Consider the following 57,671-nt stretch of genomic DNA (forward strand, 5'->3'; position numbering starts at 1 on the left):
CCGCGTCGTGGGCCATCGCGTCGACCGGCGCGCCGAACACGTCCCTGACCTGGCGCAGATAAGCGAGGCCCGTGACCGTGTCTGGCAGCAGGTAGCTGCCCTCGGTCCATTCGTTCCAGGCATTGATCGTGATCACGCGTCCAGCCGCTGGGTGTCCGGCGACGAATTGCTTTGCGCGTTCGAGCGCCCTCCCGAACGCTTCCGGCGTGTTCCCTTCGAGTACCGCGTTCCACGGATAGCCACGGTCCAGATACGCGGCGTCCTGCTGCGTGCGTGGGGTCGGGTCCCATCCCATCGACACGTTGGGATGATAGGGCAGGGCGAACTGGTCGCGATATTTCTGCCATGCACGGTAACTATGGTCGGCTGCCTGGGCGTAGCTGCCGGCGGGAAAGCCATGCGTGCCCGGTTCGTAATGGTGTACCCAGGCATAGGTCGTGACGCTGGAGAAGCCCAGGTCACCGATCACCTGGTTGACGTCGCTCAATGCCGTCTCGCTCGGAAGCACGGTGAATCCCCATACGACACCGTTCAAATGCAATTCGCCGAGCCCGGCGTCGCGAACCTTGCCGCGGAAGGATTCGAGGGCTCGTTTTGCCGGGTCGATGCCGCCCAGGCCCTTTAGAAAAGTGCCGAGTTCATAGATCGAGAAATACAGGCCGCCATCCACGCGGAGGTAATTTGGCTGGCGGAAATACCGATCGACGATGTAGTCGGTCATCGCGTCGAACGCCTCGGCGCCGAGCGCGCCACCAGCCAGCAGTTCGGGGCTTCTATCGGCACTGGCGGGGAAAATGTTCAGCCAGTCGTGGTTGGCCCACATCAGCGCAAATTTCATCCGTGCGGTGTTGCCGGCTTGCAGGAAGCCCTGCTCGAGCGCGCGATTCAGGAACGGTTTTTCGCGGTACCAATACCAGTCGTAAATGAAGCCGGTGATGCCATGATCGACCGCCAGATCGATTTCCCGGGCACAGTTTCGCGGATCGGATTCATCCAGTTCACCCCAGGCGGGTACTTTGGGTTGCTGATGTCCGGGGTATCGCGGCTGGGCGGCACGGAGCAGGTCCCATTCGGTCCACGCCTCGCCATGCCAGATCGAGTTTTGCGGGTCGGCGTGAAATTGCGGAAAATAATATGCCAGCACGTCAATCGCGTCATGGCCCGATTGTTCGGTTGCCATCTCGTTCCTCATGTCGTTCTGCCCTCTCCTGCATAGGTTGTCCGCTAGATCTCTGTCTTGGCGCGTAAAGTAAAGGCTCGATGAAAAACAAAGTTCGCAGGTCAATAATGTCCAACGTACTAGTCAACTATGTCCTATCATCTACAATTGCATAATGCTTCGCCGGATGGCAGGTAGGTAAGCGGCTACAGCGAACATTTGTTGTTTATGCAAGCGGGCCACAATGAGAGGATGTTTGGGCTGGCAATGGGCAAATGCCTTGTCGGCTTACACCTCACGCAAAACAATTCGGCCGAAGAGCCGTTGGGGAGGTAAGGCGTGGTTAAAAGAACTATTTGGGCGAGTTTGGCGAAGGCTAATTTGAAAGCCTGCACCGCCATGACCGCGGGCATGTTGATGTCCGGCCCCGCCTTCGCGCAAACAGCGGCACCGGTCGCGCCCGGCGCGGCGCAGCCATCCGATGACCAGAGCACGCCGCAGTCTGTACCGCAGGCGCCGCCCGCCGCCGACAGCGGCGATATCGTCGTGACGGGCGTTCGCGGTAGTATCCAGCGTGCGCAGGACATCAAGCGCAACGCAACGACGGTGGTCGAGGCGATTTCAACCGAGGATCTCGGCAAGTTCTCCGACCAGAGCATCGGCGACGCGCTTGCCCGGGTGCCGGGTCTGCAGATCCAGCGCAACGACGACGCCAATTCGGGCGATCGCATTTCGATTCGCGGCCTCGGCCCCGGATTCGTCTCGGTCACGCTAAACGGCCGCGAGGCGCTGTCCTACGGTGACGGTGGCGCTAATCAGCGTATTTTCAATTTCGACGCCATCCCGTCCGAAATCCTTACTAACGTGTTGGTCTATAAATCGTCGCAGGCAGAGCAGGTCGAACCCGGTATCGCCGGGCAGATCGATCTGCGGACGTTGCGCCCGCTCGACCACAAGGGACACGGTGCCTTCGGCGGCTTGTCGGCGGAGGGTAGCTACGACGACATTGCGCACAAATGGACGCCGCGGATCAGCGGCTTCCTTGGCACCAAATTGCTCGACGATACGCTGGGCATCTATGTCTCGGGCGTATGGTCTGACACCAAGTTGCGGCAGGATTCGCTGACCGTCGATTATGTCAACCGCACCGTCCGGTCGATCAACAGCGCGGGCGTGGTGACGCCCATTCCGAATATTCTGGCACCGAGCATCGAGAATATCGCGGTACTGCGAAACGACCGTAAGCGGCTCGCGCTCAACGGTGCGGTCCAATACCGTCCGACCGACAATCTCGATATCAACCTTGACCTCACCTACAACCGGTACGAGATCAACCAGGACAACCCCGCGCTGCGCTTTTCGAGCGATACGATCGGCACCACGAACGGCGAGTTGCCGCCTTCCGCCTACAAGATCGTCAACGGCGCGCTTGTCTATGTCGATACCAGCGCAGCGCAATATTCTCAGCCAGGCGACGTGGTGCAGTCGACGTCGAATTATACCGTGCCGCAGAACATATTGAACAGCCGTCGCATCGAACAATATAATGGTGGTGCGAACTTCGCCTGGAAGAAGGACCGCCTCTCAATCACCGGCGATTTCGGCTATTCGAGCGTCACCCTACGGGCCAACGACTTCACCGGCCTGGTGTTCGCGCCCTATGCGTCGTTCATATATGACGGAACGAACCCCAAGGCCCCGCAATTCACGATTCTGCAGAACACGTTTCAGCGGATTTACGACCCCACGATTTTTCCGCCGAGCTATGATCTGGGCAACGCCTATCAGAACAAGTCGAAGCGGTATTCCTATCGGCTCGATATCGCGCGTGACGTCGATCTGGGCGGCTTTAACGTGAAACTGAAAGCGGGCGGGCGTTATGCCCGCACGACCGTGGATTTTCGATCGGGCGGCTTTTTCGATCTGTTCGGGTCCAACTTCGGTTATCCGACCATCCGATACCCCAACGGAACGGCGGTGCCGGGCGGTGCCTACACGCCGGACCGTGTCAATCAATTGTCGAATGCTATCAATACCGGTGAATTCATCACCCCATTCCAGGGCAGCAATTTGGGCGGCTATAACGGCAGCTTGAGGTTCCCGGCGCCTTCGTTTGCGGCCGGTTGCGCGTTTTTGACGACCGATTATTGCGGCTTCACCGGCCCACGATCGGCATTCGGACAAGCGAGCTTCAGTGGCGCGTTCCCGACTTCGGCGAACCCGCTCGACGCGACGCCGATCAATTCCAACGCGACGTACCTGATCAAGGAAGACAACCTCGCCTTTTATGGTCAGGCTGATTTCAAGGGCGAGGTCGGGTCGCTCGGGGTCGACGGTTCGGTCGGTGTTCGCGCCGTCACGATCACGGAAAATACGCAAGGGTTTGTCGGCACGCAATTCCTCGACGACCGCGTTTTCCGCATCAAGACGGCCCCCGACCAGTTGACGGCGGTGACCGATCGCAACCGCTATACCAAATTTTTGCCGACGCTTTCGTTGAACGTGCACCCGTCGCATGACCTGACGGTGCGTTTCAACGCCGCCAAGACTCTCACGTTGCCGGATTACGCTCAGCTGTCGCCGACCAGCAATACGATCAAATTTTTCGGGGGGGCGGCTTATGATCCGACCCGGCCTAATGACTCGAGCGGCGGAAACACACGGCTCAAGCCGATCACGTCGCTCAATTTCGATTTCACGACCGAATATTACACGCCTAACAAGGGCGCAATCGTCTTCAGCGCGTTTTACAAAAAGATCAGCAACTTCATCATAACCTCGACCGCGCCTGGCACTGTTGCGGGGCAGGGTGCCGAGGTATTCTCACTGACGGCGCCGCTCAATTTCTCGAGCGGATCGGCCAAGGGATTTGAAATCGGCTTCAACCAGCCCTTCACCTTCCTGTCGTCGCCGTTTGACGGTCTCGGCGTTCAGGGCGCGTATACCTATGTCGACAGTAAGGTCGATCAATTTTCCAGCGGCTCCGGGTCGAGTGTCAGTTTCCCAGGTTCGTCGAAGCACAATGTGAACGCGATCGCCTATTTCGAGAAATATGGCTTCAGCTTTCGCGCTGCGCTCAATTACCGGACGAGCTACCTGATCGGCACGCCGCTCGCGGCCGGCGCGGGGATTGCCGGCACCAACGTTTTCACGCGTCCGGAAACGAGGATCGACCTCAGTTCGTCCTACGCGATCAACAAGGCGGTCGAACTGTTCGGCAGCGTCACCAACGTGACGGCGCAGGGCCGTGCCGACTATCTGGGCACCGAAGCAGTGTTGAGCGCGATCTATAGTCGGCCGCGCACCTATACGATCGGCGTCCGCGGCAAGTTCTGATAAATACCGGGCCGGACGCCGGTTTTTTCGCTGGCGCCCCGGTCCAGGCGGATCATTGACCGGTCATCGGGAAGGCGGCCCGAACAATGTTCACCCCGGCGGTCGCCGCATGCGATGGTCCAAGTTTACCGATCGGAGAGCGTATTGAGTAGCAAGATCGTGACACCGCTCAGGTCCGCCATCAGTTATGGCATCGGGGAAGGACCGAATTCTCTGGTAACCAACGGGGTCAGCACGTTCGGCCTGCTATATTATACCGAGATCCTCCATATTTCGCCGGCGATTGCCGGCAGCGCCTTGTCGCTTTCCATTTTCTGGGAGGCCTTCACCGAACCGGTGATGGGGTATGTGAGCGACCAGACCCGATCACGCTTCGGTTCGCGCTTGCCGTGGATCGTGGTCGGGGGAGGCCTCATCGCCCTGGCGATGTATCTGTTCTGGCACATCCCTTCGCGCTTCACGGGCAACTCGACGGCGATCATCGTCTATCTGATCGCGGTGAACATCGCATTGCGCACCGGGTTGACGATGTATTTCATCCCCTATTTGGCATTGGGGTTTGAACTGAGCCCCAGTTACGATGGACGCTCTCGATTGCAAAGCTTTCGCTGGGTGTTCAACATGCTGGCCAATTTCCTGGGGCCTGCGCTTGCATGGAGCATTTTCTTCCGCGGGCACACCAGTGCGACAGGTGTCAGGGTGGACGGCACAGCGGTTGCTGAAAACTACGCGGCAATGAGCAGCGCGTTCGCGATCGCCATTCTGGTCATGATCGCGCTGCTGGCGCTCAGCACTTACCGGGACGGTCGATTTGCCGCGCAGCCCAAGCCCGAGCGGAAAGCTCGCCTGTGGAGCGAATTCGGGCAGGCCTTGCAGGATCGCAACATGCGCTGGCTGCTCGGCTTTGCTTTGCTTGTCCAGATTGCGTTGATGACGGTCGTGGCGCTGCAGACCTATGCCTATATTTTCGTCATGGATCTCGACAGCTGGCAACGATCGCTCGCGAATGGCGCGACGATGGTCGGCATGGCTAGCGGCGCTTTCGCGTCGACCTATCTCTGTCGCTGGCTCGACAAGAAACCGGTGGTGATGATCGGCGTCGTTGGGGGGATCATGTCGCATGCGCTGTTCGGCATTCTGTATCTGACGGGTGTGATCCACAGCGGCACGACGACGGGTTTCGTCACGTTCGTGCTGCTGCATGGGGGGTATTGGATGGGGTCGGGGTTCATCTTCCCGGTCGTCACCGCGATGATCGGCGACAGCGCCGAATTGCGCAGCGCGCGATCGCCTGGTCGGCACGAGGGGGTCTATTCCGCCGCGCTCAGCCTCAGCATGCGGATCGCCTTCGCGATCGGGCTGTTGGTGGGCGGCTGGTTGCTGTCCAACGTCGGCTTCCAGCCGGGCGCCGCCGTTCAGATGAGCGTGGAGGCCAAGCGTCAGCTGGCGGTCCTGCTCTTCTTCGTGACGCCAGCGATCGCGCTGCTCGGGCTTCCGGCGTTGCTGCGCCATCCCGTCAACCGGCAATCTTTCGAGGCGTCGACATGTTAGGCAAAGGACTATCGACAGGCGCGTGGATCGCGGCAATTTTCGGCATGTTCCTGGCCAGCGGCCAAGCGGCGCGGGCGGAGGACCGGGTTGCGACTTGGCATTCCTATGAAATCACGCTGACCGCTGCAAAGTCCTACGCCAACCCCTACAAGGAGGTCGCCGTTTCGGCGGTGTTCACCGGGCCGGCGGGCGAACGAATGGTCATGCCGGGATTTTGGGACGGCGGACATGTGTGGCGTATCCGCTTCGCCCCGCCCACGCCCGGTCGGTGGCGCTATGGGACGACGTCGTCGGCGGCACACGACCCGGGCCTGCAAGGCCGCTCGGGCGCGTTCACCGCAGTCCGCTATACGGGGAAACTGGCGATCTTTCGCCGCGGGTTCCTGAAGATCAGTGCGGACAACCGATACCTCACTTACGGCGACGGCACGCCCTTCTACTGGCTTGGCGACACCAATTGGGGCGGCTTCAGCAGCGCCGTGCCGTGGGCCGGCGCCGGCCGCGGCCCGTTCCGCACCATCGTCGATCGGCGGGTGAAGCAAGGCTTCACCGTGTGGAAGGCGGAAACCTTCGCCAACAACGACGAAGCCGAAAACGCCCCCGTCAACGAAGGCGGTTTTGCCTGGCGCGATCATCGCTATTTCGGCGAGCCCAATCCCGCATTCTGGCAAGAGATCGACCGCCGGGTGCGATACGTGGCGGATAGCGGGATGGTCCTGTCGATCGCGCAAGGGATCGGCCGTTCGCTGAAGACGGGGGCGATGACGGAAGATCACCGCCGCCTGGCCCTGTACATTCTGGCGCGTTACGGCGCGTATCCGACCGTGTGGATCACCGCGCAGGAGTTCAATCTCGAATCGCGCAATTCGACGGTGTGCGGCCAATGCTGGGCCGATATCGCGCGCTCCGTCTACGAAGCCGATCCGTACAAGCGGCCCAACAGCCTGCACTCGCGGACGGACAATCCGATCACTTACCACGATCAACCTTGGTACGGTTTCGTGACGTTGCAGGAAGGCCATGGCGCATCGCACCCGGTCGATTACTGGCTGAAGCAATACCACGCCGATCCGCCGCGGCCGGTGCTCGAGGACGAGGCGAATTACGATCACATCATCCCGCTCTACGCCGGTTCCAGCGAAACGATGACGCGTCAGTCGGCCTGGATGTCGCAGATCGGTGGTGCGTTCGGCTTCACCTACGGGGCCCAGGGCATTTGGTATGGCTGTGTCGATAAGATCAGCCCCAACCCGAACTGCGGTGCCGGCAAGGACGGCTATACTTGGCGTGAAGCGTTGGAATTTCCGGTCGGTAACACGCAGCTTGGTGCCATGCGCGCGTTCTGGACGGCGCTGCCATGGTGGACGCTGCACCCAGACGAACACCGGATCGCGTGGAATGATGCGCCGCGCGACAGCCAGCGGCCTTTCCAAAAATCGAACGCCGATCATAGCATCCTGGTCGCTTATCTGCCGGCGACGGTGGTCCGCTATACCGGCACGCTGACCGCGGTGCCCGGCACCCGACCGGACGCCCGCTGGTTCGATCCACGCACCGGAACGTACAGCCAGGCGGCCATCCGCAGGTCGGGCAATAGCGCGTGGATCGTCCCGTCGAAGCCGACCGGCGAGGATTGGGTCCTGCTGATCCGGCAAAACCGGGTGCAGCAGGGCGACGTACGCGCGCGATGATGGGCAGGCGCATGGGCTGCGAGATGACGCGGACGGCCACCGGAAGGGCCGCCGCTGCAGCCGAGTGGGGTGGGCCGATGCGCGCTTTGCGGATCGGTATGGCTTTGCACGGGTCGATCGGGCGACCATGTCGGAGGATGATATGCGAACGACCGGCGTGAAGGATGGAGCAGGGGCAGGCCGCGCTACCGGCCGCTCTGCGGTGCTTGCGGTAAGTCTGGGCGGGTTGCTGTTCGGTTTCGACACCGCAGTGATTTCGGGCGTCACCGCGGCGCTGCGGCATGTGTTCGCGCTCGATGCGGTGGGCCTTGGCAGCGCGGTTTCGGCGGCATTGGTCGGCACGCTCGTCGGCGCGCTCGGCGCCGGCCACCCGGGGGACCGCTATGGCAGCCGGACCGTGCTGATCTGGATCGCGGGCGCCTATATCATCTCGGCGCTGGGATCGGCGATGAGCACGAGCTTGCCCGAATTCGTCGGTTTTCGCTTTCTTGGCGGGCTTGCGATCGGCGGATCGTCGGTGCTGGCGCCGGTCTATATCGCCGAAGTCGCCAGTGCCGCGCGGCGCGGGTTCATGGTCGCGTCGTTCCAGCTCAACATCGTGATCGGCATTTTGGTCGCTTACGTCAGCAATTTCGTGATCGGCGCGATGGCGAGCGGTGACCTGGTCTGGCGCCTGAAACTGAGCGTCGCCGCGTTGCCGTCGGCGCTGTTCCTCGTCATGTTGCTGCGTATTCCGCCGTCGCCACGATGGCTGGTGCAGCGCGGGGAAGAGGGTAAAGCCCGTGCCGCGATCACGGCGCTCGGCATGGGCGATCCGGATGCGCTGGTACAGGCGTTCCGCAACCATCACCCCGCAACGGCCGCGCGCCTGAGCTGGGCCGCCCACCGCAAGCCGATCCTTCTCGCGGTGGCGATCGCGCTGTTCAATCAACTGTCGGGGATCAACGCGATCCTTTATTATCTCGGCGACATCTTTGCCTCGGCCGGGTTCGACAGCGTCTCTTCTGATGTGCAGTCGGTCGCTATTGGAATTGCCAATTTGATAGCAACTTTTGTCGGCATGACGGTGATCGACCGGATCGGCCGCAAGCCGCTTTTGCTCATCGGCGCAACGGGGACCGGGCTCGCCCTACTGGGGGTAGCGTGGATCTATTCCACCGGCCACGCTCAGGCGTGGTTACTGCCTGCGCTGATCGGGTTCATCCTCTTTTTCGGGATGTCACAGGGTGCCGTCATCTGGGTTTATCTGTCGGAAATCTTCCCCACCGGCGTGCGCGCCCGGGGGCAAGCCATCGGCAGTACGACGCACTGGGCACTGAACGCACTGATCGCGTTCGGCTTCCCCGTGATTTCGCAACACACCCGAGCAGCACCTTTCTGGATCTTCGCGGTGGCCATGGCCATGCAATTCATAATCGTCTGGCGCTTCTTCCCGGAAACGCGCGGCGTATCGCTGGAGGCGATGGACGCGATGATAACCCGCGGACATGCGGCCGCATCAGGCGCGTCGGCATCCCCCCATGCCGAGCCGGAGACCGAACGTGACGCCTGACCGACATACTATCATGCGCGGCCCCGGCGCGCTTGCGCTCGCGGCGGCCGTGCCCGGCGGGTGTTTGTCGACCCCAACGCTATACGCGACGATTTTCGCTTCAGACATTGCGCCATGGCGACCGGTGAGGGGCCTGTGCCGGCGAGGGAACACTATTGGTTGAGCCGCTCCAGCGCGATCCTCGGGGCATTCACCACGCTGGCCACCCGCTCGGCACGTTGCTCGACGAACCTGCTGCGCAGCGCAAAACCCGGAACGGCCTCCTCATTCGCCGGATTCGGCATCGCGCGATGCGCTTCATCGACGCGTGGCCTATGCGCCGTCACGAAATGCAATAGCACGTCGATCCGGCGGCGCATCGTGCGTCGCGCCGACCGTGCTCGCCCGCGCTTTGATCTGCGGCGCGACCCAGCGGATCGCGGTGTCGTTTGCTCCAGCCAAGATCGCCGCCACGCGCGACACCGCTTCGGCGCCGATTTCGGCGATCCCCACGCGCATCGTGGTGAGCGCCGGGGTGACGAAGCGCGCGAGCGGGATATCGTCGAAGCCGGCGATCGCGATGTCGTCGGGCACGCCGAGCCCGGCGCGCTGAAAGGCGACGAGCGCGCCGATCGCCATCATGTCGTTCGCCGCGAACAGCGCATCGGCCCGCTCGGCCTCTGCCAGCAAGGCCTGCGCCGCCGCGGTTCCCGATTCCTCTTCGAAATCGCCCGTCAGGACGCGCGGACTCAGGCCATGCCGGCTCATCGCGACGCTGTAGCCGGCGATGCGTTCCTCCGCGTCGCGATTGCCGCGCGGCCCCGACAGGTGGACGATGCGCCGTCGCCCGGACGCGACCAGATGCTCGACCATGGCATCGGCCGCGGCGACATTGTCGATGCGGAACTGCGGATGGTCCGCCGCGACGTCGGGACAGCTGATCAGGACGGTCGGCAAGCTGGGGGGAAGATGCGCGAGCAGGCGCTCGGGGTCGATATCGGGCGCCATGATGATCAGCGCATCGACCCGGCCGCGCATGAAGCGCAGCGTCTCGGTCCCGCGCTGATCGCCGTGCATGTTCGACAGCAGCAGTTGCAGCCCGCGCGCGGAGGCCTCGGCATCGATGCCGCGCAGCGCCTCGGAATAGAATTCGCCGTGGAGATCGGGCAGCATCACGCCGATCGCATTGGTCCGCGCGAGGCTGAGGCTGCGCGCACCGGTGTGCGGGACATAGCCGAGCGCCGCGGCAGCGGTCTGGACGCGTTCGCGCAGATTGGCGCGTACGTTGCCGTGGCCGTTCAGCGCGCGCGAGACGGTGGCGATCGAAACGTTCGCCGCCCGGGCGACATCGCGGATAGTGGCATGCGCCATAAAGCGAGGGTTTTCCGGCTGTTGTTCTCGACCCCGCTTGCACCACGAAAGCGGCACCGCGGCAAGGCTCTTGCTGTAACCGGTTACATTTGCGATAGGCTTCGCAAAACCGGGGAGGATAGAGTGAATATGATGCAGGTCTCGCGACGCAGCCTGATGCTCGGTGGAGCCGCTGCGTTGGCGTGGCGTACCGGTCCGGCGCACGCCTTGCTGGCAAGGTTCGACGCGGACGCCTTGCCCCCTGCGATCGACGCGCTCGTCGGGCAGATGACGCTTGAGGAGAAGGCCGGGCAGTTGACGCTGATGGCCGCCGCCTGGGCCGGTGGCGCCGCCAACAAGCTCAACCCGATCGCCCCGACCGGCGGCTATGAGAGCCAGCTGGCCGATGCCGCGGCGGGGCGCCTGACCGGCGTGTTCAACGGCAATGGCGCGAAGATGGCGCTGGCGATGCAGCAGGCGGCGATGCGCAGCCGGCTGAAGATCCCGCTGATCTTCGCCGCCGACGTGATCCACGGCTTCCGCACGGTGTTCCCTGTGCCGCTCGGCGAAGCGGCAAGCTTCGATCCGGCGCTCGCCGAACGGACCGCGCGCGTCGCGGCGGTCGAGGCAGCGGCGGCCGGGATCGACTGGACCTTCGCGCCGATGGTCGACATCGCGCGCGACGCGCGCTGGGGGCGCGGCGTCGAGGGGGCGGGGGAGGACGTACTGCTCGGCTGCGACTTCGCGCGCGCGCGCGTGCGCGGCTTCCAGGGAAGCGCGCTGACCGCGAACGACGCCGTGATGGCGTGCGCCAAGCATTTCGCGGCGTATGGCGCAGGGGAGGGCGGGCTCGACTACAATTCGGTCGACATCTCCGAGCGCAGCCTGCGCGACGTCTATTTCCCGCCGTTCGAAGCCGCGCTCGACGCCGGCGCCCTGTCGGTGATGGCGGCGTTCAACGAAGTGGCGGGGATCCCGGCGACCGCCAACCATTGGCTGATGACCGAGGTGCTGCGCGACGAGTGGGGTTTCGGCGGGCTGACCGTGTCCGATTATACCGGCGACGCGGAACTGATCGCGCATGGCTTTGCCGCCGACGAGCGCGACGCGGCGCGGCTCGCCTTTCTGGCGGGCGTAGACATGAGCATGCAGAGCGCGCTCTATATCAAATACCTACCCGATCTGGTGCGCACGGGCGCGGTGCCGATGGCGCGGCTCGACCAGGCGGTGCGGCGCGTGTTGCGCGTCAAGGTCGCGCTCGGCCTGTTCGCCGATCCCTTCCGCCGGATCGACGCGAAGCGCGAGGCGACCCGCATCGGCACGCCCGCCAACCGCGCCGTGGCGCGCGAATCGGCGCGGCGGTCGATCGTTATGCTGAAGAACGAGGGCGCGCTGCTGCCGCTCGCGCAGAATCGCGGAATCGCGCTGATCGGCCCGTTCGCGAGCGGCCAGCACGATCTGATCGGGCCATGGAACGTCTATGGGTCGGATGCCGATGCGATCGATCTCGCGACGGGGGTACGCGCGCAGGCCGGGCCGCGTGCGCGGATCAGCGTGACGCCGGGCTCGGGCGTCGATGCGCCGATCGAGGGCGGGATCGCCGCGGCGGTCGCGGCGGCGCAGGCGGCGGATGTCGTCTTGCTCGCGATCGGCGAGAGTCAGGACATGTCGGGCGAAGCGCAGGCGCGCACCGAGATCGTTGTGCCCGCCGCACAGCGCGCGCTCGCCGAAGCCGTGGCGGCGACGGGGAAGCCGATCGTGGTGCTGCTCAAGAACGGCCGTGCACTCGCGCTCGATGGCGCGGTGCTCGCGGCGCCGGCGATCCTGGTGACCTGGTTTCTCGGTTCGGAAGGCGGTCCGGCGATCGCCGACATCGTCTTCGGGCGTGTCAGTCCGTCGGGCCGCTTGCCGGTCAGCTTCCCGCGCGCGACGGGGCAGGCGCCGTATTATTATGCGCACAAGGCGACCGGGCGGCCCAACCCCGATGGCCCGCTCGAGCCGTTCAAGGCGCATTATCGCGGCATTCCCAATTCCGCCTTGTTTCCGTTCGGCCATGGCCTGACCTATGGCGAGATTGCCTATGCCGGTCTGGAGATGAGCAACGGCGGCACAGTGTCTACAGACGGGACGCTGACCGTTTCGGCGATGGTCAGCAACAGCGGCACGGTGGCGGTGGACGAAGTCGTGCAGCTCTACGTTCATGACGTCGCGGCGAGCATCACGCGGCCGGTGCGCCAGCTCAAGGCCTATCGCCGCGTCGCGCTCGCGCCCGGCGCGTCGCAGAAGGTCAGCTTCACGCTCCGTCGCGCCGACCTGACGTTCATCGGGACCGCGATGAAGCCGACGGTCGAGCCCGGCGCTTTCCAGCTGTGGATCGCGCCTTCGGCCGAGGCGGCTGGCGTGTCGGGTCGCTTCACGCTGGCGGGGTAGCGGCGGCGCGCGCGGCAAGCGTCGTCATGATCCGCCGATGCGTGTCGCGGCGCAGCGGATTGGCGGCCATCGCCAGCGCCGAGAGGAGACACCCCACGATCGGCGCCACGACCATGATCCAGCGGATATCGGCGATCACCGCGGTCGATTGCGCCATTTGCGGCGCATAGCCGATCGCCGAATAGGCGAAGCCGGTGATCGCGGTCGCGGCGCCGATCGAGACTTTCTGCAACAGCGCCGCGACGCCGAACGACAAGGCTTCGACGCGTACACCGCCGTGCAACTCGCCATATTCGACGGTGTCGGGCAGCATCGCCCAGAAGACGAAGCTGAACGCGGCAAGCGCGGCTTGCAGCGCCACCAGAAACAGGTCGGCGCGCCAGGCGACGCCCGTATCCGTCGCCGCGAAGACGATGCTGCCCGTGGTCGCCAGCGCGACCGCGCCAAGCCACAGCGCGCGGCTGCCGATGCGGTGCCGCGCGAGCATCCACAGCGGCACGAACACGCTGCCCGAGACTCCCATCAGCGCCAGCGCCGTCGTCCCGGCGGTCTCGTCACGGACGACATAGGTAAAATAATAGAGTACCGAGCGCGACAGCATCGTCGCGGCGATCGCGACGCACATCATCGCCAGGCAGAGCGTGACGAAGGCGCGATTGCCCGCCAGCACGGCAAGCCCGCGGCGCAGCGGAATCGTCGGCGTCGCTAATCGGCTCGTAGCGTCGCCACGCGGCGAACGGCGCGCGACGTGGATCAGCAGCGGCGTGGCGACCAGCGCGAAGGCGGTCGCTGCACACAGGAACCCCGTGACGCTGGTCGCCTCGCCGGTAACCGCGCGCGAGATGCGCTCGGTCGAGAGCGAGACGACGACCGCGGCGATCGTGCCGAACACCATCCGCAGGCCCGCGATTGCGGCACGGTCGCGGCTGTCGCTGCTGATCCGCGCGCTCCACGCGGCATAGGAGACGTTGACCAGCGCATAGAGCGAGCGGAACGCGATCTGCGCGACGAGCAGGCCGCCGATCAGTGCCATGCCGTGGAACGGCGGCGCGAAATACAGCAGGGGAAAGGCGAGCCCGAGCGGGATCGCGCCATAGCCGACAACGCGCGCATAGGCCGGGCGCCCGCGCTCGGCCCAGATCCCGGTCAGCAGATCGGCGATCCCGTCCCACACCGCGCCGATCAGATAGATCATCCCCGCGACTTGCGGCGCGAGGTGAAGCACGTCGGTATAATAGAAGAACAGGAACAGGCTCGAGCTCTGCCAGTAGAGGTTGCACGCGAAATCGCCCGAGGCGAAATGCAGCCGTGCCGGCCAGGAAAGCTGTGGTGCAGGGAGCGCCGAATCGGTCATTATCGGCGCGATAGCACGCCGCGGACGATCGACCGGCATTTCGCTTGACCGACTCCTGTAACCGGTTACATCCGCGGTGCCCGATGCGCCAACCGACACGGGCTGGAGAGCTCTTGTGATCGATCGCCGTACCTTCGCCGCCACCTCGTTCCTGGCGGTGGGCGGGCTGGCAAGCGGGGTCGCGGCGCCCGCGGTGGCGCGCGATCGCCGCCGCCACGCGGGGCGCGCGCTGAAGCTGCCTGCGCTGTTCGACGATCTCGAGCAGCGTACCTTCCGTTGGTTCTGGGACACGGGCAATCCCGCGAACGGGCTGGTGCCCGATGCCTGGCCCAATCCCGAATTCTGCAGCATCGCCGCAGTCGGCTTCGCGCTCACCGCCTATCCGATCGGCGTCGAGCGCGGCTGGATCACCCGCGCCGCGGCGCGCGAGCGCACGCTCGCGACGCTGCGCTTCTTCGACCAGGCGCCGCAGGGCGATGGCGCGTCGGGCGTCGCGGGCTTTCGCGGCTTCTTCTACCACTTCCTGCACATGGACAGCGGGTTGCGCTTCGGCGATGTCGAGCTATCGTCGGTCGACAGCACGATGCTCTTCCTCGGCATGCTGTTCGCCGCCGAATATTACGACCAGGACCATCCCGACGAACGCGAGATCGGGCGCCTCGCCCGCGCGATCTATGCGCGCGCCGATTGGGACTGGTTCCGGCGCAGCCAGGCGGTGCTGTCGATGGGCTGGCACCCCGGCGTCGGCTTCATCACGCGCAACTGGGATGGCTATAACGAGGGCATGATGGTCAACCTGCTCGCGCTCGGTTCGCCGACGCACGCGGTCGGGCCCGATGCCTGGGCGGCATGGTGCGCGCCCTATGCGAAATGCTGGCGCGGCAGCGGCGCGACGCGACGACTCGCCTTCGCGCCGATGTTCGGCCACCAATACAGCCAGATGTGGATCGACTTCCGCGGCATCCGCGACGCGGCGATGCGCGAGGCGGGGATGGACTATTTCGAGAACAGCCGTCGCGCGACCTGGGCGCAGCGTAATTATGCGATCCGCAATCCGATGGGCTGGGCGGGCTATTCGCGCGATATCTGGGGGCTGACCGCGTCGGCCGGCCCGGCCGACGTGCAATATGACGTCAACGGCCACATCACCAACTACCGCTCCTATTCGGCGCGCGGGCCGGTCGACGAGCCCGACGGCTTCGACGACGGCACGATCGCGCCGACCGCGGCAATCGGCTCGCTCGCCTTCGCGCCCGAGATCGTCGTGCCCGCGACGCTCGCGCTGCATAAGCAGCAGGGCGACCGGCTCTACGGTCGCTACGGCTTTTACGACGCGTTCAATCCGAGCTTTCGCAAGCCCGAAAAGCCGCTCCAGCGCGGGTCGGTCGACCCGGTGCGCGGCTGGGTGTCGGAGAATTATCTCGGCATCGACCAGGGGCCGATCCTTGGCGCGATCGCCAATACGCGCGACGGGTTGATCTGGCGGCTGATGCGCCGCTCGGCGCCGATCCGGCTCGGTCTGGAGCGCGCCGGCTTCACCGGCGGCTGGCTCGCGGCCTAGCAAGGGGTGCCCCGGGCTTCCCCGGGGCGCTCGCCTCTAGAACGTGTATTTGGCGCCGATCTTGAAGTTACGCCCCTGGCTCGCGACCGAGCCCGTATCGGGATTGCGCGTCGGGCCGGCGCCGCCGATCGTCTGCAACCCGCCACCGAAGGTCGAATAGTTGCGGTTGACGAAGTCGAACGCGTTGAGCGCCTGGAAATAGACCGTCAGCGCATGGCCGTGCGCGTAGGGCATCTTGAAGGTCTTCGCAAGGTTGAAGTCGATGTTCTTGTAGCCGATTCCGCCGGGCTGATAGATGCCGAAATTGGTCGTGTAGCAGCCGCCGCCGCCGGGGACGGTGGTCGGAATGCCGCACAGCGCGCCGCCATAAGACGGGCCCGACGAGATCGTCGCGAAGCCCGTCGCGCGGATGTCGAACGGCAGCTTGACGGTGCCGGTCGCGACGAAGCGCCAGCGCTCGAGCCCGCTCGAATCGCCATACCCTTGCGCGCCGATCGTCGGCGCGTCGAAGTTGAACGGATCGCCGATCGAGGCACCGTTGCGCGTGTCGTTCGAACGCGAGCTCGAGATCGTCAGCGTCGTGCTGAAGCCCCAGCCCGAGGCCTCGGTATAGGGCTTGTCGGCCTGGAGGTAGATCGCGGCGTAGTGCGCCTTGCCGTCGCTGTTGCCGATGAAGATCGCGCCATAGCCGGGCAGCGGCGCGGTGTTGATCGCCGCGGTGCCGTAGAAGATCCCTGCCGCGTACGGCACGCCGTTGTACGTATAGACCGGGTTGCCGCCGGGGCTGTACGACCCGTCCGGATTGCGGTTGCCGATCACCTCCTGATAGATGTTGTGCGACTTGATATAGGCGAAGGTGATCGAGGTATTGATCACGCCGAGGCGCTTCTTGACCGCGAAATTGACCTGATCCGAATAGGGCATCCGCGTCCGGTTGTTGAGCAGATGGACCTCGCCGCCCTGCATCGCCGCGAGCGTGCGCAGCTGATCGACGTTGGTCGGGATCGTTGCGACGCAGCGCGCCGTCCCCAGCACGCAATTGGGCGGCGTGTTGATCGTGACGACCGATTCATACTGGTCCTTGATCGTCTCGATCGCCGAATCGATGAACAGCGAGCGGTTGTAATAGCGTCCGCCGCCGAGCACGAAGACGAGATCGCGATCGCCCTTCACGTCGTAGGAAATCCCGAAGCGCGGCTGGAACGCGCCAAGGAACGGCTTCCGGTTGTTGCCGGTCGAAATGTAATCGTTGGCATTGATGCCGGCCGCCTGCCAGCCGGGATAGGCGCGCAGCGCGGCGGCGATCGCCGCGGGCGTCACGTAATTGTTGTTCACCGCATTGGTCTCGTAATCCCAGCGCAGACCCCCGCTGATCTGCCAATGGTCGTTCGGCCGCCAGTCGTCCTGCACGAACCCGCCGATCTCGGTGTTGTTCGCGGTGACCGGCTTGACCACCGCGGTATTGATCGTCGCGGCATAAGGGGTCGAGTTGGCCACGCCGGTGAAGCTGTTGGCATCATAGAAGAAGGTGCCCGAGCCGTTATTGTCCTCGAGCCGCTGCAGCTTGGTGAAATTGACCTTGATGCCCGCCTTGATGGTGTGCGCGCCGCCGAAGAAGGTGACATTGTCCTTGAACAGCGTCTGATACTGGTGGTCGTCCTGCGTGAAGTTGGTGCCGCCGAGGATCAGCACCCTGGTATCGCCGATATTGGGTGCGGTCCCCGCGGTGTTGAAGGTCACGACGTTCGACGGACCCGTGACGTTGGGGATTGCGCCGTTGGCGGCGGCGTCGCGCGCAAAGATGAATTCGTTGAGCCAGCCCTCGCCGCGATGGTTCCATGTCAGCTGGTAGCGGTGCTCTTCGTTGCGATTGTTGGTCGACGAGTCGATCGTCGTCGCGCCGCCGTTGATCTGGAGGTTCGATTCGTTGCGGATGAACGCGCTCAGGTTGATCGTGTCGCGCGCAGTCGCGTAGAAGGTCAGCTTCCCGAAATAGAGCTTTTCATCGAAGGTCGCGGGGAAGCTCCCATTGTATTGCTGGCGGGCGCCCTGCGCATAGGTTTGGGCCGCCGCGGGCAAGGCCGACAGGAAGGTGCCGTTATAGACGTTGATGTCGTTCGCGCCGAAGGTCTTCGAGGTGCCCTCGAAATCGGCGAAGAAGGTGAGCTTGTCCTTGATGATCGGACCGCCGAGATTGGCGCCGTAATATTTGGCGTCGAAATTGGGCTTTGCCGTGTACGGCGCGGTGGCGTTGTTGAGCTTGCCCGGGCGGTCGTCATAGTTCCGGCTGATGAATGCCGTCGGCTGCCATTCTCCGAAGACTTCGCCGTGGAAGCTGTTGCCGCCGGTCTTGGTGATCGAGGAGATCACCGCTGAGCCCGCCTGCTCGAACTCGGCCTTGAAGTTCTGCGTCTGGACGTCGAACTGGTCGACCGCCGACGCCGGGAACGGGTTGCCCGACGACAAATTCTGCCCGACCGTCCCGCCGTGGTTCACCAGATTCTTGATGCTGATGCCGTCGATGAAGGTGTTGGTGTTGTCGGAATTGATCCCGCCGGCCTGGACTTGGCGCGCCTTGCCGCCGAGCGTTGGCGGCGAGACGGTGACGCCGGGCGCGAGTGCTGCGAAGTTGAGGAAGTTGCGGTCGCCGTTGGGCAGGTTCTCGAGCTGGAAGCGCGAGATATTGGCGCCGACCGTCGCGGTGCGCACGTCGCGCGCGCGCGATCCGGTGACGACGATGTCGTTGCCGCCGCCGGCAGCGGCAGGGGCGGTCGCCGTCGGCGCGGCGAGATCGGCGGTGACCGCCTGGCCGAGCGGCACGACGACTTCGGCCGAGCGGCTCCCCGAGGACACGCGATACGTGCTCGGCGGGAGGCCGACCAGAATATAGTCGCCCTTGGCGTCGGCCTTGACCGTTTCGACATGGCCGGTGCCGAGATCGGTGAGCGTCACGGTCGTGCCCGCGGTCGCCCCGTCGATATGCCCGCGCACGGTCGAGGTGGTCTGCGCCATCGCCGGCGCGGTCAGGAGCAGCGCACCCGTGCCGAGAGCGGTGGTGGCAAGCGCTACCCGAAGGCTCGCCTTGATCAGCGTTTTCATGTCGTCTCCCCTAGTTCGAGGCGGATCCCAGCCTCGTTATGTTCTCGTTCGTCGGCGGATCGGCTACGCGTTCGGGGATTGTCCGCAACAGCCCGGGACGGGATACCGCGTGCCCCAGCAGGCCAAAGCCAATGCGGTCCGCGCGTCTTTCCCTGTCCCAGCGCTTCGCTGGACTGACCCCGAACCGGCCTCTGACGGGCCGGGTAACCGGTTCCAAGACTTGCCCAGTAACCGGTTTCATGCGCATTCGCCAAGCGGAAAATGAGTCGCGTGCGAACCCACCCTTGGCGATTCGCGACGGCAGCGGAGAGGAAGACGAGTGACGGGCCATGTTTCGCGCCGAATGCTGCTCAAGGGCGCGTCGCTATCGGCGATCTCGATCATGCTCTCGCCCGCGTTCGCGCGCGTCGGCCCTGTGCGCGATGCGCGGATCGAGCGCCTGATCGCGGCGATGACGCTCGAGGAGAAGGCCGGGCAGCTCAGTATCTTCAGCGATCCGTCGCGGGTCGATGGCCCGCCGGTCAATCCCGGCCTCGTCGCGCAGAGCATGGCGACGGTGCAGCGCGAGATCGCCGCGGGGCGGATGACGGGCCTGTATAACGGCATCGGTGTCGCGGCGGGCCGCGAGCTCCAGCGCGTCGCGGTCGAGCAGGGGCCGCACAGGATCCCGCTGATCTTTGCGGGCGACGTGATCCACGGGATGAAGACGACCTTTCCGGTGCCGCTCGGCGAAGCCGCCAGCTTCGATCCCGAGCTCGCGCGGCGGACCGCGCGTGCCGCGGCGGTCGAGGCGAGCGCCAAGGGGATCCAGTGGGTGTTCGCGCCGATGGTCGACGTCGCGCGCGATCAGCGCTGGGGGCGGGTGGTCGAGGGCGCGGGGGAAGACACCTGGCTCGGGTGCCAGTTCGCCGCCGCGCGCGTGCGCGGCTTCCAGGGCGACGACCTGACCGCCGAGGATTCGGTGCTGGCCTGCCCGAAGCATTTCGCGGGCTACGGCGCGGTGATGGGCGGCATGGACTATAACACCGCCGACATTCCCGAAACGACGCTGCGCGAGACGCATCTGCCGCCGTTCAAAGCGGCGTTCGACGTCGGTGCGTTGTCGACGATGGCGAGCTTCAACGACATTGCCGGCGTGCCCTCGACGGGCAACCATCATCTGCTGACCGATATCCTGCGCGGGGAGATGGGGTTCGCGGGGCTGGTCGTCTCGGACTACACCGCCGATGCCGAGATGATCGCGCACGGTTTCGCCGCCGACGGACCCGATGCGGTGGTCAAGGCGCTGAATGCCGGGTGCGACATCTCGATGCAGAGCGGACTGTACAACGCGCATCTGCCGGCGCTGGTACGATCGGGCCGGATCGCGATGAAGACCGTCGATACCGCAGTGCGCCGCGTGCTCCGCGTCAAGCAGGCGCTCGGCCTATTCGACAATCCCTATCGCTCGCTCGATCTCGCACGCGAAGCGCGCGACGTGCGCTTGCCGGCGGCGATCGCGCTCGCGCGCGAGGCGGCGGTCAAGTCGGTCGTGCTGCTCAAGAATGACGGGGATCTGCTGCCGCTGTCGACCACTGCCAAGATCGCGCTGATCGGGCCGTGCGTGTCGGACAAAGGCGACATGCCGGGTCCCTGGGCGAGCTTTCCCGATTTCGCGAGCTGCGTCACCCCCGAGGCCGGTTTTCGCGCCGCGATGGGGCCGACGGCGCGGCTCGAGATCGCGCGCGGGTGCGATTACGAGGCCCCGCTCGCCGGCGGGATCGCGCGCGCGGTCGCGGCGGCGAAGGCGGCCGACGTGATCGTGCTGGTGATCGGCGAAAGCGCGCGCATGTCGGGGGAGGCACAGGCGCGGGTCGAGATTACGATCCCCGCACCGCAACAGGCCCTGGCCGAGGCGCTGGCTGCGACCGGCCGGCCGATGGTCGTGCTGTTGCGGCACGGCCGGGCGCTGGCCTTGAGCGGCGCGGTACGCAATGCGCCGGCGATCCTGGCGACCTGGTTCCTCGGTTCCGAGACCGGCCATGCGATGGCCGATATCGTGTTTGGCGCCGCCGCGCCGCAGGGACGCCTGCCGGTCAGCTTCCCGCAGGCATCGGGGCAGGAGCCGTTCTTCTACGACCACCGCACCACCGGCCGCCCGCAACTCGGCGCCGATCCGGCGTGGAAAGCGCGCTACCGCGAAGTGACGACCGAAGCGCTCTATCCGTTCGGCCATGGATTGAGCTATGCGACCGCGCGCTATTCGGGCACCACGGTCAGCGCGCCGATATTGGCCGGCGACGGCGCGATCACCGTCTCGGCCTTGGTTTCCAATACCGGGAAACGGCGACTGCACGAAGTGGCGCAACTGTACGTCCACGACAAGGTCGCAAGCCTCACCCAGCCGGTCCGCGTATTGAAGGGGATTTCCCACCTCGATTTGGATCCTGGCCAAAGGGCGCGCGTGGCGTTCACGCTGACGCGGGCGGATCTGGCTTTTGTCCATCCCGATGCGCGCCGCTTCGCCGAGCCGGGCGCCTTCGATGTCTGGGTCGCGCCATCCTCGGTCGCGGGCATACCGGTCTCGATCGTGCTGGACTGAGCAGACGGGCGGCCTGATCCAGACGGTCCGTCGTTGATCGAAACCCCGTCATTCGCCCCATCGATCTTTTCGCGCGCGCGGCGCTTCGAACACTTGGACCGGCGCTTCCGGCGCGCGGGCGGTCGATCAGGCAGATCCGCGAGACCGCGGCATCGGCTCGGATCCCCTTAACCGCGGCCTTACGCACAGTCGTTCTTTCAGCAGCAGAGACGAACCCGCCAAGCCGAGCGCGAGCGGATGATAGGCCCGCAAGAGCGTGCGAGATTCGCAAAGCGTTTCTGTAGCCGATCCGGCGAACCCTACCACGCAGCCTCAACCAATCACGATTCTCGTGCTTGTACCATGTGACCCAGCGGCGCGAGATACTTCGCGGGGCAAGGACGATAAAGGCGCAATTCGTATAGATAGACTATGGCGGTTTCGCTGAACGCCGATTACCTAGGCGCGGGGGAGATTAAAGAATTGGAGAAATCGATGGCAGAAGAAACAACTTTGAACGCGGTTGAACTCGCAACCGAATTGACGATCGCGTGGCTCGGCAATCAGAACAATCGTATTACGTCTGAAGATGTTCCGGCATTTTTACGGACGATGCACGCGACTGTGACGGAGCTTGCAAATGCAGGAGTGTCAAATACCGCAGACGGCGCGGAAGAAGTCGCATCGCAAGAATTCACGCCGGCGGTGACCGCGCGGAAGTCGCTCGCTTCGAAGGACCACATCATCTCGATGATCGACGGCAAGCCGTACAAAACGCTGCGCCGGCATCTGTCGAGCAACGGTCTGACACCGGAACAGTATCGCGAACGCTATAATTTGAAGGCCGATTATCCGATGGTCGCCGAAAGCTATTCGGAGGCGCGCCGCGCAATGGCGCATCGCATCGGACTTGGGCAGAAGGGGCGCCAGGCGAAAGCCGCGACCGCGGCATCGGGCGCAAAGCCCAAACGCACCGCGCGCGTCGCCGAGCCGAGCTGAACGCCAAAGCGTCGCCCGGTCATCGGCCCGGCGACGCGCGGCGCAGGCGCACGGCTTGTCCTGCTGGCGGCGTCGCCGCAGCGGCCGCGCAGGATCCCCGCGCGCTCGTGTCCACGGCCCTGGTCGAGGCCGGTTGGGCCCGGATCGCAGATCAAGGCAATCTTGAAGCCCTAGCCTTTGACCGAAACGGGGCCTGTGGCTGACCCATAGTCGTGATTAAACGATTGTTTAGGGAACGTTAGCCGGGACCTCGGCTTTGTGGCTGGATGGATCAGAAACAGACCCCCATCCTCGATGCCCTGGCGGCGCTCGAGCGCCGGCCTATCGTTGGTTTCGGCGCGCCGGCGCATCATCATGGCAATGCGATGCCGGGGGGCATGCGTCGCTTGCTCGGGCGGCGTGTGTTCCAAGCCGATGTGATGACGCCGAAGGGCCTCGACGATCGTACCGAGGGCGCGCACGCGCTGCAACGCGCGCACGAGATCGCGGCCGAGGCGTGGAACGCCGATTTCTGTCGGTTCGTAACGGGCGGATCGACGCAAAGTCTCCACACGGTCTTGTCGGCGGTGGCCGGGCCGGGCGATACCGTGCTGATCGCCGCCAACGCACATAAGGCCGAACGGGCACATGCGCTCGCGACCGGACTCAACGCGGTGATCATTCCGGTCGAGATCGATCCGCGCTGGGATATCGAGCATGGCGTCAGCCCGGCGGTGCTGGCCGAAATGCTCGCCGCGCATCCCGAAGCGCGCGCGGTGCTGATCGTCAGCCCGACCTATTTCGGTGTGACGAGCGACATCGCGGCGCTTGCCGATCTGTGCCACGATCAAGGCGTGCCGCTGATCTGCGACGCCGCCTGGGGCGGGGCCTTCGCCTTTTGCGAAGCCTTGCCGCACGATCCGCTGACCAAGGGCGCCGATGCCGCAGTGTACAGCCTGCACAAGACGATGGGCGCACTGGCGCAGGGGTCGGCGATCCTCGCAAAGAGCGGCGTGCTCGATCTGCAGCGGCTCTGGATGGCGTATGAGCTGTTCGAGACGACCAGCCCGTCGGTGCCGATCCTCGCCAGCATCGACGCGACGCGCCGCGATCATGCGCTCGACGGCGAGCGGTTGTGGACGCAGGTGCTCGACACCGCGGCGGGGCTGCGGGGGCAATTGGCCAAGATCGAGGGGCTGCGTGTCTTCACGCGCGACGACCTACCCGCCGGTGCAGAGCTCGATGACAGCAAGGTGCTGGTCGACGTGTCGGCGCTCGGCGTGTCGGGCTATGCGATCGACGATTGGTTGGCGCGCGAGCACCGCGTCAGCGCCGGTCTGTCGGACGCCCGCCACCTGTTGCTGATCCTGTCGCTCGGCACGCGGCGCGCAGATGTTCGCGCGTTGGTTGCCGGTCTCGAGGATCTGGTGCGTCAGCTTGCCGCGGGCACCGCGGGGTTGCCGCCGCTGGCGGCTTTGCCAGGAATCGATACCTTGCAGGTCGAGATGGCGATGGCGCCGCGCGCGGCGTTCGTCGGTGCCGCGGAGGCCGTGCCGATCGAGGCGGCGGAGGGGCGGATCGCCGCCGAGATCATCGCGCCCGCGCCGCCCGGCGTCCCGCGCCTCGTTCCGGGCCAGCGGATCAGCGCGGCGCATGTCGCCTGGCTGGTCGCACAGCGCGATGCCGGGGCGTTCTTCCTCGATCCGGTCGATCCCTCCGAACACACGATCCGGGTCGTCGCCTGAGTCCTCGCCCCGCGCGATGACGTTCAGGCGTTGGGGTCGCTCGGGCGACTGCGGCGGCGGTTACGGATCGCCTGCGCGAGCAGGCGATGCCGGCTGAACTCGACGCGGAGCGCCGCCGGAACCCGCTTCCCCTGGACGATCAGCACCAGACCCGCGAGGCACAGCAGGAAAGCTGCGACGCCCAGCTCGGTGCGCGTGCCATCGTCATAGCCGATTCGCGCGGCGACAGCGAGCGCGACCAGTCCCACGCCGAGCCCGCGCCAGACGCGATTGCGGTGCGTCATGCCCTGGGTCGCGGCTGATCGGCGATCAGGGCGCGACCGGCGCTTGCCAGCGCCCGCTCGGTCGCGCGTCGCGCGGCCCGATCGTCGCACCGCTGGCAGCCGTGCCACAGCACAATGTCCGCCGGAAAATCGACCTCGTCCTGCACCGTGCCGGGCACGCCCTGTTCGAAGGTGATGCCGACCGCCGGGTCGTGCAGCGTCGCCGCGGCCGCGCGGGCGCGGCCGATCAGCGCCGGCGCGGCGGTGACGCCGCGCGCTTCGATCGCGGTGAAACCGAGCGCGCGGGCGAAGCGCACCGCACACAGCAGCAGCGTTCCAGCGCCGCAATCGGCATCGACGATCCTGACGCTGCATCGTTTGTCGGCGCGCAGCGCGGCAAGCGCGGCGGCGACTTGCGGCCAGCGCGAATCGCGGCAGCGTGGCGGCACGGGGGCGCGTCTGGCGGGGCGGCGCGGGCGCGGGGTGAGACGCACCCCGGGCACGCCGTGTTCGGCGACATAGGTCATGCGGGGCTGCTCCCACCGCCGAAAACGGCGGACGCCGACGGGCCGAACGCTTGGCAGGTCTGCGCGGTTTCCCAGGCTTGGACCGGGGCAAACGGCACGAGCGGCACCAACGGGGCGGTCGCGAGCGCGATCGTGGCGCCGCTAAAGGCATGGCGTTCGGCGCGGGCGAACCCCAATGCCGCCGCGCGCGAGACGAAGCGACCCTCGAGCAGCGCGCGGTCGTCCTGAACCAGCCAGTGGCCAGCGCGATCCTGCCCTACCGTAATGACCGCGCTGCGCTGTTCGGGTTCCGGGTCGGGTGGCGCCATTTGCTGTCCTTCACACATCGCAGCGATTCCTCCGCGCCGGAGCGAATGGCTCCTCAAATGCCCCGCGCGATGGCGGGCGGCTCGGCGAATCGTGCAGGAGGTGGAATAGGCGCGCGGCGCGTTAAGCGGCGATATCGAAAGGCGAATGCGCGCGTATCGTGCGCGTAAAATCGCTGCCGAGGCGGTTCTTGCGCGTCGGGATCAATAGGGGCGAGGAGGTCGGCAGGGCGGGGAAGCGGTCCCGATCGGGAGCCGCTTCCCCGCCCCGCCAGACGCGCTTCAATACGCCGCCGACAGCGTCAGGAACCATTGCCGCGGCGCGATCGGATAGGCCGACCAGCTGTTGGTCGCCGACCCGATCGACAGCGTCGACCAGCCCTTCCTGTCGGTCAGGTTGGTGACGTTGAGCGCGAGCTCGACCTTGCGCAGCGGCAGCACGCCCTCGGGCACCTTCGCCGCGAGCCGCAGCGAGGTGAGGAAATAGGACGGCACGCTCGCATCGTCGGTGAAGGTCGCGAAACGGCGGCCGACATAATCGCCGATCAGCTGCGCCTCGAACGGCCCCATGTCGAGCGTCGCGACGGTCTTGTTCATCCATTTCGGCGTGCCCGGGAGCTGCTTGCCGCAGGTCGGCACGACGCCGCCGACGACGAGATAGCCGCCGATGCACGAGCCCGTCGCCGCGCCGATTCCGGTCGCGGTCGAGGTATAGTCGCTCTGATACTTCGACAGATTGTACGACGCGGCATTGTAAAGCGAGAAGGTGCGCCCGAAATGCAGCGTGAAGGCAGCATCGACGCCGTCGGTATGCACGCCGCCGACATTGACGAGGATCGAGGTCCCGCCGGTGATGCCGCCGCCGGCGATCCCGCCCGGGTTGGTCGAGATCGCTAGCAGGCGGTTGTTGAACACCACGTGGTAGTAATTGACCTGCGCCTCGAGCCCGCTGAGCAGACCGTCGAAGCTGCGATGGCTGCGGATGCCGCCTTCATAGGTCCAGCTGCTCTCGGGCTTGCCCTGGTCGGCAAAGGCGTTGAACGCCGCCTGGCTGCCGGTGAACCACGGGCCGCCGCCGCCCGCGAGATACGCCTGATACTGGCGCAAATTTTTCTGCACGTTGAAGTAGAGCTGCTCGTGCCGCGTCAGGTCATAGGTCGCGCCGACCGACGGCAGGAACCAGCGCAGCGTATCGATCTTGCCCTGCGGCAACCCGCCAGTCAGGCCCGAGAGCGAGCCGAGCTTGGGCTGCACCGGAAAATAGCCGTTCGCCCATTGCGCGCTGGTCTTGAACCCCGCCTGGAGGAGCAGGCGGTCGGTCGCCTGCCACGTATCCTGCAGATGGAGCTGGAGCTCGTTGATCCGCGCTTCGCCCTGATATTGCGTGAACAGCGGCTGCGCGACGTCGAGCGGGCGGATATAGGGCGTGCTCGACGCCGGATCGCTGACGCTGACGCCGTACCAGCGGCGCCACTGCGTCGTGCTGTTATGCTCGAACCAGCCGCCGAATTCGAGCGTATGCGCGCCGAGCTTGGCGGTGACCGCCGAGATCACCCCGCCGCGATCGATGCGATATTCGGTCGTGCGCGTGACGAGCCCCGATCCGCCGGTCGCCGCGACCAGCGCCGCCGAGCCGTTGGCATTGGCGGCATAATGCGGGTTGGTCGCATAATTGGGGTCGAGATAGGGCTGGATCGTCGTGATCGACTGGCCGAGCGGCCCCGCGACGACGCCGACGCCGTCATTGTGATGATAATAGCCCGTCGTCGACCAGGTGATGTCCGAGGTGAGATGCGCGTCGTAGCGCAGATAGCCGAGCAGATCGGTGCGCTGCGCGTCCGAATAATAGTTGCGGTAATTGCTGCCGACCGCCGCCGGCGAGTTGCCGAGCGCGCTCAGGTACGAGGTGCGATAGGTCGTGAAATCGGGATAGAAGAACGGCTTGGTATACGGCGTGTAGAGCTGCACCGTATTTGCCGTGCCGTTGGCCGACGGCTTGAAAAAGACGGTCGCGTCTTCGTTTGGCTGGGTCGTGTCGTTATAGTCGAAATAGGCGGTCAGCTTGCCGATATGGTCCTCATGGACGAATTTGGCGTTGACCTGATAGCCGCCCTGCTTGCCGTTGAAGTCCCACGCGCGCGCATCCTGCCGCGCCGCCGAGATATAAGCCGAATTGCCGCCGCCGAAGGTGCCGCTGTCGAGCCGCACGAAGGTGCGCGAGGTCGAATAGCTGCCGACCGTCTGGCCAATCTGCGCGCCGAGCGTCTTGAGCGGGTCGGACGAATAGGTCTCGACCGTACCGCCGAGATTGCTGTTCGAGGCAGTCGCGAGATCGCCCGCGCCGGTCGACACGATGACGCGGCCGACATTCTCCGAGATCACCGCGCGCTGCGGCGACAGGCCGTTGTAATTGCCATAGCTCTGGTCGCCGAGCGGCAGGCCGTCCATCGTATAGCCGAGCTGCTGCCCGCTGAAGCCGTGGATGAAAATCTGCGCGTTCTGCTCGTTATAGCCCCACGGATCGGCGGTGATGTAGAGCACGCCGGGCAGCGTCTCGATCGCCTTCAGCGGCGAGATGCCCGGCAGGATCTTCTGCATCTCGGCGCCCGGCAGCGCGGTCGCCGAGCGTGTCGATTTGGCGGTGACGACGATGCTTTCGGGCGCGGCGTCGTCGCTGACGGTCGGCTCGGTCGGGGCTGCAGCAGGCGCGGGGGCGGGCGCAGCGGCGGGCTCGGCCGCCTGCGCTGCGGCAAAGGGTCCGGCGACCAGCGCGACGGCAAGCGCCAGCTTCGAGACGTGCGATACAGTCATGATATTCCCCTGTCCGTGCCTGAACCGCACGATCAAGCGGGGCGGTAGGGGAGTGTCGTTACGGTTGCGCGTCGTTTTGGCCGCAGATCGATGACGTTTTGAAGGCGCTACGATGAAAGCCGTCGGTGCGTCCGGCGGTCGGTTCCGACCGGTGGCCCGGCGCTCTACGGTCGCCGGGCCGCGGCTGTTTTCGCGCGTTCGGCCGCGACGGGCTCGGTCGCGTTCCAGCCTGGCCATGTCGTACCCTCGGCGATCTCACGGCCGAGCGCATAGGCGATGCTGCCTTCCTGCGCCGCGCCGGTCATGTCCCACGCCGGATCGTATTCGTCGCACGTTTGATGATAGCATTGCGCATTGTAGCGCGCGCGAACGCGCTCGCCCGTCGCCAAGCCACCCGTCACCAGATCGCGCCCGGCGCGGAAATAGACGCCGGGAACGCCCTTTTGGGCGAAGGCATAATGGTCGGATCGATAATACCAGCCCGCCTCGGTATTCTCCTCGGGCACCACACGCAGCCCCTGCGCGGCGGCGACGCGCGACAGATCGGCTTCGAGCGGCGTGCGCCCGACACCGATCAGCTCGAGATCGCGCGTCCGGCCGAGCACGACGTGCGGGTCGAGGTTGAACTGCGCCGCGGTGGTCGCGAGCGGCAGCGCGGGATGCTCGGCATACCAGCTCGACCCGAGCAGCCCTTTCTCCTCGGCGGTCCACAGCGCGAACACGACCGAACGGCGCGGTGGTTTGGCGGCGGCGTAGGCACGCGCGATCTCGAGCAGCGTGGCGGTGCCGGTGCCATTGTCGATCGCGCCGTTGCGGATGCGGTCGGCGGGCGGATCGAAGCTGTTCTCGCCATACGCATCCCAATGCGCGCCGTAGAGGATGCTGCCCGCGTTCGGGTCGCTGCCCGACAGCATCCCGACGATATTGTGGCTGACGACGCGGCCGAGCGCGATCGTCGTCGACGCGGTGAACGATACCCCCTTCAGCACGATAGCGCGGAATTCCGCGCGCTGTGCCGCACGCTTGGCGGCGGCATAATCGAGCCCACTCTGGCGCAGCATCGCGACGCCGATATCGTTGCGGATCGTGCCGCGCAGCCCGAACGCCGGCGGCACGCTGCCGGTGTCGAGCGCATAGCCCGGCACCGCGTCGCTATTGGCGAGCTGCAGCCAGGGATAGCTCGACGGGAAGGTATCGTGGATCGTCAGGAACGCCGCCGCGCCGCGCTTCTGCGCCTCGGCGAGCTTGGTCCGCGCCGCGGGACTCGATGCGCGCCCACCGAAGCCGAGGTCGCGCCCCGCCTCGACATCGGGATCGCCCGCCAGCGCGACGACGATCTTCCCGCGCACGTCGACGCCCTGGTACGGATCGTAGCCGAGCTTGGGTTCGACCACGCCGTAGCCGACGAACACCACGCCGGCATGGTCGAGGCCCGACTCGCCAACGATCCGCGAGGTCGCAGCGATCTCGACACCCGGGGTCAGCACCTGCGTCTTCCCGCCGAGATCGAGCACAAAACGCGCCTGCTCGCGCGTCCAGCGGAGCAGTGGCACCGTCTGCCGATATCCCGCATCGCCGAGCGGCTTCAGCCCGAGCTGTGCGAAGCGCCGTTCGAGAAAGGCGAGCGTGATCGGCTCGCCCTGCTGGGTCGGCCCGCGGCCGTGGAAATCATCGGCGCTGAGCGTGCGGACGTCGGCCTTGATCCGCTCGGGCGACAGCAGCGGCGGCGCCGGATCGCTCGCGGCGGGGAGGAGCAGGAGCAGCGGGAGCAAAGCTTTCATCGCGGCAGATTGGCGGCAGCGGCGGTGCGACACAAGCGGTCTTGCGCCCGGCCCGATACAAGCCCGATGCGTGCCGATCGCTCAGCCGGGCAATGCACCACCCGCCGGACCACACAGGACGATCTCGAACAGCAGACCGTCACCGTCGACGCCGCGCGAGATCGCCAGCGTTCCGCCATGCGCCCGCGCGATCCGCTCGACCAGCGACACGCCGATTCCCGATCCCTCGACACCAGCCGCGCCGCCGCGCCAGAAGCGCTGCTTGAGCCGCGCGATGTCCGCCTCCGACACGCCGAGGCCGTTGTCGGCCACGCTCAGCCGCGCGCCGGGCCCCGCGCGAACGACGATCGCCGCGCCGCGCGGCGTATATTTGGCGGCATTGTCGACCAGATTTTCGAGCGCCAGGACGATCGCCTCGCGCTGGCCGTCGATCGTCGCGACCGGGGCGGCGGTGTCGAGCGCGATCGTCCGTCCCCCGGCCAGGATCGCCGGTGCGCGGTCCGCGACCACGCTTTCGGCGATTTCGGCCAGATCGATCGCCCCGGCGTCGCGCATCTGCGGCTGTTCGAGCTCGGCGAGCGAGAGCAATTGCCCGATCACGCGGGCGGCACGATCGACCGCGGCCATCAGGTCGGCGCGCACGCCCGCATCGGCGATCGCGTCGGCGCGCAAGCGGATCGCGGCGAGCGGGGTGCGCAATTCGTGCGCGACATCGGCAGCGAAAGCGCTCTGCACGTGCAATGCTTCGACCAGCCGGTCGAGCGCGGCGTTGGTCGCGACCGCGAGCGGCTCGGCTTCGCGTGGCAAGAGGCCGAGCGGCAGGCGCGTGTCGAACGAGCGCGGCCCGATCTCCGCGGCGATCGCCGAGACCGCGCGCATCCGCAGCGTCAGCCGTCGCGCGAGCAATACCCCGATCAGCGGCACGAGCGCGGCGATCGGCAGGATCAGCAGCGCGAAGCGCTTGAGGAAGGTCCGCACGATATCGTCGGTGACGACCTCGGGGTCGGTATCGTCCTGCGACACGACGATCCAGCCGCGCCGCGTCGGCAGGCTATAGCCTTCGACCGCGCCGCGGCGAAAGAAATGGTGGTGGCCGTCGAGCGTCGCCGCGGCGAGGATTGCCGCGCGTGGCGGCCCGCTACTGCTGGCGAGACGCCGGTCGGCGCCGAAGATCGCCACCGCCATCCCGCTGGTCAGCGGCACCGCCGCCGCGCGGTGGCTGGCGCGTGCCTCGGCGACAATTTCGGCCTGGCGCTGGAGCAGCGTGCGCTGGAAATGATCGGCGGTCTGGTGAAGCAGCGTGGTCGCGCTCCACAGCAAGGTCAGCGTCGCGATCACCGCGACCGCGATGTGGAGCGCGACGAACTGCCCGAGCAGCGAGCGCGGCGCGGTCATCGCGGTGGCGTCGCCAGCAGCATATAGCCGACGCCGCGCACCGTCTCGATCCGCGCCCCGGTCGCGGCCTCGTCGAGCCGCTTGCGCAGGCGATGGACATAGACTTCGATCGCGTTCGATCCGAGATCGCCGTCGAGCCCGAACAGATGATCCTCGGCGCTGCGTTTGGGGACGACCTTGCCGACGCGGCGCAGCAGCAGTTCGAGCAGTTCGGTTTCGCGCGCCGACAGGCTCAGCACTTGCTCGCCGACCGAGGCGACGCGCGTCTCGACCGAATAGCGTAAAGCGCCGCATTCGAGCGAGCGCCCGACATAGCCGTCGCGGCGGCGCAGGATCGCGAGCAACCGGGCATAGAGCTCGTCGAGGTCGAACGGCTTGACCATATATTCGTCGGCGCCGGCGTTAAGCGCGCGGATTCGCGCATCGATCGCGCCGCGCGCGCTGAGCACGAGTACCGGGCGCGTGTCGCCGCGCGCGCGCATCCGCGTCAGCAGCCCCATGCCGTCGCCGTCGGGCAGGCCGAGGTCGAGCAATACCGCGGCATAGTCGCTCGCCTCGAGATAGGCTTCGGCCGCCTCGATCGTGCCAGCATGGTCGATCGCGACGCCGCGCCGCACCAGCGCGTCGCCCAGTGCCGCGGCGACTGCGTCTTCATCATCGACCAATAGTAAGCGCATCGGACCTTTTCTTTGTGCACCGCGGCATCTGTAAGCCGACTGTAAGCGAGCAGGCCTAGGGCTGACAGCCAAATCACAGCAGGTCCCCCCAATGCACTCGACCGTACCCCCCCAGACGCTGCCCCATACGCGAAGCCTGTCGCGCGGAACGCAGATGCGCTGGCTCGCCATCGTCGCAGCGGTGGCGATCGGGTTGGCCTTGCTGTGGGCCGCGATCGGCGCGCTGTTCCATCATGACGCCGCACCGCCAGCAACGACGCCACCCGGCACGCTCCGTCTGACGCCCGAGCAAATGGCGGGGCTCAAGACGCTGCGCATCGGCGTTGGCGAATCGGATCATCGCACGCTCGCGAGCGGCGCGATCACCGTCGATGGCGATCGCAGCACGCCGGTACTGCTGCCCTATGCCGGGCAGGTGGTGAAGGTGCTCGCCGATGCCGGGCAATATGTGAAGCCGGGGCAGCCGCTGCTGCTGATCCAGACGAGCGACTTCGTCGATGCGCGCAGCGGACTGTTCAGCGCGCGCGCGGCGCTCCAGAACGCGCAGGCGCAGCTCGCCACGGCGAGCCGCAATGCCGAACGCCAGCGCCAGATCTTCGAGACAGCGGGCGGCGCGCAGAAGGATTACCAACAGGCGCAGACCGATTTGATCGCGGCGCAAGCGACCGCGCGCACCGCCGCGGCGGCGCTCGGCGCGGCGCGCGACAAGCTTGCGATCCTCGGCAAGTCGCCCGCCGAGATCGGCGCACTCGAACGTGTCGGCGAAGTCTCCGGAATTCACGACCGCACGACGCTTCACGCCCCCGTCGGCGGGCTGATCGCGTCGCGCGACGTCGCCGCCGGGCAATATGTCTCGCAGGGCGGCGACAAGCCGGTGATGACGATTACCGATCCTTCGCGCGTCTGGCTGATCGCGCAACTCGCCGAGGGCGACGCGAGTGCGGTGCATATCGGCGACGCCGTCACGGTCACCACGCCCGCCTTGCCGGGGCGCAGCTTCCATGCGACGATCGACCTTATCGGCGCAGCGCTTGATCCGCAGACGCATCGCCTGCCGGTGCGCGCGACGATCGCCAATCCCGACGGCGCGCTGAAGCCGCAGATGTTCGCCAGCTTCTCGATCCAGCGCCCGCAGCAGGGCGCGGCGCTGCGCGTCCCCGCCGCGGCGGTGATCCACGAGGGCGATGCCGCGCGGGTCTGGGTGGTACGGCCCGACGGGCTGCTGCAGGCGCGCACCGTCACCGCCGGGGACGAACAGGACGGCCAGGTCGTCATCCTGAGCGGGCTCAACTCGGGCGAACGCATCGTCACGTCGGGCGCGCTGTTCGTCAACGAGGCTGGTCTCGGCGAATGAACAAGATCGTCGAATTCTCGCTGCGTCAGCGGCTGCTGATCGTCGGCATCTTCGCGGCGATGCTCGTGGCGGGCGCGATCGGCTTCTGGAACCTCAATATCGAGGCCTATCCCGACCCCGTCCCGCCGATGGTCGAGGTGATCACGCAGACGCAGGGCCTGTCGGCCGAGGAGATGGAGCGCAACGTCACCATCCCGATCGAGGTCGGCATGGCGGGCATTCCGCATCTCACCGCAATCCGTGCGATCTCGCTGTTCGGCCTGTCGGACATCAAGATCCAGTTCAGCTACGATCTGACCAACGAGGCCGCCAAGCAGCAGGTGATCAACCGCCTGTCGCAGCTGCCGCCTTTGTCGGGCGGGGCGCAGCCGACGCTGTCGCCGACCAGCCCCGTCGGCGAGATCTTCCGCTACAAGATCACCGCGCCGCCCGGCTATTCGGTTATGGACTTGAAGACGCTGCAGGATTGGGTGCTGCAACGCCGCTTCAAGCGCATCCCGGGCGTGATCGACGTCACCGGCTGGGGCGGCAAGCTGCGCGCCTATGACGTGGTGATCGACAACGACCGGCTCGCGGCGCACGGCGTGACGGTGGCGCAGGTGCTCGCCGCGCTCTCCAAGAGCGATGGCAATGTCGGCGGGCAGACGATAAATTTCGGGGCGCAAGCGGCGATCGTCCGCGGCGTCGGGCTGATCCAGTCGGTCTCGGGAATCGAGAACGTGCTCGTTGGCAGCGCGAACGGGCAGCCGATTCTGCTGAAGGACGTCGCGCACGTCCAGATCGGCAACGAGCCGCGGCTCGGCATCGCGGGCTACAACAATGAAGACGACATCGTCCAGGGCATCGTGCTGATGCAGCGCGGCGCACAGTCGATGCCGACGATCCAGGCGGTGCAGAAGGAAGTGTCCGACATCAACGCCTCGGGGCTGTTGCCGCCGGGCGTGCATCTGGACCGCGTCTATGATCGCTCCGACCTGATCAAGCTGACGATCCACACCGTGCTCGAAAACCTCGTCGCCGGGATCGCTTTGATCTTCTTCCTGCAATGGGCGTTCCTCGGCAATCTGCGCAGCGCGATCATCGTCGCGGCGACGATCCCGTTCGCGCTCGCCTTCGCGATTCTGATCCTCGTGCTGCAGGGCGAGAGCGCAAACCTGCTCTCGGTCGGCGCGCTCGATTTCGGGCTGGTGGTCGATGCGAGCGTGATCATGGTCGAGAATGTCTTCCGCCACATGGTCGAGCGTTCGGCGCATGTCGAAAACGGGCGTGGGCATTATACGATGGCGAGCCGCTTCTCGGCGGTGCTCGGCGCAAGCCACGAGGTCAGCCGCGGGATCTTCTTCGCCGCCGCGATCATCATCGCGAGCTTCCTGCCGCTGTTCACGCTGACCGGGGTCGAGGGCCACATCTTCGGCCCGATGGCGAAGACCTATGCCTATGCCATCACCGGCGGGCTGATCGCGACCTTCACCGTCGCGCCGGTGCTGGCGACACTGCTGCTCCCCGACAAACTGTCCGAGGTCGAGACCTGGATCGTGGGCAAGCTGCGCCGCGCCTACGAACCCGCCGCCGCCTTCGCACTCGGCAACCGCGTGCTCGCAGTCGGCGGGGCGTTGCTGCTGCTCGCCGCGGCGATGGTTGGCGTGCGCTCGCTCGGGATCGAATTCCTGCCGCATCTCGAGGAAGGCAATATGTACATCCGCGCGAGCCTCCCCGCGTCGATCAGCCTCGAAGCGGGGCAGCCGGTGGTCGACGGCGTGCGGCGGATGATCGCGGCCTATCCCGAGGTCGAATCGGTGCTCTCGGCGCATGGCCGGCCCGATGACGGGACCGATTCGACCGGCTTCTTCAACGCCGAATTTTTCGTGCCGCTCAAGCCCTTCGGCACCTGGCCCGCGGGCGTGACCAAGGAGACGCTGACCGCCGAATTGTCGAAGAAGCTCCAGGCGAAGTACCCGGGCGTCGATTTCTCCTTCTCGCAATATATCGAGGACAATGTCGAGGAAGCCGCCTCGGGGGTGAAGGGCGCCAATTCGATCAAGCTGTTCGGCCCCGATCTCGCGACGCTCGAAAAATATGCCGACCAGATCAAGGACAAGATGGCCAAGGTCCCCGGCATCGTCGATCTCGGCGTGTTCCAGTCGCTCGGCCAGCCGACGGTGCGGATTGACGTCGATCGTGCGCGCGCCTCGCGCTACGGCCTGACGCCCGACGACATCAACGCGACTGTCGCCGCGGCGATCGGCGGCCAATCGACCGCCGATCTGTACGAGACCGGCACCGACCGCCACTTCCCGATCGTCGTCCGGCTGCGCGCCGAACAGCGCGACAGCATCGATTCGATCCGCCGCATCACCGTCGGCGCGCCGTCGCCCAACGGCACCGGCACGATCCAGGTGCCGCTCTCCGAAGTCGCCGACGTGCGGCTGACCTCGGGCGCGTCGTTCATCTATCGCGAGCATCAGGAACGCTACATCCCGATCAAATTCTCGGTGCGCGGGCGCGATCTTGGCGGTGCGGTCGAGCAGGCACGCGCGGAGATCACGCGCAGCGTCCATCTGCCGCCGGGCTATCATCTCGAATGGGCGGGCGAGCTCGACAATCTCAACAACGCCGTCGCGCGGCTCGAGGTCGTGGTGCCGATCAGCCTGTTGCTGATCCTGCTGCTGCTCTACGCCAATTTCGGCTCGATCCGCGACAGCCTGCTCGCTTTCTCGGCGATCCCGATGGCGATCATCGGCGGCGTGCTCGCGCTCGCGGTGTCGGGGACGGCGTTCAGCATCTCGTCGGCGATCGGCTTCGTCGCCCTGTTCGGGATCGCGGTGATGGACGGCATCCTGGTCGTTACCACCTTCAACCACGCGATCGACGAAGGCGTCCCGCGTGCAGGCGCGATCGCGACGACGGTGCGGCATAGCCTCCGCCCGGTGGTGATGACGTGCCTCGTCGCGGCGATCGGGTTGCTGCCCGCGGCGCTGTCGAACGGCATCGGCAGCCAGGTGCAGAAGCCGCTCGCTTTGGTCGTCGTCGGCGGGATGACGCTCGCGCCGATCCTGATCCTGCTCGTGCTGCCGGTGCTGATCGACCTGTTCTCGCACCGCGTCGCACCCGAGGATCGCGGCGCACACGGTCGAGCGGTCGGGCATCATCCGCATCCCGCGGGCGAAGGGGAGGCGCTGGCATGAAGCGGATCGCGACCAGCCTGCTCGCGCTCGGCGTGAGCGCGTGCGCGATGGGACCGCGCGACGTCGTGCCGCCGGTCGCGCTGCCGCCGGCCACCGCGCCGCAGAGCTTCGCGCCGCCGCAGGGGCCGACCCAGCTCACTCGCCTGGCCGAGGTGCCGCGCGACTGGTGGCGCGCGTTCGCCAACAGCGAACTCGACGCGCTCGTCGGCGAAGCGCTCGCGCATGCGACCGACATTGCAGTCGCCGACGCGACCTTGCGCCAGGCGCGCGAGCAGGCTTCGGCCACCGCGGGCAGCGCGCTGCCGCAAGTCGATGCCAATTACCAGGTTCAGCGCACGCGCGTGTCGAACGCGCTCTCGCCCGCGGTCGTCGATTCGAACCAGCAGCTCTACACGCTTCACACCGCGCAGCTGAGCGTGAGCTACAACCCCGATCTGTTCGGCGGCATCAAGACGCGGATCCGCTCGGCGCGCGCGCTGGCCGAGGTGCAGCGGCACCGACTCGATGCCGCGCGCACGACGGTGCTCGCCAATCTCGTCCAGGCGGTGATTCAGCGCGCCTCGCTCGCCGACCAGATCGCCGCGTTGCAGACGAGCGTCGCGGTCAATCGCGACATCCTGACGCAATTGCTCAAGCGCCAGCAGCTCGGCGCGGTCGGCGCGGCGGATGTCGCGACGCAACAGGCGGCACTCGCCACCGCGCAGAGCGCGCTCCCCGCATTGGTGCGCGGCGAAGCGCATCAGCGCGTCGTGATCGCGACCTTGATCGGGCGCGCGCCCGGCGCGCCGCTGCCGGCGCTTCCGTCGCTTGCCGGCCTGGCCTTGCCGCAGGATCTGCCCGTCCTGCTCCCCTCGGACCTCGTCGCGCGGCGGCCCGATGTCGGCGCCGCGCGCGCGCAGTTGGAGGGCGCGGCCGCCGATGTCGGGACGGCGATCGCGGCGCGGCTGCCGAGCATCCAGCTCGATGCGAGCGGTGGCGGGACCTCCCAGCATCTGTTCGACATCTTCAAGAACGGCAATCCGTTCTGGTCGGTGCTGGGGGGCGTTACGCAACCGATCTTCCATGCCGGGTCGCTGCGCCACCAGCAACGCGCCGCCGAGGCCGCGCTCGATGGGGCCAAGGCGCAATATCGCGCGACCGTGCTGCAGGCGTTCGGCGACGTATCCGACGCGCTCACCGGGCTCAAGACCGACGCCGATGCCTATGACGCGGCGTCGCGGGCGGGCGACTCGTCGGCGCGCGCGCTCGGCTTCATCCGGCGTCAGCTCGCGCTCGGCGATGTCGGGACGCTTGCGTTGCTCAATGCGACCGCGACCGACGCGCAGGCGCGCTCGCTCGTCATCCAGGCGCGCGCCGCGCGCCTCAGCGATACGGTCGCACTGTACCAGGCGGCGGGCGGCGGCGTGGCGGGGCGCTAGGCGCGCGCTATTGCGCGGCCCGGCAAGGCTGGCGTCACATCAGGTTGAGATAGGCCGGGTTGAAATCCGCGACGCGGCACAGGGCGTCCCAATCCTGCACCACGAACATGCGGCGGTCGCGCGCGATCAACTGCTCGGCCTCGAGATGCTGGAGCATGCGGTTGACATGGACCGGGGTGAGCGCGGTCGCGTCGGCAATCTGCTCTTGGCTCATCGGCAGTTCGAAACGGCGCTGTGTCTCGCTCAAGGGAACGCTATTGCGGCGATAGATCAGTTCGCACAGCAGATGCGCAATCCGCGTCCGCGCGTCGCGACGCCCGACATTGAGGATCCATTCGCGCTGGATCGCGCCGTCGATCAGCGTGTCGCGCCACAGCGCGCGTGCGACGGCCGGGCGGGCGTCGATCGTTGCGCGGATCGCCTCGATCGGAATCCACGCGATGCGCGCTTCGTTGAGTGCCTGGACATTGTGGTCGGCGGTGCGCAGCTCGAGATGGTGCAGATCGACCATATCGCCGCTGCGGTGGAACGACAGGATCTGGCGTTGACCGACGCCGGTCAGCTTGCTGCGAAAGGCGTGACCTTCGAGCACGAGACTGCAGTCGCGCACCATTTGCCCGTCGCGCAGCAGATAGCCGTTCCCCCGCACGGTTTGCGAACGGTACGGCCACCCCCGGATAGCCGCGACATCGTCGTCATCGAGCCGCGCGAGGCGCTGCAATTTGGCAATCAGCGGTGCAAACGGATCATCGCGCGGGACGAGTCCGCGCTGCGCCTGATCGAATGCTGCTCGAGCGGTCTGCTGTTCCATATGGCCCGGATCGATTGAGGGAACGCCGCAGCGCCATTGGCATGGCGAACTCGCTTATGCCCCGACTATGCAAAACTGCCGTAAGAATGACAATAAAGTAGATCAATTTTGCCAGGATATCGGACAATACTATTGTCGTTTCCTGCCGCCGGCACGGGGGCGTTCGGGCTAGCCGGCGCCTATTGCAGGCGGCTTTGCTCAGGCAACACGTTGATTGCGGTCCGTACGCGTGTTTCCCAACCGCCCTTTAACATGAAGGAGATCTGGCACCGAAGGCCGTCCGGGTGCAGCGCGAAGCTGGTTTGCGCGGCGAGCAGATTCGGCAATGCTTGCTCGATCACGTCGCGCCCGACGCCATAATGGTGCGCCCGAACCGTTTCGCCCGGAGTGCCCGACTCGGTCCATTCGAGCCGCAATTCGCCCGCGACGACCGACCAGCCAATGTCCAGACGCCCCGCGCGATGCGACAGTGCACCGAATTTGAGCGCGTTGGTGACGAGCTCATGGACCGCCAATCCCAGCGCCTGCGCCTCGGCGTGCTGCAGCGACGTGATCCGCCCGGCAAGGGTAATGCGCGCGTCCTCGCCGAATTGGAAATCGCGCAGCTCCTCGCGGATCAGCATTTCGAGATCGTAGGTGGTGGTCGGATTATGGTGATACCGCGCCAGGGTTTCGAGTCGCCCGCGGAAATGGTCCGCGATCGTCTCGTTGGTTCCGTCGAAGGCGACGCCGTGCGAAAAGAGCGATCGGAGCGTCGCGAGCAGCGCACCCGAACGCTCGTTCTCGCGGCGCAGCGCGATGGTCGCCGAGTCGAGCCGCAGTTTGATCGCGGCGAGTTCGCTACGAAGGCCAGTCGTATCCCCAGCGGTATCGAGGTTGCCGATCATGCAGTGTCTGGCCACGGACGTCCCTCGCGCGAATATACAATCGCGCCAACGCTCTGCGGTCGACCACGGTTCCCCCGGCGGCGGGTGCCACGCCCGTCGCACCGCGTGCCGCACCCCGGATCGGCACGCGCATGCGCGACACCTAGACCATGCCCGTCACTCCGTCCGGTGCGGGCAGATGAGATATTTCGCACCCGTCGCACGGCGATTGTACGCCGCGAACACCTCGGGCTGGAGCGCCTCGACCAGCGAGATTTCGTGCGTGTAGTGGCTTGCGAAGGTCGTGGTCAGTTCGGCGACGACGCGATCCCTCATTTGCTGGACGACGGCGGGCCCGACCTTGACGAGAAAGGGCGTCAGCAGGAAGCCGCCGAGCGCCCAGCTAAAGCCGAAGCTGTTGCGGTTGAGCGTGGTCGGCGCGACGTCGAGCCCACCATAGATATAGACCTGCTTGAACGTGTCCGAGCCGTAGCGGCTATAGGTCGTCATCCGCTTGACCGCGGCCGCCTCCATGCAGGCGAGCAATTGCCCGGCGAGCTTGCCGCCGCCGATCGCGTCGAAGGCGAGCGTCGCACCGGTCTCGACGATCATCGCGGTCAGCGTGTCGAGGAAATCGGGCTGGCTCGAATCGGCGACGTGTTGCGCGCCGATCCCGCGCAGCAATTCGGCCTGCGCCGGGCTGCGCACGACGTTGACGAGCGGGATGCCGTCCTTGAGGCAGATCTTGACGAGCATCTGCCCGAGGTTCGAGGCGGCGGCGGTGTGGATCAGCGCGGTGTGTCCTTCGCGGCGCATCACCTCGGTCATTGCCAGCGAGGTCAGCGGATTGACGAAGCACGACGCGCCGTCGGCGGGTGCGGTGCCATCGGGCAGGACCATGCAATCGGCGACGCGCAGCACGCGATATTGCGCGTACATCGCGCCGCCAAGCATCGCGACGGTCTTGCCGAGCAATGCCTGCGCCGCATCCGACGCACCCGCCTTGACGACGATGCCGGCGCCTTCGTTGCCGATCGGCATCGCTTCGTCGAGCCGCCCCGCCATCGCGCGCATTCCGCCCGGCGGCACCTCGGCGGTGACGAGCGGATGGCCGTCGCGGGTGGTCGCGGTCGCGCTGCTCATGTCGGCCGCGCCGAACAGCAGGCCGAGATCGGACGGGTTGATCGGTGTCGCCAGCACCTTGACGACGACCTGGTCGTCGCGCGGCTCGGCGATCGGTTGATCGACCAGCGTAACCTCGAGCCGCGCCTCCTTGGTGACGCGTGACACCATTTGCAGGCCGGTGCTCGGAACGTGTTCGGTCATGACGATATCCTCTCCTTTTGGCGCGGTTCTAGCCGTTCGGCGTCGAGCGCGCGAGTGCGAACGCGGTTTCTTCATCGCCGATCGTTTGATACGGATGCGGATAACGGCGGCGCGGGGCATAAAGCGAGGCGACGGCGGTGTAGCGAGGCCGAATGAGCAATTGTGCGACTGGGGTGACGGGCCTCGACGAGATCCTGGCCGGCGGGTTGAGCCGGGGGCGCCTGTTTTTGCTCGAAGGGAGCCCCGGCACGGGGAAGACGACGATCGCGACGCAGTTCCTGATGGCGGGCGTCGCGGCGGGCGAGCGGGTGCTCTACATCACCTTGTCCGAGACCGAGGAGGAGCTGCGCGATGGCGCCGCGTCGCACGGCTGGACGCTTCCGCCCGAACTGACCATCTATGAACTGGTGCCGCCCGAAAGCCTGCTCGACGCCGACCAGCAGCAGAGCCTGCTCTATTCCTCCGATCTCGAGCTCGGCGAAACGACCAAGCGGATCTTCGAAGCGTTCGAGCGGATCAAGCCGTCGCGCGTCGTGCTCGACAGCCTGTCCGAGATCCGCCTGCTGGCGCAGAGCTCGCTGCGCTATCGCCGCCAGATCCTGGCGCTCAAGCATTATTTCTCCAAGGCCGACGCCACTGTGCTGATGCTCGACGACCTGACAGCCGAGATCGGCGACAAGGCGGTCCACAGCGTGGCGCATGCGGTGATCCGGCTCGAGGAGCTTTCGCCCAATTACGGGTCCGAGCGCCGACGGCTGCGCGTGCTCAAATATCGCGGTCGCAAATATCTCGGCGGTTACCATGACTTCGTCATCGATACCGGCGGGGTGCGCGCCTTTCCGCGCTTGGTCGCGGCGGTACACAAGACCGACTTCGTCCGCGAGACCGTCGGCATCGACGATCCGGCATTCAACGCGCTGGTCGGCGGCGGCTTCGAGCGTGGCGCGAGCACCTTGATCCTCGGCCCGGCGGGCACCGGCAAATCGCTGCTGACGCTCGGCTTCGTCAAGGCCGCGGTGGAGCGCGGCGAACGCGCCGCGATGTTCGTGTTCGACGAGGAATTGGGGCTGCTGTTCGAGCGCGCGATTGGCCTCGGGATCGATCTGCGCGCGATGGTCGATTCAGGCGACCTGGCGATCGAACAGATCGATGCCGCCGAACTCGCGCCCGGGGAATTTTCGGAACGCGTCCGTAGCTGCGTCGAACGCCACGCGGCGCGGACCGTCGTGGTCGACAGCCTCAACGGGTATCAGGCGGCGATGCCCGAGGAGCAGGCGCTTATCCTGCACATGCACGAGCTGCTGCAATATCTGAACCGGCAGGGGGTGATGACCTTCCTGACGGTCGCGCAGCACGGTCTGGTCGGCGACATGCGCTCGCCGGTCGATGTCACCTATCTCGCCGACACGGTGATTTTGCTGCGATATTTCGAAGCGCGCGGACGGGTCCGAAGGGCGATTTCGGTCGTTAAGAAGCGGACCGGTCCCCATGAGGATACGATTCGCGAGTTCATGATCGGCAGCGACGGCATCACCTTGGGGGAGCCGTTGACGGGCTTTCAAGGCGTATTGCGGGGCGTGCCGACACTGCTTGGGGATGCGGAAGGACTGCTGGACACAGAGGCTTGAACGACCGTTGAACCGTACGTTTGCAGAAGGTGCCGTGGTGCTCGCGCCACGCGGCCGCGATGGCACGATCGCGCAGGCGATGCTGGCCGAGGCCGGGTTGGCTGCGGAAACCGTGCCGGATTTGACGGCGCTCGTCACGACGCTGCGGCGCGGCGCCGCGTTCGCGATCGTCACCGAGGAAGCATTGCGCACCGCCGATCTGCGCGACCTGGCGGCGTTTCTTGCGGACCAGCAGGAATGGTCGGACTTTCCGTTCATCCTGCTGACCGAGCGCGGCGGCGGGCTCGAGCGCAACCCGGGCGCGGTGCGCCTGCTCGAGACGCTCGGCAACGTCACCTTTCTCGAACGGCCATTCCATCCGACCACGCTGATCAGCCTCGCGCGCGCGGCGTTGCGCGCGCGCGTGCGACAGTATCAGGCACGCGCGCGGCTCGAGGAGATCAATGACGGCCAGGCGAGCCTCAAGCTTGCGCTGTCGGCCGGCGGGCTCGGCACCTGGGCGCTGGCGCTGCCTGCGCGGACGATGACCGCGGCGCCCGAATTCAAGGCACAGTTCGGGCGTGCGGCTGACGATCAGTTCGGCCATGCCGATCTGTTCGCGGCGACGCATCCGCAAGACCGCGCGCTGCTCGAGGATGCGCTGGCGGATTCGATCGCGACCGGGGTCGATCTCGATCTCGAAGCCCGCTGCTTCTGGCCCGACGGCTCGCTGCACTGGGTTCAGATCAATGGACGGGTCGAGCGCGACGTCGGCGGCGCGGTCGTCCGGCTCGTCGGCGTGTCGCACGAGATCACCGAGCGGCGGCTCGACGAGATCCGCCAGCGCGCGCTGCTCGAACTGGGCGACGCGCTGCGGCACATGACCGACGGCGACAAGATGTCGTTCCTCGCGGCGCGAATCCTCGGCGAGACGATGGGGGTGAGCCGTGCCGGCTACGGTACGATCGACCCGGTGCGCGAGACGATCACGGTCAAGCGCGACTGGAACATGCCAGGGATCGAGAGTCTCGCCGGAACGCTCCAGTTTCGTGATTACGGCTCCTATATCGAGGATCTGAAACGCGGCGATACCGCGGCGATCGCCGATGTCCGGCTCGATCCGCGGACAGCCGACGGGGCGGCCGCGCTCGAAGCAATCTCGGCGCGCGCGTTCATCAACATGCCAATCGTCGAGAATGGCGCGTTCGTCGCGTTGCTCTATCTCAACCATGCCGATGTGCGCCCGTGGTCGGCCGAGGACCTCGCCTTCATCCGCGACGTCGCCAACCGCACGCAATCGGCAATCGAGCGGCGCAACGCCGAAACCGCACTCGCGAACCTCGCCGAAACGCTCGAGCGCGAGGTCGAGGCGCGCACGCGCGAGCGCGATCGGACGTGGCAGAATTCGCAGGATCTGCTCGGCGTGGTCGACACGCAGGGTCGGTTCATCGCGGTCAATCCCGCCTGGACCGAAATTCTCGGTTGGTCGGCGCGTGAGATGGAGGGGCGCGCTTATGGCGCGTTCGTCCATCCCGACGACGCTGCGGCCACCGAAGCGGCGTATCGCCAGGCGCAGGTCGGGCGCCTCCACCAGTTCGAAAATCGCATGCGCCACCGCGACGGAAGCTATCGCTGGGTATCGTGGGTCGCCTCGTCGGGCGACGGGCTGGTCTATGCGAGCGGTCGCCACGTCACCGCGGAAAAGGAAGCAAGACTCGAGCTCGAAGCCGCGCAGGCGCAGTTGCGCCAGGCGCAGAAGATGGAGGCGGTCGGCCAACTGACCGGCGGCATCGCGCACGATTTCAACAATCTGCTGACCGCGATCTCTGGCAGCCTCGAGCTGATGCAGGTGCGCATCCGCCAAGGCCGCAGCGGCGACGTCGAGCGCTATGTCGCGGCGGCGCAGCAGGCGGCGAAGCGCGCCGCGGCGCTGACCCACCGGCTGCTCGCTTTCTCGCGCCGCCAGACGCTCGATCCGCGGCCGACCGACATCAACCGCCTGATCGTCAGTCTCGACGATCTGTTGCGGCGCTCGGTCGGCCCGACGATCGAACTCGAAGTGGTCGGCGCGGGCGGTTTGTGGACCACGCTGATCGATCCCAACCAGCTCGAGAATGCGCTGCTCAATCTGTGCATCAACGCACGCGACGCGATGCCCGACGGTGGGCGGATCACGATCGAGACCGCCAACAAATGGCTCGACGACAAGGGCGCGGCCGAGCGGCAATTGCCGCCGGGGCAATATGTCTCGCTATGCGTCACCGATACGGGCTCGGGGATGGACGCCGAGACGATCGAGCGCGCGTTCGACCCGTTCTTCACGACCAAGCCGCTCGGCGAGGGCACCGGGCTCGGGCTGTCGATGATCTATGGCTTCGTCCGCCAGTCGGGCGGGCAAGTGCGGATCTATTCCGAGCTCGGCCACGGCACGACGATGTGCCTCTATTTCCCGCGCGTCATCGGCCAGGATGCGCTCGAGGATGTCACCGTATCGACCGAAGCGGCGTTGCCGCTGGCGCGTGGCGAGACGGTGCTCGTCGTCGACGACGAGGATGCGGTGCGGATGCTGGTGACCGATCTGCTCGCGGACATCGGCTGCCAGTATCTCGAGGCGGGCGACGGGCCGGCCGGGCTCGCGATTCTCGACTCGCCCGCGCGGATCGACCTGTTGATCACCGATGTCGGTCTGCCCAAGGGCATGAACGGGCGCCAGCTCGCCGATGCCGCGCGGCAGAAGCGACCCGATCTCAAGATCCTGTTCATCACCGGCTATGCCGAAAATGCGGTGATCGGCAACGGGCATCTCGATCCGGGCATGCACATCCTGACCAAGCCGTTCCCGATGGAAGTGATGAGCGCGAGAATCCGCGAGCTGCTCGGGACGGGGAGCGCGGATCCGGGTGAGTCGGCTGACTGACTGCAAACGCGGCTTCCGGACGCAACGGCGCCCCGGCTAGCGCTTCAGCCGCTGCGGCAGCCCGGCGATCACGAAATCGACCTGCGACACCGCCGCCGCGACGCGCTGGTTGAGCAGGCCCGCCACGTCACGGAACCGGCGCGCCAGCGCATTGTCGGGGACGATGCCGAAACCGACCTCGTTCGAGACCAATATGATGCGTGCGCTCGTCTGCTCGAGCGTCGCGACGAGCGCCGCCGCGGCGGCATCGGTATCGGCTTCGGCGAGCAGCAGGTTCGACGCCCAGAGCGTCAGGCAATCGACCAGCAAGGTCGCGCCCGGCCGGTCGGCGGCGCTGATCGCTTCCGACAGCGCGAGCGGTGCCTCGATCGTGCGCCAGCGTCGATCGCGGTCGGCACGGTGGCGCGCGATGCGGTCGGTCATCTCGCCGTCAAAGGCCTGCGCGGTGGCGATGAAGACCAGCGCGCCGCCGCTCGCTTCGGCGACCGCCTGTGCGTGGCAGCTCTTGCCCGAGCGCGCCCCGCCGAGCACCAGCAGGCTTTTCGTAAAGGCGGGCATCGGTGGCATCCTTATCGCGGCTTGCGCACGGCAAGCGGATTGGCGATGGCATTCGGCATGCCGCAAGTCGAGAGCCAGGCCGTGTCCGCACTGACGATCCATGGCGGCCGCATCGACGCCGCGGCGGCGCGCTACCCGGATGCGCCGCGTCCGTGGCTCGATCTGTCGACCGGGATCAACCCGAACGGTTATGATTCCGCCGCGCTGATGACGGCCGACGCGTATGCGCTACCGTCGCCGAGCCGGCTGGTGGCGCTCGAGGAAGCGGCGGCGGCGGCGTTCGGGATGACCTGCGGCGCGATCGCGGCGCTGCCGGGCACCGAGATCGGGTTGCGCTTGCTCGCGACGATGGACCTGCCGCGGCCGGCGCGCGTCGTCGCGCCGAGCTATGGATCGCATGCCGCGGCGTTGCCCGACGCGACGTCGGTCGCGTGCGATGCTCTGGCCGACGCAGACTGGCGCAGCGCGCTGCTCGCCAACCCAAACAATCCCGACGGGCGCCTGGTCGCGCCCGAAACGCTGCTCGCGCTCGCGCGGTCGCGCGCCGGCGACGCATGGCTGGTGATCGACGAGGCGTTCGCCGATTGCGTCGCGGGCACGAGCGTGCTGCCGTTGCTGCACGCCGACGACCGGGTGCTGGTGTTCCGGTCGTTCGGCAAATTCTATGGGCTGGCCGGTGTGCGGCTCGGCTTCGTCTGCGGCCCGGAGGCGATCGTTGCGCGGTATCGCGAGCGGCTGGGAAGCTGGCCGGTCTCCTCCGCCGCGATCGAGCTTGGCATCGCGGCGTATCGCGACATCGCTTGGCAGGACGCGACGCGGCGCGATCTCGTCACGGCGGCGTCCGCGCTCGACGCGGTCCTGCGGCGGCATCGGCTCGTACCGCAGGGCGATTGTCCCCTGTTCCGGCTGATCGCGACCCCCGCTGCGCCCACGTTGTTCAAGCGGCTGGCGGCGGCCGGCATCCTGACGCGCCCGTTCGACTATGCGCCCGATTGGCTGCGGATCGGACTGCCCGACGATGCGGACGCGCTCGCCCGGCTCGACCGGGCGCTGGGCGGTGGTTGAGCCCGTCGCGCTCGGCGCGCTGGCGCTCGACGCGCTGCTCGGCTGGCCAAGCGGGCTCTATGCGCGGATCGGGCATCCGGTCGGGTGGTGCGCGCGGCTGATCGCAGCGTGCGAGACGGGCTGGAACGACGCCGCACGGACACCGCGCGCCCGCCGGATCGCGGGGATCCTCACGCTCGTGCTGCTGGTCGGCGCGGTCGGCGGCATCGCGTGGGGACTGACCCTCGGGCTTCGCATCGCGCTCGGCGGCTGGGCGTGGGTCGCGGTCGCGCTGCTCGCCTGGCCGGGGCTGGCGCAGCGCAGCCTCGACGATCACGTCCGCCCGGTCGCGCACGCGCTCGAAGCGGGTGATCTCCCCGCCGCGCGGCGCAGCGTGGCGATGATCGTTGGGCGCGATACCGAGCAGCTCGACCAGGCCGGGGTCGCGCGCGCCGCGATCGAGAGTCTCGCAGAGAGCTTTTGCGACGGCGTCGTCGCGCCGTTCTTCTGGCTGTTGCTGTTCGGCTTGCCGGGGCTGTGGATCTACAAGGCGCTCAACACCGCCGACAGCATGATCGGCCATCGCGAGCCGCGCTGGGCGATGTTCGGCTGGGCGGCGGCGCGCAGCGACGATGTCGCGAACCTCGTGCCCGCACGGCTTGCCGGGGTGATCCTGTGCGCGGTCGGTGGCGGTGGCTGGGCGATGCTGTGGCGCGATGCGGGCAAGCACGCTTCGCCCAATGCCGGCTGGCCCGAGGCGGCGATGGCGGGCGTGCTCGGCGTGCGGCTTGCCGGGCCTATCGCCTATGACGGCGTGATTGCCGACAAGCCGTGGATCGGCGACGGCGCGGTGGCGATCGGCGCGCCCGAAATCCGCCGCGCGCTCACCGTCTATCGCCGGGGGTGCGCGCTGCTGTGGATCGTGGCAGGGGGTGTCGCATGGGCGCTGTGATGCTGCAGGGGACGGGGTCGGACGTCGGCAAGTCGGTGCTGGTCGCCGGGCTGTGCCGCGCGCTGGCCAATCGCGGACTCAGCGTCCGCCCGTTCAAGCCGCAGAACATGTCGAACAACGCCGCGGTAACTGCGGAGGGAGGCGAGATCGGCCGCGCGCAGGCGACGCAGGCGATCGCCGCGCGCGTGGCGCCGCATGTCGACATGAACCCGGTGCTGCTCAAGCCGCAGGGCGATCGCACCTCGCAGCTCGTCGTCCACGGCCAAGTGCGCGGGACGCTCGCCGCGGCGAATTGGCGCGAGGGGCGCGCGGGATTGCTCGACGACGTGCTTGCCAGCTATCGGCGTCTGCGCGCGCAGGCCGATATCGTCGTGATCGAAGGCGCTGGGAGCCCGGCGGAGATCAACCTGCGCAGCGGCGACATCGCCAATATGGGCTTCGCGCGCGCCGCCGGTGTGCCGGTGGTGCTCGTCGGCGATATCGATCGCGGCGGGGTGATCGCTTCGCTGGTGGGGACGCGTGCGGTGATCGATCCCGCCGATGCAGCGATGATCCACGGCTTTCTGGTCAACAAGTTCCGCGGCGATCCGGCGCTGTTCGACGACGGCTATCGCGCGATCGAGACGCGCAGCGGCTGGCGCGGGTTCGGCGTCGTGCCGTGGCTGCCCGAGGCGGTCAGGTTGCCGAGCGAGGATGCGGTGATCCTCGAACGCCGCAGGGTGGGCGGCGGCGGACGGGTCGTCATCGCTTGCCCGATCACCGCGCGGATCGCCAATTTCGACGATCTCGATCCGTTGCGGCTCGAGCCCGATGTCGAACTGGTGATGGTGCCGCCGGGCCAGCCGATCCCCGATGCGGCGCTGATCGTGCTGGCGGGGTCGAAGGCGACGATCGCCGACCTGGCGTTCGTGCGCGCACAGGGGTGGGACATCGACATCCTCGCGCATCATCGGCGTGGGCGGCCCGTGCTGGGGTTGTGCGGCGGGTATCAGATGCTTGGGCGCGTTGTGTCCGATCCGCATGGAATCGAGGGGCCGGTCGCTTCGGTCGCGGGGCTCGGCTTGCTCGACGTCGAAACAGAGATCGGCCGTGCGAAGACCGTCGGCGCGGTTAGCGGGAGCGCGCTCGGCGCAGCGTTCGACGGCTATGAGATCCATATGGGGCGCACCACCGGCCCCGCTACCGCGCGACCGGTCGGACGGTTCGAAGACGGGCGCGCAGAGGGTGCTATGAGCGCCGACGGGTTGGTGTGCGGCAGCTATGTCCATGGGCTGCTCGGCGATGCGCGCCAGCGCGCGGCCTGGCTCGCGCGGATCGGTGTCGACGGCGCCGGGCCCGATCACCGCGCCTCGATCGATGCCGCGCTCGACGCGATCGCCGCGACGCTCGAACGGCATGTCGATGTGGATGCGCTTATCGCGCTGTCACAGACCGCGCGCGACGATCGCGAGCAATAGGCCGGTCTCGACCAATTCGATCCCCGCGCCGTGGCAATCGCCGGTCACGCCGCCGATACGCCAGCGCAGCCACAGGCCGAAGCCGAGGATCAGCATCGGCGCGGCAAGCATTGCCGGCAGAGCGGCCGCCCCCGCCGTCAGCACCAGCGCCCAGCCGATCAGGTCGCGCGCCCGCACCGCGGTGGCGACGCGCGCGCCGAGCCCGTCGCGCAGCGGCGGCAGCCAGCGCGCCCAGGCGAGCGGGCCGATCCGCGCCGCGAATGGCACCAGGATGAGCGGCCACCACGCAAGCCCGACGAGCGCATGGAGCAAGACGAGCTTGGCGAGCAACTGCAGCACGATCGTGACGACGCCGAAGCTGCCGATATGCGGATCGGCCATCACCGCGAGCAGCCGCACCCGGTCGCGATGCGCTGCGCCGAGCCCGTCGGCGAGATCGCCCAAGCCGTCGAGGTGGAGCGCGCCGGTGACGGCGACCCAGGCGATCAGTGCCGCGAGCGCGCCGAGCCACGGGTCGATCAGGCTGCCCGCCCGGCCGCTCGCGGCAACGAGTCCGCCGATCGCCAGCCCGACGATCGGATAGAACCGGATCGCCGCGGCAAAATCGGTGCCGTCGGCGACGACGCGCGGCATCGGCAGGCGCGTCAGGAAGCCGAAGGCGACGATCAACCGCTTCACGGCGCCAGTCCGACGATCTGCGCGACGGGATCGGCGTCGCGCCACACCCGGAGCGACAGCAAGGCGGCATAGGGCAGATCGAGCGACCAGGTCTGGGACTGCGAAAGGCCGCACAGCGTGGCGAGGGCGGCGCGCATCGCCCCGGCGTGGGTGACGACCAACGTCGGCGTGCTGATGTCGCGACAGGCCAGCGCGATGCGCGCGGTCAGGCTCGACCAGCGCTCCCCTTGCGGTGGTGGGCTGGTGTCGGGATCGTCCCAGAAGCGCGCCAGCGCGGCCGGATCGATCATCGCCGGCGCGAGCCCGTCCCAAGCGCCGAAATCGAGTTCGCGCCAGCGCGGATCGATCGTCACCGCCTGCCCGCGCTCGCGCCCGATCGCCTCGGCACAGGCGCGCGCGCGCGCCAGATCCGAGCTGACGATCGCCGCGACGTCGAGCCCGACGGCGCGTTTGACACAGGCCGCCAGACCCTGCTCGGTCACCGCGCTGTCGGTTCGCCCGAGCAGCGTGCCGGCGAGTTCGGGCGCGCCGTGGCGCAGCAGGTGGAGCAGCACCGGCGCGCTCACGCGCCCGAGATGCCAGCTTCGGCAAAGGTCGCCATTTCGCGATGCGCGGCGAGCGCGGCGCGGATCACGCCTGCCGCCACCGCGCCGCCGCTCGCCTCGCCGAGCCGCATGCCGAGGTCGAGCAGCGGGGTGAGCCCGAGCCTGGCCAGCAAGCGGACATGCCCCGGCTCGGCCGAGCAATGCCCCGCGATGCAATGGTCGACGATCGCCGGGTGCAGCGCGGCGATCGGCGCGAGCGCTGCGCTGCAGATGAAGCCGTCGAGCACAACGACAACGCCCGCCAGCCGTGCGGCGACGACGGCGCCCGCGATCGCCGCGATCTCGCGCCCGCCGACGCGGCGCAGCGTTTCGAACGCGGTGTGTGGTGCTCCGGCGTGGCAGGCGAGCGCTGTCTCGACCACCGCCCCTTTCCGCGCGACCCCCGCGGCATCGACCCCGGTCCCGGGCCCGACCCAGTCGGCCGCGCTGCCGCCGAAGCTGCGCGCGCACAGCGCCGCCGCGGCGGTCGAATTGCCGATCCCCATCTCGCCAAGCACGAGCAGATCGACACCGTCGGCCACAACCGCCGCGCCGGCGTTGAGCGCGGCGAGGCAGTCTTCGGCGGTCATCGCCGGGGCGCTGGTGAAGTCGGCGGTCGGGCGGTCGAGCTCGAGCGGGACCACCACGAGGTCGAGCCCCGCCGCGGCCGCCAGCGCATTGATCGCCGCCCCGCCATTGCGGAAATTGCGCACCATCTCGGCGGTCACTGCCGCCGGAAACGCGCTGACGCCGTGGGCGACGACGCCGTGATTGCCCGCGAACACCGCGACGCGACCATGCTCGATCCGCGGCGCGGCCACGCCCTGCCATCCCGCGACGAACACCGCCAGGTCCTCGAGCCGCCCGAGCGAGCCGGGCGGTTTGGTCAGCGTCGCCTGTCGCGCCGTCGCGTCCGCTTGCGCCACGCGATCAGGACCGGGCAGCGCCGCAAGCGCGCGTTCGAACGCCGCGACCGATACGAAGGCGCTCATTCGACGACGAAACCGGCCGGAGGCGTACGCGTCAGGAAATGCCCCTTCACCCCCGCCGGCCAACTGCCGTAGGCCACTTGGCCGGCATCGCTCTCGGCGTACAGTTTGGCATAGTCGAGGATCGCGCGCGCGGCGTCGGCGCTCGGCGCGAAACGGCCGAGCACATAGCCGACCTTGCCCGGCGCGCGCAGATGCACCGTGCAGAAATCCTGGCATGCGAACAGGCATGGCATCTCCTGCACCGCCACGCCCGCATAGCCGGGCTCGGCCTGGACCGCGCGCAGCGCTTCGACTAGCCGCGCGCCGCCGCGCATGCCGTCGGCATCGTCGCGCGCCTCGGCCGAGAAACGGCAGGTGTTGCACGCGACGACGGCGGGACCGTCGGCGACTTCGCGCAGGATCACGCGAGCACCGTGCGCGGCGCGGCGTCGGGGGCGGGTACGCCGACCGCGATCAGCACTCGGTACAGCGCGTAAAATCCGGCAAGGATCGCGGCGTAGCGCACGAACTGGCGCTGCAGGATCGGCAGCGACAGCGCGGCATCGGTATGGCCGATCGCCGGCGCCCACAGCAGGATACCGAGCTTGAACGTCGCGAAGGCCAGGACATAGGCGATCGCGAGGCGGGCGACCGGGGCGCGTAAGGGCACGAGGCGGTTCGCCACGCTCGCGACGAGCGCCCCCGCGATCGCCGCGGTCCCGATCGCCACGCCGGTCAGCGCGGTCGCGGCGTCCCACGGATAGCCGAGCGCGCAGAAGCCGATCGCCTGGCTCACCGCCCAGGCTGCGAGCATCAGCAGCACGCCATCGCGGCGATCGAGGTGGACCGCAGCCAGCGCGGCCAGCGCCGGAAAGGGAGTGGCGCAGGCGAAGATCAGCGTCGTCAGCGTGCTCGCGATCGTGAAGAGCAGGATCCACAGCAGATCGGCTTGGCGCGTGGCAATAGCGGTGGTCATCGTCATGTTCCCCTCAGAACCGGCCACGAAAACCGGCATAGACGCTGCGGCCGAGCGTCCCGTAGCGATAGATCGTCTGATACTGTTGATCGAACAGGTTCTCGATCCGCCCGAACAGCGCGACGCGCGGGGTGATCGGCAGTTCGGTGCGCAGATCGACCAGCGTATAGGGCGCGAGCCGCCGCCTGTGCGCGGCATCGTCGAAGCTCTCGCCCGACCAGCGGACCGCGACCCCACCCGAGATTCCGCTCGGCAGCGTATAGGTCGCCGATCCGTTCGCCGTATTGCGCGGGCGCCGCGCGAGCTGCAGGCCATAGGTCGCAGCGCCGGGCGAGCGGTCTTCCGACAGCGCATAGGTGTAGTTGCCGTCGATCAGCACGCGATGCCCGACGCGCAGCGCACCCTGCGCCTCGACGCCTTGCGCGAACGCGCGCGAGACGTTGGCGTAATAGCCGAAGCGCGCGATCGTGGTGCCGGGCTGGAAGCACAGCGCCAGCGTCGAAACCGCGGGACAGCTCGCGAAGATGATCTGATTGGAAGAGCGGCGCTCGAAATAGGTGCCGCCGAGCGTCAGCGCCCCGTCGAACAGTTTTTGCTCGACCCCGGTTTCCCAGCCCTTGGCCTGTTCGGGCTGGAGCGTCTGATTGCCGTAATCCGAGAAGAGTTGGTACAAAGTCGGCGCCTTGAAGCCTTCGCCATAACTTGCGCGGAGCGTGGTGCCGGTGCGCAGCGCCCAGACGGCGCCACCCTCGAACAGCGTCTTGCTACCGAAGCGGCTATGGTCGTCGTTGCGCAGCCCGCCGCTCAGCGTCAGCCCGTCGAACACCGTCGCGGTAAGCTTGCCGTAGACGCCGGTAAGCGCGGCGCGCGCGATCGCGGGGGCGGGGATCGGCGCGCCGGCTGTCCCGTCGGGCGAGACGGTCCTGAAACGCGATACCTCATTCTCGACGCCGAACACGGCATCCCAGCCCTTGGCGATGCCGAGGCTGCCCTGATATTCGATCCGCTCGTTGCGGCCGTTCGCCTCGAAGGTCAGCGGTTGGGTCTGCGACGGGCTGTAATTGTCGCGCTTGATGTCGGTATAGCCATAAGCGAAGCGGTTGCGCAGCCGGCCGCCGAACAGATCGACGTTCAAGCCGGCATAGCCGACGAATTCGTCGTTCAACGAATAGTCGTCGGTATCGGCGGTGGTCGAATCGAGCTCGGTGCGGCCATGCGCGTAATAGCCGCGGACATCCGCGCTGATCCCCTCGGCCAGCTGCAGTTCGGCGCGCCCGGTGACGCTCTGATTGGTATAGCCGTCGGTTTCCCTGCCGCCGAATGCAGGCGCGATCACCGAGATGCCGTCGGTGGTGAAGCTCTGTGCACCGAGCCGGAAGGTCAACGGTCCGGTCTTGCCGCCGAGCGCGGCGCGCGCGCTGACCGTGTCGCGCGATCCGGCCTCGACGTCGAAACTGCCCTCGATCGGCCTCTGCGGTAGCGCGGTCACGATGTTGACCACCCCGCCGATCGCCTGGCTGCCCCACAGGATCGATTGCGGCCCGCGCAGCACTTCGATCCGGCTCGCGTCGCCGGTCAGCAGATTGGCGAAATTATAGCCGCCGCCGGGCGAGGCGGGATCGTTGAGCTTGACCCCGTCGATCACCACGACGGTCTGGTCGGTCTCGGCGCCGCGGATCCGCAGCGAGGTGTTGGTCCCATAGCCGCCGTTGCGCGACACGCTGACACCGGGCGTGCGTTGCAGGAGCTCGGTGACGCCGATGTCCTGGCTGCGATCGATCGCAGCCTTGTCGAGCACCGTCACCGAAGCGGCGACGCGCTCGATCGCGGTCGGTACGCGGGTCGCGGTGACGACGATGTCGGCGCTGGCGGCAGCGGGCGTGTCGCTCGCGGCGTCGGGGCGCGGGGCTTGCTGTCCGTCGTTGGGCTTGGCCGGCGCTTCGGCGTAAGCGGGCGCGGCGAACAGCAGACCGAGCAGCAGCCCGGATGTCGGTGGATGGAATCGTTTCATGGCAGTCCCCGTTTCAGACAGTCGGAGACCTGGATCGCGAAGGGGGATGGTGCGAACCATCCCGCCTGCACGACACAGGTCGGCGATGTCGCCACGCGGGGATCTTCCCCCGTTCGCTCGGCGCACCCTGGCCGGTCGAAAGACGACTGCGACAGGCAGGTCTCCTGGCTCACGGGTCACCATCATCCCTGCCGCCTTCTCAGGGCCCGAAGGTCCCAATGGCATATGGCAGGGCGACTCGCCGCTTACAGTTGCAGGGGCAGCCGGGGTTTTCCCGTTCCCTTTTCATCCCCGTCGCCGGGGAACCTGTCGCATTCTCGCGCCTAGCGGTACGGGTGCGACGGGTCAACCGGCGCGCCGACGATCGCCGCCGTGCTCCGCTGCCATCATTGTTCTCGCGCGATCCCCGGCGCGGCGGTACGGGCCCGGTGCAAAGCGCGCGGCGATCGGCTATGATCGCGACCGCAAGCGAACCCTAGCGCGGGAGATTAGCGTGCGTCTCCTGATTGCCGATGACGATGCGCGCGCCGCGCGCCAGCTTGCCAGCGCGCTCGAGGCGTTCGGGCACGAGCCGGTGCTGACCGGCGACGGCCGCACCGCGCTCGCGCTGGCGACGCGCGAGACCTTCGGTGCGGCGCTGTTCGAACTGGTCTTGCCCTATGTCGGCGGGGTGGAGTTGACACAGGCGCTGCGCGAGCAGGGGCTCGACATGCCGATCATCATCCTGAGCGTCCATGGCGAGCTGGCCGATCGCCTTGCCGGGCTCGCGGCGGGGGCCGACGATTACCTCGTCAAACCCGTCGCGCCGGTGGAAATCGATGCGCGCCTGCAGGCGATCCTGCGCCGCGCGGCGCGGATCGGCGACCGCGGGGTGATGCGCGCGGGCGACATCGAAGTCAACGAAGTCAAGTATCGCGCGGTACGCGCCGGGCGCGCGCTGGCGCTGCCCAAGCTCGAATTCCAGATGCTGTGCGAACTCGTCCGCAACAAGAATGCGATCGTCACGCGCGACATGTTCTATCGCAAGGTGTGGCGCTACGAGGCCGAGCCCGCCACCAACGTCGTCGAGTCCTACATCCGCCGGCTGCGCGCGCGGCTCAACGCAGCGGGTGAACACGATCCGATCGAGACGATCCGCGGCGTCGGCTACATGCTCATCGATCAAGGCTAAGCGTTCCGCTTCGCGTCGCGCCGATGACGCGCAAGAAAAACCCGGCCCGAGCCGAAGCTCGAGCCGGGTCCTTCATCCTAGTCCTGATGGATCAGAACTTGGCCGAGAGTTCGAAGCCGTAGGTGCGCGGCGGGTTGAAGTTGCCATAGTCGCCGAGGATGCCGCCGTATGCCGTCGAGATCAGCTGGCCATTGGCGCCATAGTTCTGCACCGGCACCGAGTTGGCCGACGACTTGCGGTAGACATAGGTCGTGTCGAGCAGGTTGCGTGCCCAGACCGAGACGGTGACCTTGTTATGATCGTTCACCGCGATGTCGGCGAGGGCGAGGCGGCCGTTCATCACGAAGCTCGCGTCGGTCTTGGTGTTCTCGAGCTGGAAGCTGTACTGGCTGCTCGCATAGTTGCCGTCGAGGTGGAGACGGACGCTCGCATCACCGACGTTGATCGGCAGGACATAGTCGAGCGAAGCCGACGCCGCGTTGGTCGGCGTGTAGACGATGTACAGCTGCTGCGGCGGCGAACCGGGCGACAGCGGGTTCACGGCCGAAGGCGCCTTCCAGTAGGTATAGGCGTACGAACCCGTCAGCGTCAGCTGCGGGATCGGCTTGATCGTCAGATCCGCCTCGATGCCGCGGATCTTCGAGTTGCCGGCATTGGTGGTCTGCTCGATGTGGCTGCCGTTGGTCGGGCTCGAACCGTTCGTATCGAAATAATCGAAGTCGAACTGGGTGTTCTTGCGGTCCATGATGTAGCCCGCGACGTTCAGGCGCGCACGGTGATCCCAGAAGTCGGCCTTCGCGCCGATTTCGTACGACTTGACCGATTCCGGACCGAAGGCGTTGAACTGGAGCGAGCGGTCGTTCGCACCACCGGCGCGGAAGCCCGTCGCATATTTGGCGTAGAGGTGGATGTTGTTGGTCGCGTCGAACGCGATGTTGAACATCGGGTCGAAGCGGCTGATGCTGTTCTTGAAGGTGAACGGCGCAACCACGCCAGCCGCACCGGCAAGGTCGGTACGATTGTTGATGACGTAGAGCACGCCGTGACGGTCGTCCTTGGTCCAGCGACCGCCGGCCGTGATGTGCAGCACGTTGCCGAGCGCCTCGGGCGAGAAGGTCAGATTGCCGAACACCGAATAGTTGTGGTCGGTCGCGGCGCTGGCGCGGGTGATGAACTGGCAGCTGTTGGCGAATTGCGGTGCCGTTGCCGCCAGCGTGTTGTTGCACGACGCGTCATACTGCTGATAGCCCGAGTTCGCGCCCGAGATCGCGGTCGAATTGCCCGGGATCGGGCTGCGGACCGTGTAGGCGGTGCCGTCGGCGTTCCACTGGTTGCTCAGCGGCGTGGCGGCATATTCGCTGGCCTGCTCGGTGAAGTAATAAGCGCCGACGACATAGTCGAACTGCGGAACGCTGCCGACAGCCTGGACTTCCTGGCTGAACTGGTGCTGGCGCAGGTACGACAGGCTGTAGCGGCTGAACGTGCCGGTCGTGTTGATCGCGGTCGGATTGGCGGTGTTGACCACGAACGGCGAGAACGAGCTGCGCTCTGGGCCGCCCGAATTGTCCCACTGGTCGGTGCGGACGCCGCGCCATGCGGTGATCGAGCGCAGCTCGATCCAGGGTGCGAGCTTGTACTTCAGGTTGGCCGTGAAGCCATGCGTGATGTCGAGGCTCGGCTG

The 57,671-nt window shown here is 66.9% G+C and carries 42 protein-coding genes and 1 riboswitch (2 of these 43 cut by a window edge); of the genes, 19 read left to right on the forward strand and 23 right to left on the reverse strand.

Features of this window, described 5'->3' with window-relative positions:
* Positions 1–1,180: the 5' portion of a glycosyltransferase WbsX family protein gene (locus RH90_RS07725; protein ID WP_010184910.1), read on the reverse strand. The gene continues 5 nt to the left of window position 1, outside the view; only the first 1,180 of its 1,185 coding nucleotides appear in the window; the start codon lies at positions 1,178–1,180; its stop codon lies off the left edge, out of view.
* 396 nt (positions 1,181–1,576) lie between these two features.
* Between RH90_RS07725 and RH90_RS07730 the strand changes: the two genes are divergently transcribed.
* The 4 genes from RH90_RS07730 to RH90_RS07745 all read left to right on the forward strand — a co-directional run bounded on the left by RH90_RS07730 (position 1,577) and on the right by RH90_RS07745 (position 9,289).
* Entirely contained in the window at positions 1,577–4,495 is a 2,919-nt protein-coding gene (locus RH90_RS07730; RefSeq protein WP_198283394.1) for a TonB-dependent receptor, read from the forward strand.
* 144 nt (positions 4,496–4,639) lie between these two features.
* The gene (locus tag RH90_RS07735) at positions 4,640–6,046 is read left to right on the forward strand and encodes an MFS transporter (RefSeq protein ID WP_010184913.1); all 1,407 of its coding nucleotides are present in this window, start codon (positions 4,640–4,642) and stop codon (positions 6,044–6,046) included.
* Positions 6,047–6,090: 44 nt separating this feature from the next.
* Positions 6,091–7,737, forward strand: a complete 1,647-nt coding sequence (locus tag RH90_RS07740; protein ID WP_010184915.1) for an apiosidase-like domain-containing protein — start codon at positions 6,091–6,093, stop codon at positions 7,735–7,737.
* A 142-nt stretch (positions 7,738–7,879) separates the two neighbouring features.
* On the forward strand, positions 7,880–9,289 hold the full coding sequence (locus RH90_RS07745; RefSeq protein WP_051124765.1) for a sugar porter family MFS transporter: 1,410 nt from the start codon (positions 7,880–7,882) through the stop codon (positions 9,287–9,289).
* A gap of 152 nt (positions 9,290–9,441) precedes the next feature.
* Here RH90_RS07745 and RH90_RS23385 read toward each other — a convergent pair whose 3' ends face one another.
* Positions 9,442–9,648, reverse strand: coding sequence for a hypothetical protein (locus RH90_RS23385; protein ID WP_157134553.1), 207 nt, complete (start codon positions 9,646–9,648; stop codon positions 9,442–9,444).
* Positions 9,602–10,639 carry a LacI family DNA-binding transcriptional regulator gene (locus RH90_RS07750; protein WP_010184919.1) on the reverse strand — a complete coding sequence of 346 codons (1,038 nt, stop codon included), beginning with the start codon at positions 10,637–10,639 and terminating at the stop codon, positions 9,602–9,604. The genes RH90_RS23385 and RH90_RS07750 overlap by 47 nt, the downstream gene beginning before the upstream one ends.
* Positions 10,640–10,768: 129 nt before the next feature.
* Between RH90_RS07750 and RH90_RS07755 the strand changes: the two genes are divergently transcribed.
* Positions 10,769–13,048: a glycoside hydrolase family 3 N-terminal domain-containing protein gene (locus RH90_RS07755; RefSeq protein ID WP_010184920.1), complete on the forward strand. Its 2,280-nt coding sequence runs from the start codon at positions 10,769–10,771 to the stop codon at positions 13,046–13,048.
* Here the strand turns inward: RH90_RS07755 and RH90_RS07760 are convergent.
* Positions 13,032–14,402 carry an MFS transporter gene (locus RH90_RS07760; protein WP_051124640.1) on the reverse strand — a complete coding sequence of 457 codons (1,371 nt, stop codon included), beginning with the start codon at positions 14,400–14,402 and terminating at the stop codon, positions 13,032–13,034. The genes RH90_RS07755 and RH90_RS07760 overlap by 17 nt on opposite strands.
* Positions 14,403–14,517: 115 nt before the next feature.
* Here RH90_RS07760 and RH90_RS07765 point away from each other — a divergent pair, with 115 nt between their 5' ends.
* Positions 14,518–15,963: a glucoamylase family protein gene (locus tag RH90_RS07765; protein WP_010184923.1), complete on the forward strand. Its 1,446-nt coding sequence runs from the start codon at positions 14,518–14,520 to the stop codon at positions 15,961–15,963.
* A 36-nt stretch (positions 15,964–15,999) separates the two neighbouring features.
* On the opposite strand, the gene RH90_RS07770 is transcribed toward RH90_RS07765, so the two are convergent.
* Positions 16,000–19,062, reverse strand: a complete 3,063-nt coding sequence (locus RH90_RS07770; protein WP_010184924.1) for a TonB-dependent receptor — start codon at positions 19,060–19,062, stop codon at positions 16,000–16,002.
* A 319-nt stretch (positions 19,063–19,381) separates the two neighbouring features.
* Here RH90_RS07770 and RH90_RS07775 point away from each other — a divergent pair, with 319 nt between their 5' ends.
* From RH90_RS07775 to RH90_RS07785, 3 genes are all read left to right on the forward strand, one after another.
* Complete coding sequence (locus tag RH90_RS07775; protein ID WP_010184925.1) at positions 19,382–21,643, forward strand: glycoside hydrolase family 3 N-terminal domain-containing protein; 2,262 nt, start codon at positions 19,382–19,384, stop codon at positions 21,641–21,643.
* Between the two features lie 474 nt (positions 21,644–22,117).
* Entirely contained in the window at positions 22,118–22,621 is a 504-nt protein-coding gene (locus RH90_RS07780) for a MucR family transcriptional regulator (protein WP_029625130.1), read from the forward strand.
* 266 nt (positions 22,622–22,887) lie between these two features.
* Complete coding sequence (locus RH90_RS07785) at positions 22,888–24,345, forward strand: aminotransferase class I/II-fold pyridoxal phosphate-dependent enzyme (RefSeq protein ID WP_010184927.1); 1,458 nt, start codon at positions 22,888–22,890, stop codon at positions 24,343–24,345.
* 23 nt (positions 24,346–24,368) lie between these two features.
* Here the strand turns inward: RH90_RS07785 and RH90_RS07790 are convergent, their stop codons facing one another.
* The 7 genes from RH90_RS07790 to RH90_RS07820 all read right to left on the reverse strand — a co-directional run bounded on the left by RH90_RS07790 (position 24,369) and on the right by RH90_RS07820 (position 32,104).
* A complete protein-coding gene (locus RH90_RS07790) occupies positions 24,369–24,629 on the reverse strand; it encodes a hypothetical protein (protein WP_010184928.1) in 261 nt (86 codons plus the stop codon).
* A complete protein-coding gene (locus RH90_RS07795; protein ID WP_010184929.1) occupies positions 24,626–25,135 on the reverse strand; it encodes a hypothetical protein in 510 nt (169 codons plus the stop codon). The genes RH90_RS07790 and RH90_RS07795 overlap by 4 nt, the downstream gene beginning before the upstream one ends.
* Positions 25,132–25,443, reverse strand: a complete 312-nt coding sequence (locus tag RH90_RS07800; RefSeq protein ID WP_010184930.1) for a hypothetical protein — start codon at positions 25,441–25,443, stop codon at positions 25,132–25,134. The genes RH90_RS07795 and RH90_RS07800 overlap by 4 nt, the downstream gene beginning before the upstream one ends.
* 279 nt (positions 25,444–25,722) lie before the next feature.
* Positions 25,723–28,251: a TonB-dependent receptor gene (locus RH90_RS07805; RefSeq protein ID WP_010184932.1), complete on the reverse strand. Its 2,529-nt coding sequence runs from the start codon at positions 28,249–28,251 to the stop codon at positions 25,723–25,725.
* Positions 28,252–28,415: 164 nt separating this feature from the next.
* Positions 28,416–30,032: a M28 family peptidase gene (locus RH90_RS07810; RefSeq protein ID WP_010184934.1), complete on the reverse strand. Its 1,617-nt coding sequence runs from the start codon at positions 30,030–30,032 to the stop codon at positions 28,416–28,418.
* A gap of 81 nt (positions 30,033–30,113) precedes the next feature.
* Entirely contained in the window at positions 30,114–31,427 is a 1,314-nt protein-coding gene (locus RH90_RS07815; RefSeq protein WP_010184936.1) for a sensor histidine kinase, read from the reverse strand.
* On the reverse strand, positions 31,424–32,104 hold the full coding sequence (locus tag RH90_RS07820; RefSeq protein ID WP_029625131.1) for a response regulator: 681 nt from the start codon (positions 32,102–32,104) through the stop codon (positions 31,424–31,426). Before RH90_RS07820 ends, RH90_RS07815 begins: the two co-directional genes overlap by 4 nt.
* 154 nt (positions 32,105–32,258) lie before the next feature.
* Here RH90_RS07820 and RH90_RS07825 point away from each other — a divergent pair, with 154 nt between their 5' ends.
* The 3 genes from RH90_RS07825 to RH90_RS07835 are packed head-to-tail and all read left to right on the forward strand — an operon-like array spanning position 32,259 to position 38,061.
* Positions 32,259–33,458: an efflux RND transporter periplasmic adaptor subunit gene (locus tag RH90_RS07825; RefSeq protein WP_010184938.1), complete on the forward strand. Its 1,200-nt coding sequence runs from the start codon at positions 32,259–32,261 to the stop codon at positions 33,456–33,458.
* Positions 33,455–36,643: an efflux RND transporter permease subunit gene (locus tag RH90_RS07830; RefSeq protein WP_010184939.1), complete on the forward strand. Its 3,189-nt coding sequence runs from the start codon at positions 33,455–33,457 to the stop codon at positions 36,641–36,643. The genes RH90_RS07825 and RH90_RS07830 overlap by 4 nt, the downstream gene beginning before the upstream one ends.
* Entirely contained in the window at positions 36,640–38,061 is a 1,422-nt protein-coding gene (locus RH90_RS07835; protein ID WP_010184940.1) for an efflux transporter outer membrane subunit, read from the forward strand. Before RH90_RS07830 ends, RH90_RS07835 begins: the two co-directional genes overlap by 4 nt.
* A 34-nt stretch (positions 38,062–38,095) precedes the next feature.
* Here the strand turns inward: RH90_RS07835 and RH90_RS24220 are convergent, their stop codons facing one another.
* Positions 38,096–38,572 carry a Crp/Fnr family transcriptional regulator gene (locus RH90_RS24220; protein ID WP_232280329.1) on the reverse strand — a complete coding sequence of 159 codons (477 nt, stop codon included), beginning with the start codon at positions 38,570–38,572 and terminating at the stop codon, positions 38,096–38,098.
* Here RH90_RS24220 and RH90_RS24225 point away from each other — a divergent pair.
* Positions 38,555–38,890, forward strand: a complete 336-nt coding sequence (locus RH90_RS24225; protein ID WP_232280330.1) for a hypothetical protein — start codon at positions 38,555–38,557, stop codon at positions 38,888–38,890. The two genes, RH90_RS24220 and RH90_RS24225, sit on opposite strands and share 18 nt — an antisense overlap.
* A gap of 161 nt (positions 38,891–39,051) precedes the next feature.
* Here the strand turns inward: RH90_RS24225 and RH90_RS07845 are convergent, their stop codons facing one another.
* Together RH90_RS07845 and RH90_RS07850 are read right to left on the reverse strand one after the other, a co-directional pair.
* Positions 39,052–39,759 (reverse strand): sensor histidine kinase, encoded by a 708-nt coding sequence (locus RH90_RS07845; protein ID WP_010184942.1) that lies wholly within the window; start codon positions 39,757–39,759, stop codon positions 39,052–39,054.
* A gap of 156 nt (positions 39,760–39,915) precedes the next feature.
* Positions 39,916–41,064 (reverse strand): zinc-binding dehydrogenase, encoded by a 1,149-nt coding sequence (locus RH90_RS07850; RefSeq protein WP_010184943.1) that lies wholly within the window; start codon positions 41,062–41,064, stop codon positions 39,916–39,918.
* Between the two features lie 152 nt (positions 41,065–41,216).
* On the opposite strand from RH90_RS07850, the gene RH90_RS07855 reads away from it, so the two are divergent.
* Both RH90_RS07855 and RH90_RS07860 read left to right on the forward strand, forming a co-directional pair.
* Positions 41,217–42,692 carry an ATPase domain-containing protein gene (locus RH90_RS07855; protein WP_010184944.1) on the forward strand — a complete coding sequence of 492 codons (1,476 nt, stop codon included), beginning with the start codon at positions 41,217–41,219 and terminating at the stop codon, positions 42,690–42,692.
* A 34-nt stretch (positions 42,693–42,726) separates the two neighbouring features.
* Entirely contained in the window at positions 42,727–45,588 is a 2,862-nt protein-coding gene (locus RH90_RS07860; RefSeq protein WP_010184946.1) for a PAS domain-containing protein, read from the forward strand.
* 36 nt (positions 45,589–45,624) lie between these two features.
* Here RH90_RS07860 and cobU read toward each other — a convergent pair whose 3' ends face one another.
* Positions 45,625–46,146, reverse strand: a complete 522-nt coding sequence (gene cobU, locus RH90_RS07865; protein ID WP_010184947.1) for a bifunctional adenosylcobinamide kinase/adenosylcobinamide-phosphate guanylyltransferase — start codon at positions 46,144–46,146, stop codon at positions 45,625–45,627.
* A gap of 45 nt (positions 46,147–46,191) precedes the next feature.
* Between cobU and RH90_RS07870 the strand changes: the two genes are divergently transcribed.
* From RH90_RS07870 to RH90_RS07880, 3 genes are read left to right on the forward strand one after another with little or no spacing between them, the layout of a single operon-like run.
* A complete protein-coding gene (locus tag RH90_RS07870) occupies positions 46,192–47,211 on the forward strand; it encodes an aminotransferase class I/II-fold pyridoxal phosphate-dependent enzyme (RefSeq protein WP_010184948.1) in 1,020 nt (339 codons plus the stop codon).
* Positions 47,165–48,142, forward strand: coding sequence for an adenosylcobinamide-phosphate synthase CbiB (gene cbiB, locus RH90_RS07875; protein WP_010184949.1), 978 nt, complete (start codon positions 47,165–47,167; stop codon positions 48,140–48,142). The genes RH90_RS07870 and cbiB overlap by 47 nt, the downstream gene beginning before the upstream one ends.
* Complete coding sequence (locus tag RH90_RS07880) at positions 48,130–49,599, forward strand: cobyric acid synthase (RefSeq protein ID WP_010184951.1); 1,470 nt, start codon at positions 48,130–48,132, stop codon at positions 49,597–49,599. Before cbiB ends, RH90_RS07880 begins: the two co-directional genes overlap by 13 nt.
* Here RH90_RS07880 and cobS read toward each other — a convergent pair.
* From cobS to RH90_RS07910, 6 genes are read right to left on the reverse strand one after another with little or no spacing between them, the layout of a single operon-like run.
* Entirely contained in the window at positions 49,567–50,277 is a 711-nt protein-coding gene (cobS, locus tag RH90_RS07885; protein ID WP_010184952.1) for an adenosylcobinamide-GDP ribazoletransferase, read from the reverse strand. The genes RH90_RS07880 and cobS overlap by 33 nt on opposite strands.
* Positions 50,274–50,843: a histidine phosphatase family protein gene (locus RH90_RS07890; protein ID WP_010184953.1), complete on the reverse strand. Its 570-nt coding sequence runs from the start codon at positions 50,841–50,843 to the stop codon at positions 50,274–50,276. The genes cobS and RH90_RS07890 overlap by 4 nt, the downstream gene beginning before the upstream one ends.
* Entirely contained in the window at positions 50,840–51,853 is a 1,014-nt protein-coding gene (cobT, locus tag RH90_RS07895; protein ID WP_010184954.1) for a nicotinate-nucleotide--dimethylbenzimidazole phosphoribosyltransferase, read from the reverse strand. Before cobT ends, RH90_RS07890 begins: the two co-directional genes overlap by 4 nt.
* Positions 51,850–52,254, reverse strand: coding sequence for a DUF1636 domain-containing protein (locus RH90_RS07900; protein ID WP_029625136.1), 405 nt, complete (start codon positions 52,252–52,254; stop codon positions 51,850–51,852). Before RH90_RS07900 ends, cobT begins: the two co-directional genes overlap by 4 nt.
* Positions 52,254–52,808 carry a hypothetical protein gene (locus RH90_RS07905; protein WP_010184956.1) on the reverse strand — a complete coding sequence of 185 codons (555 nt, stop codon included), beginning with the start codon at positions 52,806–52,808 and terminating at the stop codon, positions 52,254–52,256. Before RH90_RS07905 ends, RH90_RS07900 begins: the two co-directional genes overlap by 1 nt.
* Before the next feature lie 13 nt (positions 52,809–52,821).
* A complete protein-coding gene (locus RH90_RS07910) occupies positions 52,822–54,819 on the reverse strand; it encodes a TonB-dependent receptor plug domain-containing protein (protein WP_010184958.1) in 1,998 nt (665 codons plus the stop codon).
* A gap of 137 nt (positions 54,820–54,956) precedes the next feature.
* Positions 54,957–55,144: riboswitch (cobalamin riboswitch) on the reverse strand.
* 168 nt (positions 55,145–55,312) lie between these two features.
* On the opposite strand from RH90_RS07910, the gene RH90_RS07915 reads away from it, so the two are divergent.
* Positions 55,313–55,990: a response regulator transcription factor gene (locus RH90_RS07915; protein ID WP_010184959.1), complete on the forward strand. Its 678-nt coding sequence runs from the start codon at positions 55,313–55,315 to the stop codon at positions 55,988–55,990.
* Between the two features lie 91 nt (positions 55,991–56,081).
* Here RH90_RS07915 and RH90_RS07920 read toward each other — a convergent pair whose 3' ends face one another.
* Positions 56,082–57,671, reverse strand: the 3' portion of a protein-coding gene (locus RH90_RS07920; protein ID WP_010184960.1) for a TonB-dependent receptor. The gene runs 1,095 nt beyond the window's last position; 1,590 of the gene's 2,685 nt are visible here — the last part of the coding sequence; its start codon lies beyond the right edge, outside the window; the stop codon is at positions 56,082–56,084.

This window comes from Sphingomonas sp. PAMC 26605, assembly GCF_000241485.1.
Lineage (GTDB): Bacteria > Pseudomonadota > Alphaproteobacteria > Sphingomonadales > Sphingomonadaceae > Sphingomonas.

Bases quoted from the DNA above. Each gene is read 5' to 3' on its own strand.
- RH90_RS07850 (WP_010184943.1), bottom strand. From the start codon at position 41,064: ATGACCGAACACGTTCCGAGCACCGGCCTGCAAATGGTGTCACGCGTC.
- RH90_RS07830 (WP_010184939.1), top strand. From the start codon at position 33,455: ATGAACAAGATCGTCGAATTCTCGCTGCGTCAGCGGCTGCTGATCGTC.
- RH90_RS07785 (WP_010184927.1), top strand. From the start codon at position 22,888: ATGGATCAGAAACAGACCCCCATCCTCGATGCCCTGGCGGCGCTCGAG.
- RH90_RS07835 (WP_010184940.1), top strand. From the start codon at position 36,640: ATGAAGCGGATCGCGACCAGCCTGCTCGCGCTCGGCGTGAGCGCGTGC.
- RH90_RS07810 (WP_010184934.1), bottom strand. From the start codon at position 30,032: ATGAAAGCTTTGCTCCCGCTGCTCCTGCTCCTCCCCGCCGCGAGCGAT.
- RH90_RS07800 (WP_010184930.1), bottom strand. From the start codon at position 25,443: ATGGCGCCACCCGACCCGGAACCCGAACAGCGCAGCGCGGTCATTACG.
- cobT (WP_010184954.1), bottom strand. From the start codon at position 51,853: ATGAGCGCCTTCGTATCGGTCGCGGCGTTCGAACGCGCGCTTGCGGCG.
- RH90_RS07750 (WP_010184919.1), bottom strand. From the start codon at position 10,639: ATGGCGCATGCCACTATCCGCGATGTCGCCCGGGCGGCGAACGTTTCG.
- RH90_RS07905 (WP_010184956.1), bottom strand. From the start codon at position 52,808: ATGACCACCGCTATTGCCACGCGCCAAGCCGATCTGCTGTGGATCCTG.
- RH90_RS07795 (WP_010184929.1), bottom strand. From the start codon at position 25,135: ATGACCTATGTCGCCGAACACGGCGTGCCCGGGGTGCGTCTCACCCCG.
- RH90_RS07825 (WP_010184938.1), top strand. From the start codon at position 32,259: ATGCGCTGGCTCGCCATCGTCGCAGCGGTGGCGATCGGGTTGGCCTTG.
- RH90_RS07780 (WP_029625130.1), top strand. From the start codon at position 22,118: ATGGCAGAAGAAACAACTTTGAACGCGGTTGAACTCGCAACCGAATTG.
- cobU (WP_010184947.1), bottom strand. From the start codon at position 46,146: ATGCCCGCCTTTACGAAAAGCCTGCTGGTGCTCGGCGGGGCGCGCTCG.
- RH90_RS07910 (WP_010184958.1), bottom strand. From the start codon at position 54,819: ATGAAACGATTCCATCCACCGACATCCGGGCTGCTGCTCGGTCTGCTG.
- RH90_RS07870 (WP_010184948.1), top strand. From the start codon at position 46,192: ATGGCATTCGGCATGCCGCAAGTCGAGAGCCAGGCCGTGTCCGCACTG.
- RH90_RS07820 (WP_029625131.1), bottom strand. From the start codon at position 32,104: ATGCGCTTACTATTGGTCGATGATGAAGACGCAGTCGCCGCGGCACTG.
- RH90_RS07745 (WP_051124765.1), top strand. From the start codon at position 7,880: ATGCGAACGACCGGCGTGAAGGATGGAGCAGGGGCAGGCCGCGCTACC.
- RH90_RS24220 (WP_232280329.1), bottom strand. From the start codon at position 38,572: ATGGTCGATCTGCACCATCTCGAGCTGCGCACCGCCGACCACAATGTC.
- RH90_RS23385 (WP_157134553.1), bottom strand. From the start codon at position 9,648: ATGCGCCGCCGGATCGACGTGCTATTGCATTTCGTGACGGCGCATAGG.
- cbiB (WP_010184949.1), top strand. From the start codon at position 47,165: ATGCGGACGCGCTCGCCCGGCTCGACCGGGCGCTGGGCGGTGGTTGAG.
- RH90_RS07740 (WP_010184915.1), top strand. From the start codon at position 6,091: ATGTTCCTGGCCAGCGGCCAAGCGGCGCGGGCGGAGGACCGGGTTGCG.
- RH90_RS07760 (WP_051124640.1), bottom strand. From the start codon at position 14,402: ATGACCGATTCGGCGCTCCCTGCACCACAGCTTTCCTGGCCGGCACGG.
- RH90_RS07770 (WP_010184924.1), bottom strand. From the start codon at position 19,062: ATGAAAACGCTGATCAAGGCGAGCCTTCGGGTAGCGCTTGCCACCACC.
- RH90_RS07790 (WP_010184928.1), bottom strand. From the start codon at position 24,629: ATGACGCACCGCAATCGCGTCTGGCGCGGGCTCGGCGTGGGACTGGTC.
- RH90_RS07845 (WP_010184942.1), bottom strand. From the start codon at position 39,759: ATGATCGGCAACCTCGATACCGCTGGGGATACGACTGGCCTTCGTAGC.
- RH90_RS07730 (WP_198283394.1), top strand. From the start codon at position 1,577: ATGTCCGGCCCCGCCTTCGCGCAAACAGCGGCACCGGTCGCGCCCGGC.
- RH90_RS07855 (WP_010184944.1), top strand. From the start codon at position 41,217: ATGAGCAATTGTGCGACTGGGGTGACGGGCCTCGACGAGATCCTGGCC.
- RH90_RS07815 (WP_010184936.1), bottom strand. From the start codon at position 31,427: ATGACCGCGCCGCGCTCGCTGCTCGGGCAGTTCGTCGCGCTCCACATC.
- RH90_RS24225 (WP_232280330.1), top strand. From the start codon at position 38,555: ATGGTGCAGATCGACCATATCGCCGCTGCGGTGGAACGACAGGATCTG.
- RH90_RS07755 (WP_010184920.1), top strand. From the start codon at position 10,769: ATGATGCAGGTCTCGCGACGCAGCCTGATGCTCGGTGGAGCCGCTGCG.
- RH90_RS07880 (WP_010184951.1), top strand. From the start codon at position 48,130: ATGGGCGCTGTGATGCTGCAGGGGACGGGGTCGGACGTCGGCAAGTCG.
- RH90_RS07805 (WP_010184932.1), bottom strand. From the start codon at position 28,251: ATGACTGTATCGCACGTCTCGAAGCTGGCGCTTGCCGTCGCGCTGGTC.